Annotated in this window: 50 protein-coding genes, 3 tRNA genes and 1 pseudogene (1 of these 54 running past the window's edge); 26 read left to right on the top strand and 28 right to left on the bottom strand. The window is 69.9% G+C overall.

Translation table 11 applies throughout. The features are described from left to right. From folP to hpt, 4 genes are all read right to left on the bottom strand, one after another. A protein-coding gene (folP, locus tag M4D53_RS09280; protein WP_259953601.1) for a dihydropteroate synthase crosses the window boundary here: on the bottom strand, positions 1 to 492 show its 5' portion. It extends 318 nt beyond the left edge of the window; 492 of the gene's 810 nt are visible here — the first part of the coding sequence; it begins with the start codon at positions 490 to 492; the stop codon falls past the left edge of the window. Continuing rightward, a complete protein-coding gene (gene folE / locus M4D53_RS09275) occupies positions 489 to 1,100 on the bottom strand; it encodes a GTP cyclohydrolase I (protein ID WP_187663215.1) in 612 nt (203 codons plus the stop codon). Before folE ends, folP begins: the two co-directional genes overlap by 4 nt. 1 nt (position 1,101) lies before the next feature. Further along, complete coding sequence (gene ftsH, locus M4D53_RS09270) at positions 1,102 to 3,102, bottom strand: ATP-dependent zinc metalloprotease FtsH (RefSeq protein ID WP_187663214.1); 2,001 nt, start codon at positions 3,100 to 3,102, stop codon at positions 1,102 to 1,104. A 168-nt stretch (positions 3,103 to 3,270) separates the two neighbouring features. Continuing rightward, positions 3,271 to 3,822, bottom strand: coding sequence for a hypoxanthine phosphoribosyltransferase (gene hpt, locus M4D53_RS09265; protein WP_187663213.1), 552 nt, complete (start codon positions 3,820 to 3,822; stop codon positions 3,271 to 3,273). A gap of 121 nt (positions 3,823 to 3,943) precedes the next feature. Between hpt and M4D53_RS09260 the strand changes: the two genes are divergently transcribed. After that, a complete protein-coding gene (locus M4D53_RS09260; RefSeq protein ID WP_259953597.1) occupies positions 3,944 to 4,534 on the top strand; it encodes a DUF937 domain-containing protein in 591 nt (196 codons plus the stop codon). A 26-nt stretch (positions 4,535 to 4,560) separates the two neighbouring features. On the opposite strand, the gene tilS is transcribed toward M4D53_RS09260, so the two are convergent. Beyond that, positions 4,561 to 5,553: a tRNA lysidine(34) synthetase TilS gene (gene tilS / locus M4D53_RS09255; RefSeq protein WP_259953596.1), complete on the bottom strand. Its 993-nt coding sequence runs from the start codon at positions 5,551 to 5,553 to the stop codon at positions 4,561 to 4,563. A gap of 101 nt (positions 5,554 to 5,654) precedes the next feature. Here tilS and M4D53_RS09250 point away from each other — a divergent pair, with 101 nt between their 5' ends. Continuing rightward, entirely contained in the window at positions 5,655 to 6,146 is a 492-nt protein-coding gene (locus M4D53_RS09250) for an inorganic diphosphatase (protein ID WP_017204665.1), read from the top strand. A gap of 165 nt (positions 6,147 to 6,311) precedes the next feature. Here M4D53_RS09250 and M4D53_RS09245 read toward each other — a convergent pair whose 3' ends face one another. After that, a complete protein-coding gene (locus tag M4D53_RS09245) occupies positions 6,312 to 7,661 on the bottom strand; it encodes a M23 family metallopeptidase (protein WP_259953595.1) in 1,350 nt (449 codons plus the stop codon). A 211-nt stretch (positions 7,662 to 7,872) separates the two neighbouring features. Between M4D53_RS09245 and M4D53_RS09240 the strand changes: the two genes are divergently transcribed. The 5 genes from M4D53_RS09240 to M4D53_RS09220 all read left to right on the top strand — a co-directional run bounded on the left by M4D53_RS09240 (position 7,873) and on the right by M4D53_RS09220 (position 9,521). After that, positions 7,873 to 7,945: transfer RNA gene (locus M4D53_RS09240), tRNA-Glu, on the top strand. A 31-nt stretch (positions 7,946 to 7,976) separates the two neighbouring features. Next, positions 7,977 to 8,050: transfer RNA gene (locus tag M4D53_RS09235), tRNA-Asp, on the top strand. 68 nt (positions 8,051 to 8,118) lie between these two features. Beyond that, positions 8,119 to 8,191: transfer RNA gene (locus M4D53_RS09230), tRNA-Phe, on the top strand. Positions 8,192 to 8,361: 170 nt separating this feature from the next. Beyond that, the gene (gene relB / locus M4D53_RS09225; RefSeq protein WP_259953594.1) at positions 8,362 to 8,937 is read left to right on the top strand and encodes a type II toxin-antitoxin system RelB family anti-toxin; all 576 of its coding nucleotides are present in this window, start codon (positions 8,362 to 8,364) and stop codon (positions 8,935 to 8,937) included. Beyond that, positions 8,937 to 9,521: a hypothetical protein gene (locus M4D53_RS09220; protein WP_259953593.1), complete on the top strand. Its 585-nt coding sequence runs from the start codon at positions 8,937 to 8,939 to the stop codon at positions 9,519 to 9,521. Before relB ends, M4D53_RS09220 begins: the two co-directional genes overlap by 1 nt. Positions 9,522 to 9,583: 62 nt before the next feature. On the opposite strand, the gene M4D53_RS09215 is transcribed toward M4D53_RS09220, so the two are convergent. From M4D53_RS09215 to M4D53_RS09200, 4 genes are all read right to left on the bottom strand, one after another. Next, positions 9,584 to 10,081: an RNA polymerase sigma factor gene (locus M4D53_RS09215; RefSeq protein ID WP_259953591.1), complete on the bottom strand. Its 498-nt coding sequence runs from the start codon at positions 10,079 to 10,081 to the stop codon at positions 9,584 to 9,586. Between the two features lie 41 nt (positions 10,082 to 10,122). Then, positions 10,123 to 10,704 carry a hypothetical protein gene (locus M4D53_RS09210; protein ID WP_259953590.1) on the bottom strand — a complete coding sequence of 194 codons (582 nt, stop codon included), beginning with the start codon at positions 10,702 to 10,704 and terminating at the stop codon, positions 10,123 to 10,125. Between the two features lie 117 nt (positions 10,705 to 10,821). Next, positions 10,822 to 11,877, bottom strand: coding sequence for an alpha/beta hydrolase (locus M4D53_RS09205; RefSeq protein ID WP_259953589.1), 1,056 nt, complete (start codon positions 11,875 to 11,877; stop codon positions 10,822 to 10,824). A 35-nt stretch (positions 11,878 to 11,912) separates the two neighbouring features. Then, positions 11,913 to 12,656 carry a phosphotransferase gene (locus tag M4D53_RS09200; RefSeq protein WP_259953588.1) on the bottom strand — a complete coding sequence of 248 codons (744 nt, stop codon included), beginning with the start codon at positions 12,654 to 12,656 and terminating at the stop codon, positions 11,913 to 11,915. A gap of 107 nt (positions 12,657 to 12,763) precedes the next feature. Between M4D53_RS09200 and M4D53_RS09195 the strand changes: the two genes are divergently transcribed. Further along, the gene (locus tag M4D53_RS09195) at positions 12,764 to 13,201 is read left to right on the top strand and encodes a hypothetical protein (protein ID WP_187663207.1); all 438 of its coding nucleotides are present in this window, start codon (positions 12,764 to 12,766) and stop codon (positions 13,199 to 13,201) included. A gap of 3 nt (positions 13,202 to 13,204) precedes the next feature. On the opposite strand, the gene M4D53_RS09190 is transcribed toward M4D53_RS09195, so the two are convergent. Then, complete coding sequence (locus M4D53_RS09190; protein ID WP_259953587.1) at positions 13,205 to 14,050, bottom strand: transposase; 846 nt, start codon at positions 14,048 to 14,050, stop codon at positions 13,205 to 13,207. 43 nt (positions 14,051 to 14,093) lie between these two features. Further along, complete coding sequence (locus M4D53_RS09185; protein WP_259953586.1) at positions 14,094 to 15,419, bottom strand: FG-GAP-like repeat-containing protein; 1,326 nt, start codon at positions 15,417 to 15,419, stop codon at positions 14,094 to 14,096. Between the two features lie 166 nt (positions 15,420 to 15,585). Here M4D53_RS09185 and M4D53_RS09180 point away from each other — a divergent pair, with 166 nt between their 5' ends. From M4D53_RS09180 to M4D53_RS09170, 3 genes are all read left to right on the top strand, one after another. Then, the gene (locus M4D53_RS09180) at positions 15,586 to 15,891 is read left to right on the top strand and encodes a DUF7882 family protein (RefSeq protein ID WP_187663204.1); all 306 of its coding nucleotides are present in this window, start codon (positions 15,586 to 15,588) and stop codon (positions 15,889 to 15,891) included. Between the two features lie 36 nt (positions 15,892 to 15,927). Further along, a complete protein-coding gene (locus M4D53_RS09175) occupies positions 15,928 to 16,452 on the top strand; it encodes a hypothetical protein (protein WP_259953585.1) in 525 nt (174 codons plus the stop codon). A 201-nt stretch (positions 16,453 to 16,653) separates the two neighbouring features. After that, positions 16,654 to 18,057 (top strand): coiled-coil domain-containing protein, encoded by a 1,404-nt coding sequence (locus tag M4D53_RS09170; protein ID WP_259953584.1) that lies wholly within the window; start codon positions 16,654 to 16,656, stop codon positions 18,055 to 18,057. A gap of 64 nt (positions 18,058 to 18,121) precedes the next feature. On the opposite strand, the gene M4D53_RS09165 is transcribed toward M4D53_RS09170, so the two are convergent. From M4D53_RS09165 to M4D53_RS09155, 3 genes are all read right to left on the bottom strand, one after another. After that, positions 18,122 to 19,321 (bottom strand): fatty acid desaturase family protein, encoded by a 1,200-nt coding sequence (locus M4D53_RS09165; RefSeq protein ID WP_396817510.1) that lies wholly within the window; start codon positions 19,319 to 19,321, stop codon positions 18,122 to 18,124. A gap of 19 nt (positions 19,322 to 19,340) precedes the next feature. Beyond that, positions 19,341 to 19,619 (bottom strand): hypothetical protein, encoded by a 279-nt coding sequence (locus M4D53_RS09160; protein ID WP_259953583.1) that lies wholly within the window; start codon positions 19,617 to 19,619, stop codon positions 19,341 to 19,343. Positions 19,620 to 19,814: 195 nt separating this feature from the next. Next, entirely contained in the window at positions 19,815 to 20,771 is a 957-nt protein-coding gene (locus M4D53_RS09155) for an intradiol ring-cleavage dioxygenase (RefSeq protein ID WP_259953582.1), read from the bottom strand. Positions 20,772 to 21,138: 367 nt separating this feature from the next. Here M4D53_RS09155 and M4D53_RS09150 point away from each other — a divergent pair, with 367 nt between their 5' ends. Beyond that, positions 21,139 to 21,753, top strand: coding sequence for a TetR/AcrR family transcriptional regulator (locus tag M4D53_RS09150; protein WP_187663198.1), 615 nt, complete (start codon positions 21,139 to 21,141; stop codon positions 21,751 to 21,753). 9 nt (positions 21,754 to 21,762) lie between these two features. Here the strand turns inward: M4D53_RS09150 and M4D53_RS09145 are convergent, their stop codons facing one another. Next, positions 21,763 to 22,953 carry a low temperature requirement protein A gene (locus M4D53_RS09145; protein ID WP_259953577.1) on the bottom strand — a complete coding sequence of 397 codons (1,191 nt, stop codon included), beginning with the start codon at positions 22,951 to 22,953 and terminating at the stop codon, positions 21,763 to 21,765. Between the two features lie 313 nt (positions 22,954 to 23,266). On the opposite strand from M4D53_RS09145, the gene M4D53_RS09140 reads away from it, so the two are divergent. The 3 genes from M4D53_RS09140 to M4D53_RS09130 are packed head-to-tail and all read left to right on the top strand — an operon-like array spanning position 23,267 to position 27,124. Next, on the top strand, positions 23,267 to 24,793 hold the full coding sequence (locus M4D53_RS09140; RefSeq protein WP_187663197.1) for a sugar transferase: 1,527 nt from the start codon (positions 23,267 to 23,269) through the stop codon (positions 24,791 to 24,793). 4 nt (positions 24,794 to 24,797) lie between these two features. Continuing rightward, a complete protein-coding gene (locus M4D53_RS09135; RefSeq protein ID WP_259953572.1) occupies positions 24,798 to 25,991 on the top strand; it encodes a DUF1972 domain-containing protein in 1,194 nt (397 codons plus the stop codon). Then, positions 25,988 to 27,124: a glycosyltransferase gene (locus M4D53_RS09130; protein WP_259953564.1), complete on the top strand. Its 1,137-nt coding sequence runs from the start codon at positions 25,988 to 25,990 to the stop codon at positions 27,122 to 27,124. The genes M4D53_RS09135 and M4D53_RS09130 overlap by 4 nt, the downstream gene beginning before the upstream one ends. Positions 27,125 to 27,169: 45 nt before the next feature. On the opposite strand, the gene M4D53_RS09125 is transcribed toward M4D53_RS09130, so the two are convergent. The 9 genes from M4D53_RS09125 to M4D53_RS09075 form a co-directional block, all read right to left on the bottom strand. Then, a complete protein-coding gene (locus tag M4D53_RS09125) occupies positions 27,170 to 28,480 on the bottom strand; it encodes an MATE family efflux transporter (protein ID WP_187663194.1) in 1,311 nt (436 codons plus the stop codon). Between the two features lie 10 nt (positions 28,481 to 28,490). Further along, positions 28,491 to 31,115 carry a right-handed parallel beta-helix repeat-containing protein gene (locus M4D53_RS09120; protein WP_259953562.1) on the bottom strand — a complete coding sequence of 875 codons (2,625 nt, stop codon included), beginning with the start codon at positions 31,113 to 31,115 and terminating at the stop codon, positions 28,491 to 28,493. Positions 31,116 to 31,299: 184 nt separating this feature from the next. Continuing rightward, complete coding sequence (locus tag M4D53_RS09115; RefSeq protein ID WP_187663193.1) at positions 31,300 to 32,652, bottom strand: tyrosine-protein kinase domain-containing protein; 1,353 nt, start codon at positions 32,650 to 32,652, stop codon at positions 31,300 to 31,302. Positions 32,653 to 32,707: 55 nt separating this feature from the next. Continuing rightward, positions 32,708 to 34,015, bottom strand: coding sequence for a hypothetical protein (locus M4D53_RS09110; RefSeq protein WP_187663192.1), 1,308 nt, complete (start codon positions 34,013 to 34,015; stop codon positions 32,708 to 32,710). Positions 34,016 to 34,026: 11 nt separating this feature from the next. Continuing rightward, on the bottom strand, positions 34,027 to 38,748 hold the full coding sequence (locus M4D53_RS17515; protein ID WP_311198658.1) for a PKD domain-containing protein: 4,722 nt from the start codon (positions 38,746 to 38,748) through the stop codon (positions 34,027 to 34,029). A gap of 75 nt (positions 38,749 to 38,823) precedes the next feature. Beyond that, entirely contained in the window at positions 38,824 to 39,357 is a 534-nt protein-coding gene (locus tag M4D53_RS09090) for a DUF4352 domain-containing protein (RefSeq protein WP_187663191.1), read from the bottom strand. 197 nt (positions 39,358 to 39,554) lie between these two features. Further along, the gene (locus M4D53_RS09085; RefSeq protein ID WP_259953559.1) at positions 39,555 to 40,172 is read right to left on the bottom strand and encodes an arsenate reductase/protein-tyrosine-phosphatase family protein; all 618 of its coding nucleotides are present in this window, start codon (positions 40,170 to 40,172) and stop codon (positions 39,555 to 39,557) included. Further along, positions 40,169 to 40,888: a CDP-alcohol phosphatidyltransferase family protein gene (locus tag M4D53_RS09080; RefSeq protein WP_259953558.1), complete on the bottom strand. Its 720-nt coding sequence runs from the start codon at positions 40,886 to 40,888 to the stop codon at positions 40,169 to 40,171. Before M4D53_RS09080 ends, M4D53_RS09085 begins: the two co-directional genes overlap by 4 nt. Then, complete coding sequence (locus tag M4D53_RS09075) at positions 40,879 to 41,832, bottom strand: glycosyltransferase family 2 protein (RefSeq protein WP_232089170.1); 954 nt, start codon at positions 41,830 to 41,832, stop codon at positions 40,879 to 40,881. Before M4D53_RS09075 ends, M4D53_RS09080 begins: the two co-directional genes overlap by 10 nt. A 187-nt stretch (positions 41,833 to 42,019) precedes the next feature. On the opposite strand from M4D53_RS09075, the gene M4D53_RS09070 reads away from it, so the two are divergent. Then, positions 42,020 to 44,017, top strand: coding sequence for a glycosyltransferase (locus tag M4D53_RS09070; RefSeq protein WP_259953556.1), 1,998 nt, complete (start codon positions 42,020 to 42,022; stop codon positions 44,015 to 44,017). A gap of 43 nt (positions 44,018 to 44,060) precedes the next feature. Then, positions 44,061 to 45,401 (top strand): phenylacetate--CoA ligase family protein, encoded by a 1,341-nt coding sequence (locus M4D53_RS09065; protein WP_259953555.1) that lies wholly within the window; start codon positions 44,061 to 44,063, stop codon positions 45,399 to 45,401. A gap of 9 nt (positions 45,402 to 45,410) precedes the next feature. On the opposite strand, the gene M4D53_RS09060 is transcribed toward M4D53_RS09065, so the two are convergent. Further along, positions 45,411 to 46,430 (bottom strand): glycosyltransferase family 4 protein, encoded by a 1,020-nt coding sequence (locus M4D53_RS09060; RefSeq protein WP_259953553.1) that lies wholly within the window; start codon positions 46,428 to 46,430, stop codon positions 45,411 to 45,413. A 152-nt stretch (positions 46,431 to 46,582) separates the two neighbouring features. Between M4D53_RS09060 and rfbA the strand changes: the two genes are divergently transcribed. From rfbA to M4D53_RS09045, 3 genes are read left to right on the top strand one after another with little or no spacing between them, the layout of a single operon-like run. Beyond that, a complete protein-coding gene (gene rfbA / locus M4D53_RS09055) occupies positions 46,583 to 47,455 on the top strand; it encodes a glucose-1-phosphate thymidylyltransferase RfbA (RefSeq protein WP_187663186.1) in 873 nt (290 codons plus the stop codon). Beyond that, positions 47,452 to 48,450 carry a dTDP-glucose 4,6-dehydratase gene (rfbB, locus tag M4D53_RS09050; RefSeq protein WP_187663185.1) on the top strand — a complete coding sequence of 333 codons (999 nt, stop codon included), beginning with the start codon at positions 47,452 to 47,454 and terminating at the stop codon, positions 48,448 to 48,450. Before rfbA ends, rfbB begins: the two co-directional genes overlap by 4 nt. Next, complete coding sequence (locus M4D53_RS09045) at positions 48,450 to 49,868, top strand: sugar nucleotide-binding protein (RefSeq protein WP_259953547.1); 1,419 nt, start codon at positions 48,450 to 48,452, stop codon at positions 49,866 to 49,868. The genes rfbB and M4D53_RS09045 overlap by 1 nt, the downstream gene beginning before the upstream one ends. Here the strand turns inward: M4D53_RS09045 and M4D53_RS09040 are convergent. After that, a complete protein-coding gene (locus tag M4D53_RS09040; protein WP_232089168.1) occupies positions 49,865 to 51,043 on the bottom strand; it encodes a glycosyltransferase in 1,179 nt (392 codons plus the stop codon). The genes M4D53_RS09045 and M4D53_RS09040 overlap by 4 nt on opposite strands. A 166-nt stretch (positions 51,044 to 51,209) precedes the next feature. Between M4D53_RS09040 and M4D53_RS09035 the strand changes: the two genes are divergently transcribed. Beyond that, positions 51,210 to 51,665, top strand: a complete 456-nt coding sequence (locus M4D53_RS09035; RefSeq protein ID WP_187663183.1) for an FAD synthase family protein — start codon at positions 51,210 to 51,212, stop codon at positions 51,663 to 51,665. A gap of 12 nt (positions 51,666 to 51,677) precedes the next feature. Here M4D53_RS09035 and M4D53_RS09030 read toward each other — a convergent pair whose 3' ends face one another. Next, positions 51,678 to 52,070: an SIP domain-containing protein gene (locus M4D53_RS09030; RefSeq protein WP_187663182.1), complete on the bottom strand. Its 393-nt coding sequence runs from the start codon at positions 52,068 to 52,070 to the stop codon at positions 51,678 to 51,680. Positions 52,071 to 52,177: 107 nt separating this feature from the next. On the opposite strand from M4D53_RS09030, the gene M4D53_RS09025 reads away from it, so the two are divergent. The 5 genes and pseudogenes from M4D53_RS09025 to M4D53_RS09005 form a co-directional block, all read left to right on the top strand. Beyond that, positions 52,178 to 52,678: a type 2 periplasmic-binding domain-containing protein gene (locus M4D53_RS09025; RefSeq protein ID WP_259953546.1), complete on the top strand. Its 501-nt coding sequence runs from the start codon at positions 52,178 to 52,180 to the stop codon at positions 52,676 to 52,678. Continuing rightward, positions 52,675 to 53,652, top strand: a complete 978-nt coding sequence (locus M4D53_RS09020) for a cation efflux transmembrane domain-containing protein (protein WP_187663181.1) — start codon at positions 52,675 to 52,677, stop codon at positions 53,650 to 53,652. The genes M4D53_RS09025 and M4D53_RS09020 overlap by 4 nt, the downstream gene beginning before the upstream one ends. Further along, on the top strand, positions 53,649 to 54,554 hold the full coding sequence (locus M4D53_RS09015) for an alpha/beta fold hydrolase (protein WP_187663180.1): 906 nt from the start codon (positions 53,649 to 53,651) through the stop codon (positions 54,552 to 54,554). Before M4D53_RS09020 ends, M4D53_RS09015 begins: the two co-directional genes overlap by 4 nt. 9 nt (positions 54,555 to 54,563) lie before the next feature. Next, entirely contained in the window at positions 54,564 to 54,827 is a 264-nt protein-coding gene (locus tag M4D53_RS09010) for a glutaredoxin family protein (RefSeq protein WP_071327714.1), read from the top strand. A gap of 67 nt (positions 54,828 to 54,894) precedes the next feature. Then, positions 54,895 to 55,769, top strand: a pseudogene (locus tag M4D53_RS09005) (aldehyde dehydrogenase family protein); the annotation flags it as partial.

Here is a 55,769-nt window from a genome sequence, read left to right as displayed (position 1 = left end):
GATGCCGGCGGCCGCCGCCTCCCCGATCCGCTCGCGCAGCTCGCCGGCCACCTCCCGGGCGACACGGCGATAGTCGGCGTTCGCGTACATGTCGGCGGAGAAGCCCCGCCAGTGCCCGATCGCGAAGTCGGCTCCCGACTCCGCCACCGCGGCGCGCATGTCGGGGTCGGCGAGCCCGCCGGAGACGTCGTTGACGATGCGCGCCCCCGCACGGACGGCCGCCGCCGCGGTCGACGCGTTGAGGGTGTCGATGCTGACGACGACGCCGGCCGCCGCGAGCTGCTCGACGACGGGAAGGACGCGGCGCTGCTCCTCCTCCACCCCGACGCGCTCCGCCCCCGGCCGGGTCGACTCTCCCCCGACGTCGAGGACGGACGCCCCTTCGGCTCGCAGGCGAAGGCCGTGGGCGACCGCCCGGTCCGCGTCGAGGTAGCGCCCGCCGTCGCTGAACGAGTCGGGCGTGACGTTGACGATGCCCCAGATCCCGGTCATGCGCGCGACGTCCCGCCCCCTGGCACGGTCATGCCGATCAGGGTCACCAGTTCCGCACGTGCCACCGGATCGGTGTAGACCCCGCGCGCCGCGATGGTCAGCGTCGAGGCCTCGGTCTGCCGTCCACCCCGCATCGTCACGCAGCCGTGGCTGGCATCGAGCACGACGAGCACGCCACGGGCATCGAGGTTCTCGGCGATCGTGTCGGCGATCTGCTCGCCCAGCCGCTCCTGCACCTGCGGCCGCGCGGCGAGGATCTCGACGACGCGCACGAGCGCACCGAGACCGACGACCTGCTCGCCCGGAAGGTAGGCGATGTGCGCATGCCCCGCGAAGGGCAGCAGGTGGTGTTCGCACACCGAGCGGAAGCGGATGTCGCGCAGGAGCACCGCGCCGGAGGGCAGGGTGTCCGGCGCCGGCCCGCGGGTCACGCTGATCGTGTGCGCGAGCGGCTCGGCGGGATCCTCCCCCACCCCGGCGAAGAACTCCGCGTACAGCTCGGCCATCCGGGAGGGAGTCTGCTTGATCCCCGGGCGATCGGGGTCCTCGCCGATCGCCTCCAGGAGTTCCCTGGTGAGCCGTTCGACGCGTCCCTTGTCGACGGTCACGTCACGCCGTCGCGGGACGAGGGCTGCCCGCTCCGGCGGAGCCCTGCTGCGGGCGCGGCGGGGTCGTCGGCGCCTCGACGGAGGCGGCGAGCGAGACGTCCTTCTTCGGGACCTCGATCGGCGGCCGCTCCGAGACCGGGCGGTCCTCACTCGACAGCCACAGCGGACGCTCCGGGAGCTTCTTCACCTCGGTGAAGATCTCGGCGATGCGGTTGTGGTCGAGGGTCTCCTCCTCGAGGAGGGCCAGAGCGAGACGGTCGAGGATGTCGCGGTTCTCGCTGAGCACCGCGTACGCCTCGTTGTGCGCCTGCTCGATGAGCGCCCGCACCTCGGCGTCGACGCGCTCCGCGACCTTCTCCGAGTACTCGCGGCCGCGGCCCATGTCGCGGGCGACGAACATGTCTCCGCCCTCGGTGCCGAGCTTGACGGGGCCGACCTGCGTCGTCATGCCGTACTCGATGACCATCTTGCGAGCGATCGAGGTCGCCTTCTCGATGTCGTTCGAGGCACCGGTGGTCGGGTCGTGGAAGACGATCTCCTCGGCGACGCGGCCGCCCATGGCGTAGGTGAGCTGATCCTGCAGCTCGTTCCGGGTCACGGAGTACTTGTCGTCCAGCGGCAGCACCATCGTGTAGCCGAGCGCCTTGCCGCGGGGCAGGATCGTGATCTTCGTCACGGGATCCGTGTAGTTCATCGCCGCCGCCGCGAGTGCGTGTCCGCCCTCGTGGTACGCCGTGATGAGCTTCTCCTTGTCCTTCATCACGCGCGTGCGGCGCTGCGGACCCGCGATCACACGGTCGATGGCCTCGTCGAGGGCGCGGTTGTCGATGAGCTGCGCGTTCGAGCGGGCCGTGAGCAGCGCGGCCTCGTTCAGCACGTTCGCCAGGTCGGCGCCGGTGAAGCCGGGGGTCTTGCGGGCGACGACCTCGAGGTCGACGTTCTTCGACAGCGGCTTGCCCTTGCTGTGCACCTCGAGGATCTTCTGGCGACCCTTGAGGTCGGGGGCGTCGACGCCGATCTGGCGGTCGAAACGTCCGGGGCGCAGGAGCGCGGGGTCGAGGATGTCGGGACGGTTGGTGGCCGCGATCACGATGACGTTCGCGTTCGGGTCGAAGCCGTCCATCTCGACGAGCATCTGGTTCAGCGTCTGCTCGCGCTCGTCGTTTCCGCCGCCCATGCCGGCGCCGCGGTGGCGACCGACGGCGTCGATCTCGTCGATGAAGATGATGGCCGGAGCGTTCTCCTTGGCCTGGCTGAAGAGGTCGCGCACGCGGGAGGCACCGACGCCGACGAACATCTCGACGAAGTCGGAACCGGAGATCGAGTAGAACGGGGCGCCGGCCTCACCGGCGACGGCGCGGGCGAGGAGGGTCTTTCCGGTTCCGGGAGGGCCGTACAGCAGCACGCCCTTCGGGATGCGGGCGCCGATGGCCTGGAACTTCGCCGGGTCCTGCAGGAACTCCTTGATCTCGTGGAGTTCCTCGATCGCCTCGTCTGCTCCGGCGACGTCCGCGAAGGTGACCGTCGGGGTCTCCTTGTTGACGAGCTTGGCCTTGGACTTGCCGAACTGCATGACCTTGCCGCCGCCGCCCTGCATGGACGACAGGAGCCACCAGAACAGCAGGCCGAGCAGCACGAGGGGAAGCAGCAGCGAGAGGAAGCCGTCGAACCAGGTCGCGCGCGGCACGGCGTCGTTGAAGCCGTCCTTCGGAGCGGCCGCGTCGATCGCGGAGACCACCTCGTCGGCGCGGGCCTCGACGTAGTAGAACTGGACGTTCTCGGAGCCCTCGAACGGCTTCGACAGCGTCATGTCCACGCGCTGATCGCCATCGGTGGTGACGACCTCGGTCACGGTCTTGCCGGAGAGCAGCTCGAGCCCCTCCTGCGTCGTGATCTGCTTCGGCGCGCCGAGGTTGGAGATCAGCAGGAATCCGCCGAAGAGCAGCACGCCGATCAGAGCGACGTAGATCAGCGGATTGCGGGTGAGCTTCTTCACATCCATGGTCGGATCAGCGTATCGCCTCCGTGCTAGGGGGCCGCTGTGCGTTCACCCACGGCGCAACGCTCCCGCCTCTGGGTCGCTGAGCTTGCCGAAACGTGGGTCGCTGAGCTTGCCGAAGCGTGGGTCGCTGAGCCTGTCGAAGCGTGGGTCGCTGAGCCTGTCGAAGCGTCAGCTGTACACGTGGGGCGCCAGCACCGCGACGTCGCGGAGGTTGCGGTAGCGCTCGGCGTAGTCGAGCCCGTAGCCGACGACGAATTCCACGGGGATGTCGAAGCCGACGTACTTGCAGTCGATCTCGACCTTCGCGGCCTCCGGTTTGCGCAGCAGCGCGAGCACCTCGATCGACTCCGCACCGCGGGACCCGAAGTTCTCCAGCAGCCAGCTCAGCGTGAGGCCGGAGTCGATGATGTCCTCGACGATGAGCACGTGCTTGCCGTGCAGGTCGGTGTCGAGGTCCTTCCGGATCTGCACGACACCGCTCGACTTCGTACTGGCGCCGTAGCTCGACACCGCCATCCAGTCCATCGGCGCGTGGAACGGCAGTGCGCGTGCGAAGTCGGCCATGACCATGACCGCGCCCTTCAGCACGCCGACGAGGAGGAGGTCCTTGCCCTCGTAGTCCTTCGCGACCTGCGCCGCGAGCTCTTCGAGCTTGGCGTTGATCTCCTCCTCGGTGACGAGGATCTGTGCAAGGTCGTCCTGGATCTCCGCGGCGCGCATGGATCGATTTTAGGCGACGCGGCGGTGTGCTCCGGTCGCAGGCGCGTACCCTCCCCTGCGCGACGACACCGCACTACTCTGACGGTGACGCGGGCGCACGCCCCGACGGAAGGAGATCCCCATGGCGACTCACGACATCCTCAGCCAGGTGCCCCTCGACGACATCGCGCAGAAGCTCGGAGTGTCGCGTGACGAGGCCAAGGTCGCGGTCGAGCAGGGGGGCGCCGTGCTCCTCGGCGGACTCGCGAAGAACGCGGAGAGCTCGGAAGGATCGGCGGCCATCGAGAAGGCCCTCGGCAAGCACCGCGGCGCGTCGAGCCCGGCGACGGTCGACGACATCGACCAGGAGGACGGCGAGAAGATCGTCTCCCACATCCTCGGCGGGAAGGAGAAGGAGGTCACGAAGGAGCTGACGGAGTCGAAGGCGACCCCGGGCATCGACTTCGGGAAGCTCCTCCCCATCCTCGCGCCGATCGTGATGGGTCTCATCGCCAACGCGACCAAGGACAAGACGGCGAAGGCGGATGCGGGCACGGAGGGCTCCGGCGGGATCGGCGACGTCATCGGCGGCATCCTCGGCGGCGGCGACTCGGGCTCCGGCGGCGGGTTGGGTGACGTGCTGGGTGGCCTCCTCGGCGGCGGCAAGAGCGGCTCCGGCGGCGGCATCGACCTCGGCGGGATCCTCGGCGGCCTCTTCGGCGGCAAGAAGTAGGACGTGACGCCGCCGCGGCCAGGGATTCAGCGGGTCGCGGCGGTGAACACGATTCGGCCGCCCTGGCGCACGGCGGCGCACCCCGGCAGGTCGATCGGCCCTTGACCCGACCAGTCGGTCACGAGTCGGGCGACCTCGATCGTCTGCGCACGGCTCAGGCTCGCCCCGAACTCGCTGTCGACCACGAGACGGATGATGCGGTTGCGCAACGCGGCGGGGTTGGCGGCGAGCGCGGCGACGCTCACGGAGATCCCGGCCTCGGCATGCTCGACGATGTCCTCGATCGTCTCGTGGATCATCTCGTCGAACGCCTCCGCGTCCTCCCGGAGCTGCTCGGCGGTGCGAGCCAGCGCCTCGGCGATGCCCGGGCCGAGCTGCGTCTCCAGCACCGGCAGCACGTGGTGACGCACCCGCACCCGCGTATAGCGGTCGTCGGTGTTGTGGGGGTCTTCCCACGGCTGCAGCTCCGTCGCGGCACAGAAGGCGCGGGTGGTCTCGCGTCGCACCCCGAGCAGAGGACGCAGCCAGCGGAGGCCGTCGTCGTCCTCCCGATCCGGTGCCATGCCCTGCAGGCTCGTCGCCCCGGAGCCGCGGGCGAGCCCGAGGAGGACGGTCTCCGCCTGATCGTCGAGGGTGTGGCCGAGCAGGACCGCCCTGGCGCCGATGTCACCCGCCGCGTCCCGGAGCACGCGGTACCGCGCGTCCCGCGCGGCCGCCTCCGGACCGCCGTCGCCGTCGACCTCGACACGGACGACGAGCGCCTCGAGCCCGAGTCGTCCGGCGATGCGTCCCGTCTCGGCGGCGACCTCGGCAGACCCTTCCTGCAGACCGTGGTCGACTGTCACCGTGGTCGCACGCACCCCCCGCTTCGCAGCCTCGAACGCGGTGGCCGCCGCCAGTGCGAGCGAGTCGGCACCGCCGGACAGCGCGACGACGACGGTCGAGCCCTCGGGCAGATCGGCGAGCGCGGTGCGCACGGCGAGGCGGATCTCGGCGACGGCAGGAGCGAGGGAGGGCATCCCTCCACGCTAGGGCACGGCCTCGGCCGTCACGGTCGGATCCGCGGCCCCCGAGTAGGCTGGTCGGCGGCATCCAACCGATCTTCCTGAGGAGCACACGCATGGGCGCACACGACGCCGTCATCGAGATCCCGCGCGGCAGCCGCGTGAAGTATGAGGTCGACCACGAGACCGGGCGAGTGCACCTCGACCGCGTGCTCTACACGACCTTCGGCTACCCGGCCGACTACGGCTACTTCGACAACACGCTCGGCGAGGACGGCGACCCGCTCGACGTGCTGGTGCTCCTCGACCACGCGATCTACCCGGGCGTCGTCGTCGAGGTCCGCCCCGTCGCCGTGCTCAAGATGAGCGACGAGGCCGGTGGCGACGACAAGCTCGTCGCCGTGCTCTCGAAGGACCCGCGCTGGGCCCACATCCAGGACATCGACGACATCGCCGAGTACACGAAGAAGGAGATCGCACACTTCTTCGAGCACTACAAGGACCTCGAGCCCAACAAGTGGGTCAAGGTCGACGAGTGGGGCAACGCCGCCGAGGCGCAGCGCATCCTCGACGAGGCCATCGTCCGCTTCGGCGAGCAGGGTCACTGACCCCAGATCGCCGACCTCACCTGGGTCCCTGACCTCATGGGTGACTGACCTTCACTGGGTCGCTGACCTTCACTGGTCGCTGACCTCATATGGGTCGCTGAGCCTGTCGAAGCGAAGACCCCCGGACGCCATGCATCCGGGGGTCTTCCGCTGTCCAGCCGTCCGTCAGACGGAGATGCCCTTGCCCGCCATGAAGTCGATGGGGTTCGTGTAGCGGCCGTTGATGTAGACCTCGAAGTGCAGGTGGCACCCGAAGGAACCGCCGGTGTTGCCCGCATACGCGATGACCTGGCCGGCGCGCACCCACTGGCCGTTCCGGACGGCGAAGCCGCCGGGCTTGATATGCGCGTATCCGGTGGCGATGCCGCCGCCGTGCTGGATCCGGACGTAGTTGCCGTACCCGCCGTTGTAGAAGGCCGCGTCCACCGTGCCCGAGTGCGCTGCGTAGATCGCCGCGCCGCAGCCGTTGGCGAGGTCGACGCCGTAGTGCCAGCTCGACGAGCAGCCGTTGGCGTTGCACTGCTGCGAGCGGGGGCCGTAGCCGGAGCTGCGGTAGCCGCCGTGCGGACGCACCCAGCCCCCACTCCCCGGCGTCCCGCCGCCGCCGCTGTTGCCGCCGGCGTTCGCGGCGGCCTCGGCGGCTTCGCGGCGCTTGCGCTCCTTCTCGCGCTCCTCGACACCCTTCTGGTAGCCGGCGACGGTGGTCGCGGTGGTGTCCTTCAGCGCGGCGAGCTGCGCCTGCATGGTGGCGAGGTTCGAGGACTGCTCGTCGAGCGCGGCCTGCGCGGCGTCGGCGGCCTGCTGCGCCGCGACCATCTTCTCTTCGGCGATCTTCTGCAGGCGGTCGCGCTCGTCACGGGCGACGACGGCCTGATCGCTGAGGGATTGTGCGGAGTTCCGCGCGGCGACCGCGTCGTTGTAGACGGTCTTGTTGTACTCGAGGAGCTTGTCCATGGAGCCGAGGCGGGCGAGGAGCTCGTCAGCGTTGGCGGCGGAATCCGCGAAGAACAGCTCCAGCGAGGTGTCGTCACCGCCGTTGCGGTAGAGCTGTGCGGCGACCTGGCCGGCCTTGCGGGCGGACTCGTCGGCGACGGCGGCCTGCGCGTCCGCCTTCTCCTGCAGGGAATCGGCCTCCGCGATCGCGGCGAAGTAGGCCTGCTGCGCGTTGTAGAACTCGGTCGAGGCGACCTCGGCCGCGGCCTGCGTCTCGGAGACCTTCTGCGTGAGCGACTGGATCAGCCCCTCGATGCGCTTCACCTCTGCGGCTTTGGAGGCCTCGTTCTGCTTGGCCTTCTGCACGTCGTCCCAGCTCGGATACGACGCGGCGTGCGCGGCCGTGACACCGGACGAGATGCCGAACGCGCTGAGGGCGACGACGCTGAGCGCGCCGAGTCCGAGAGCGCCGCGGCGGCTGATCCCGTCGCGGAAGAGGGTACGGCGCTCCGCCGGGGTGGGCGCACACCCGCAGTCCGCGGATGCCGCGAGTGCCGCATCCTGCGTGGTCTTGTCGTTCACACGGCCCCTTCCGCCGGTTTCACAGATGCCACAGTAACAACAACTTTCACACCAGCACCAGACTCGTGAAGCGGCGGAAACGGCATCCCCGACTCCTCCATGGTCCCGCTCGAACACGCCCGGGGGAAGCGGGTTCCGGGCTCGATTCGCGATTTGCCCGAATGATCCCTTATGCTTGAGCGTCGGCAAGGAAGTCCCCCGGGACTGACTCGGCCCCATCGTTTAGCGGCCTAGGACGCCGCCCTTTCACGGCGGTAGCACGGGTTCGAATCCCGTTGGGGTCACTCCATCCGATACAATTGAAAACACCAGTATGGCCCTGTAGCGCAGTTGGTTAGCGTGCCGCCCTGTCACGGCGGAGGTCGCGGGTTCAAGTCCCGTCAGGGTCGCTCCGTGCGACGAGCTCTTTCTTCGGAGAGGGCTCTTCGTCTAGGACGCGGCAGCATCATCGCCGCGCGGCTCTGTAGCTCAGTTGGTAGAGCGTTCGACTGAAAATCGAAAGGTCACCGGATCGATGCCGGTCGGAGCCACACGGCTGATCATTACAATCAGCCCAGAAACCCTCGCCTAGCTTCTACATGGCGGGGGTTTTGCTTTCCCCCGGAACGAACAGGGCGTGGCTTACCGGATCTGAGGCGTCGCATCCTAATCCCAGCCGACGTAGAATATGGCTCAGAGGACATTTTTACGGGGAGGCGACGTGACCAACGCATCAGTGCTCGTGCGCGCTGCGCGGAAGAGCAGCGGGCTCACGCAGAAGGATCTCGCCGAGCGAACCAACGTCGACCAAGGCCGAGTATCTCGAGTGGAAGGTGGCCGCGAGGCTGAGTTCAGCACAGTCGAACGCTTCCTCCGTGGCGCCGGCTATCGCCTGTACTCCGCACCAACGCGACGGGACGACGCGGCGACCATCGCGGCGGCGATCCGCGGATACCTGCGAGCGGGTGACAAGTACAGCGCGCTTCGCGAGTTCATCCAACTGAGCGACAACCTCAACGCCGAGCACGGCCTCGTACGCGGGGTCCTCGGTCTCGCGGAGCCCGAGCCGACCGGCGACCGCGTCTGGGACGCCGCCCTGGCAGCGCTCGTGGATTTTCGCCTCCGCGAGGAGGGGCTCCCCACTCCGGCGTGGGTCGACGCCCCGAACAGGCGGGTCCACGTGCCCCGTACCCTGGACGTCGATCCGGCGGATCCGATCCCGGCACCCGACGACGTGCCCGCGGAGTTCTTCGAGCGTGGTGTCCTTGTCTGGCGAGACACGCTGACGAGCGTCTGATGGCTGACGCCCTGAACCGCGACGACATCATCGCCGGCCTCCGCGACCTGGTCGGCGAGCTTCATGCCGCTGGCGAAGTCGCAGGCATCCGACTTGTCGGTGGCGCTGCGCTCGTTATCAGGTACTTCGACCGCCGTGCCACCGGAGACCTCGATTCCCTTCACATCAACCCTGGAAGTGACGAAGCCGTTCTCGCCGCGGCCTCGCGCGTCGGAGACCGACGAGGGTGGAGCGACGGCTGGTTCAACTTCGCTGTGGAGCACGCGGATTCCGTGCCGACGTTCGGGCGTCGAACTGTCGAGTGGGAGACGATCTACGACCGAGATGGCGTCATCATCCAGGTCGCCTCGAAGGGCGCGCTTCTCGCCATGAAGCTCCGCGCCAACCGACCAGGACGCGACGTGGACGACATTCGTCAGTTGCTCACCCTCTGCGGCATCACCACGTTGGAGGCGGCGGAGGCTCACTACGAGGACTTCTACCCGGGCGACGGTCTCAGCGATCGCGCTATCGGCATGGTCGAGCGGATCCTCGATGGCGGCCTGCCGACAGCCGTCCCCTCCCCCGGCCCCATCCATCTCTGACCCCTGAGGAGGATCGCCCCTGCGGTCCCCATCGCCGCACGTCGTGGGGTACGGCGCATCCTCTAGAGGTCGGACTCCACGGTGAGGTCGGCCCGAAGCCTTGCTCGCGCACGCGCGTATCTGCTGCGGACCGTCGCCGACTTCTTCCCGAGGATCGTCGCGGCTTCCCTCAGGGAGAAACCGTCCCAGTGGACGAGTTGGATGATCTCCCGGTCCCCCGCTGGAAGTGCTTGGAGCGCGTCCCACACGTCGTCGCGCACGGGACGAGTATCGCCGCTGACGAGCGCTTCGCCTCTGAGCCTGTCGCTGAGTTTCATCCGGCGAGATACGGCACGTCGGTGGTTGGCGAGCACGTTGCGGGCTATCCCGAACGCCCACATCCGCGCTTCGACGGGCGCTCGTGGCATCGCGTCGACCTTGCGCCACATCGTGAGCAGCACCTCACCGGTGAGATCGGCAGCGTCGTCAGTGAAGACGACCCTTCGTGCGAAGTACGCGAAGAGCGCTCGCTTGCTCTCCTCGATCAGACGCGGCAGGTCCAGCGTCTCGTCGCTGAGCATCGAGGCCAGAGCTTCGACGGACTCGTCGGGACGGCCCGACATCAGTGCCGCACCCAGGTGCACGTCGACGTTCCTGCTGTACCGACCCCGACGCCGTCGAGCAGCTCCGCCGGGATCTCCTCGATAACCGCGGTCACGATGCCGGTGGAAACAGTCGCCTGGTCCAGGTCCTCTCGGCTGAGTGTCGGATCCACGTCGGGGTCGCCCACGGAGAGGGGGTGCTCCTCGCCGAGGTCGTATCCCCGCTGGCCGACGCCCGTCCAGTCGTGGGATGCGATCCACTGTTTGGCCTCGGTGACGTTCGTGCCGTCCCAGGAGGTGACGGCGAGCGAGTACGTGCATTCGACGGCGTTGCCCTCGTCGGTGACGTACGTGATCGGGATGACGGCGTCCGGAGTGAAGTTCGGGGCAACGTAGACGGCGGCTGCTGTCGCGAGAATCCCCACGCCCAGGAGGGCGCCGACCACGACGGCGATGCGTACACCGCGGCGACGACGCGGCGGACGCGCATGCTGCTCTGCCGCGTTCCTCACGACTCGTTCCAACGTCGCGTCAAGGAGTCCCTGCGACTCCGCCCACTTGTCGTGCGGAGTGAGCAGCCGGTTGAGCTGTGTGTCGTCCATGGTTCCTCCGATGATCCGTTCACTACCACTCATGTCCGGTCCTGGCCGAAGTGTTGCATCGACGATGCAGAATCTGGGTTCGGAGAGAGGGGAGAACGGGACGGGTGGCCCGCAGACCTACGTCGGCACGGGTGAGTCCGTCGAGCCGTCCCCCCTCGCGTTCCCCGCGGCGACCGCGTGCGGCAGCGCGTGGGTCACGAGGCTCACGAGGAACTTCCCCGGCTCCTCGAACATGCACAGGTGTGCGGAGTTCTCGAACCAGACGACGTGCGTCGCGGGCGCCGTCACGGTCTCCAGCCAGCGGGCCACCGGTCCGGTGGGGGTCGTCCAGTCGTGTCGTCCGAGGAACTGGAGCATCGGCACCTCGAACGCCGTCTGATCGCGGGCGTCGAAGCCGAGCAGGGCGGGCAGCACCTCGGGCATGGTCGCCCGCTGCCCGACGCCGATGAGGCCCAGGTCGGCGTCCGTGTAATACGGGGACAGCTCCTGCGACTCGGTGAAGTACGCGAAGTCGGAGCGATACGCCGAGAGGCCGCCGTAGTACTGCGCCCATCTCCGGCAGGTCACGATGCGTTCGACGGTCAACGGCTCGTCACCGGGGTACTCCCCGAGTGCCCGCAGCTCGGAGACCGCCTGCTCGTTCCGATCCGCGACGGCACTCCGCATCGCGTGGCGGAAGCTCTCCTCCTCGTTCTCGGGACCGGAGATGACCTGGCCGACGCCGACGTACGCCCAGAGCAGGTCGGGACGCCGCCGGGCGAGGGTGAGACCGAGGACCGTCCCCCAGCTGTGCCCGAGGACTCCGACCTTCTGCACGCCGAGCTCCCTCTGAACCCACGCGATCAGCTCCGCGAGATCGTCGACGTACCGGTCGACGCTGAGGTCCATGCCTTCGGATACTGCGCTCGCGGACTTGCCGCTCGCGCGCTGGTCGTAGTTGACGACCGTGAAGTACTCCTCCACGCCTCGTTGCCAGACCCACGACGAAGGCAGCGACGGGAGGGCCGGACCGCCGTGACAGACGATGAGCACGGGGTTCCGTATGCTGCGGCCGCGGATCGAGACGAACTGGGAGACACCGCCGAGGTCGACGTACGCCGTCCTGTCGATCGACTCCGGGTTCGGGATCCGGCAGAGATCCGCGATCACTGCGCGGCCGAGGTCGTCACTCATATCGATCACCATAGGAGAATCACACCGGCGGAACGTCACCCGAGCGCGCGCTGCCACACATCCCGATGCGCGGTGACGTAGTCGAGCACCGCCTTCCAGTGCGCCCCGTGACCCGTGCGGTACATCGTCCCCCACGGCTCGCGTCCCGCCTCCGCGGACGAGCGCAGCAGATCGAGCATCGCCTGCGTGCGCTGGCGCATCATGTCCGGAAGCTCCGCGCGCAGCTCCTCGTCGGCACCGTATCCGTCGACGAAGGCCGCCAGGTCGTCGGCGGAGCGCTGCGGGTCGCGGGCCGGATCCGGAAGCGCGAACGTCTGCGCGGAGAAGGCGAGGTCCCAGGACCGAGTGCTCGGGGCGGCGCCGTCCCAGTCGATGAAGACCCAGCGGTCGCCGAGCATCAGGTTCCACGGCGCCAGGTCGTTGTGGCAGATGAGCTCCTGCGCCGGCGCTGACAGGGGAGGTTCCCAGACCGCATCGGTGGCGGGGACATGGCGCGCCGACACGTCATGGATCCGCCGGACCATCCCGCCCACGCGGCCGAGCTCGGCGGCGGAGAGCGGTGCGGAGTCCATCGCGAGCGTGCCGGGGACGAACTCGATGATCTGCCGCCCCTGCGCGTCTCTACCGCGCGGCTCGGGCGCATCCACTCCGCGGTCCCGCATCGCCTGCACATAGGCGATCACGTGCGGAGTCGCGGCCGTCCACGCCTTCCGGACGGTGTCCCCGACCCGCACGACGGGTCCGCTCGCGTTGCCGCCCTCGAGGACTTCCTCCCGCATCCTCCGAGGCTATCGGAGGCACCTCCGGGAGAGATCACTCCCGATGATGACGAGGGATACCTCCCCCGACGGACGCCGTTCGCCGCGCCCGTGAGCAGAGTGGAATCATGACACGACGCACCCTCCTCCCCGCTGCCGCCCTGCTCCTCGGTGGCACCCTGCTGCTCGGCGGATGCGCCGCCGTGGAGGGTCTCGTGCACAAGCAGTCGACCAGGACGTTCGATGACGTCGACGCCTTCCGCGCGGACGCGCCGGTCGATGCGGACTGGGTTCCGGAAGACGCGACCACGCTCACGCTCCGGACGTCGACGATCGAGGACGCCGACGACGCCGTCCTCCTGTTGGCGAGCACGGCCAAACTGCCGGAAGACTGCGTGGAGACGGAGCGCACCTCTGCCCCGACCTGGACTCTGGACGATGCCCCCTCCGCGTACGAGGCGAAGACCGTCTTCGTCTGCGGCGACTGGAGCGTCATCCCGTCCGACGACGGCTGGTTCGGATGGACGCCGAACTCCGACGAGGAGAAGACCGCCGCCCGAAGCTGACGCTCAGAGGCCGTCGAGGGCCTCGCGCGCCGCCTGCACGGCCTTGGCAGCGGTGTCCTTCTTCTCCACGGCCACGGTGCGCCTCTTCTCCGCGGCGGGACGGTCGCGGTCGACGCGGTCGGCCTCCTGACGCAGCTGCTCCAGCTGCGCTTCCAGCTCGGCGATTCCGTCGGCCAGCTCCTCGGCGCGGTCGTGCAGCGCCTGCACCGCCTCGTCCTCCTTCGCGAGGGCGCGCTCCGCCACCGCGAGGTCCTTCTCCGCAGCAGCCACCCGACGTTCCGCGTCCCGACGTTTCCGGCGCTCCTGCAGTTCGTCCGGGGGACGCGGGGGTTGCGGCTGCAGCGCGGGGAGCGTCCCGGCCACCGCGTCGCGGATGTCGTCCGCCGTGCCCGAAGGTTCCAACGTCCGCACGAGACGTCCGGACGCCACGGCGGCCGCCGCGTCCGGGTCGAAGAACGCCGCGGAGATCGTCTGCTCGACCGCATCCCGCGTCGCCGCCGTCACTCGTTCTCCGCGGGAGCCCGCGAGGTCCGCGGCGGTCTCGGCGAGCCGCCGGGTCAGCGCGCGCCGCTCCCGGCCGAGCTTCGCCAACGCCGCAGCGTCCAGATCCGCCTGCGCCTCGCGCAGCTCCGCCGCCAGCGCCAGGGCCTCCCCGAGCTGCGCGGCACGCTCCTGCGCGAAGACGTTGACGACCCAAGCAGCCACTGCCGGCTTGCGCAGCGCCTTCACCTCCGCGGCGAGCGCGCGATCGTCGAGGTCTTTCGCCCGCGCATTCCGGGCGGCCGTGAACTCCTCGGGCGGCCCGGCGTAGAGCGCCGCCGCGATGTCATCGAGGGTCGGAGCGGCCATGCGCCCACGATACGCGTCGGCGGGGGACGGTCACACGACGGGGCTATTCGATCGCGAGGTAGTCCGCCGCATCCGAGGCCATGAGGATCCTGGTACCGAACCCTCCGGCGCCGTTTCCCGGATAGAGATAGAGCTGTCCTGCGGCCGTGCGCGCGACGAGGTCCGCACGGCCGTCCCCGTTGTAGTCCGCGCCGCCGGTGACCTCGGTGATCTCCTGCCACCCAGTCCCGGCCTGACGCCAGGTACGCAGGCCCGACGCGCCGGTGTAGAGCCTCAGCACGCCATCACCGGCGACCCCGATGAGGTCACCCCGTCCGTCGCCGTCGAAGTCTCCGGCGACGAGGTAGTGGAAACCCTCCCAGCCGTTGCCCACGGTGACGTTCGGAGTGCGGAAGCCGCCCGCCCCGTTGCCGGGGAAGATCACGAGGGTCCCGGTCGGGGACACCCCGATGACGTCCTGCCGTCCATCCCCGGTGAAATCCGCACCGGATGTGACGTGACGCATTCCGTACCACCCGGCTCCCGGGGTGGTCGCTGCGCGGAAGCCGCCGGCACCGTTCCCGGCGTAGAACTCCAGGGCGCCGTCGGAGCGCGCCACGAGGATGTCCGCATGGCCGTCTCCGTTGAAGTCCGAGTGGGTGATGTGCCGTCGGGAGTTCCCCCACCCGCCTCCGAACAGCGTGGTCGGGCCGGCGAGGCCGCTGCGCCCGTTCCCCGCCCGCAGCCGGAGGTCCCCGTTGCCCGCGACGACGAGAAGATCGGCCTTTCCGTTACCGGTGAAGTCAGCGGTGTCGATCCCCGCCGAATCGCTGGCTCCGAGACCGGGGAGGAACAGCGGGATCGTCCCACCTCGCGTGACGTTCGACAGGCAGGTGAAACCCTGGTTGATCTGGGAGTAGACCTTGCCGTTCAACCACACCTCGAAGTGCAGGTGGTAGGCGGCGGAGTTGCCGGTGTTCCCGACGACGCCGATCTGCTGCCCGCGCAGGACCTTCGTCCCCGGTGCGTACCAGCCGGATGCCGCCATGTGGGCGTACCGGGTGACGTAGCCGCCCGGGTGCTGCACATCGACGTAGTTGCCGTATCCGCCGTTCGACGTGCGGCTCTTGATCACACCGTCGTACGCCGCCAGGATCGGTGTCCCGCCGTTCCGGGAGATGTCGATGCCGTCGTGCGCGCGATAGTTGCCGAGGCAGCCGTCTCCGACCTTCGATTGAATGTTGCCCGAGGCCGGATAGACCATGTAGCCGTCGGAAGCGGCGACCGCGGAGCCGGTCGTGGTGAGGGCCGGCACCAGGGATCCCAGCACGATCGCGAGCACGGCGACGATCCCGATGCGACCAAGACGCAAGCGGGACATGCGCTTCATCTCGAAGTTCTCTCTTGCTCGGCGGCCCCAGGGGACGTGGTGTCCTCCGCGGTCACCGTACCAAGGGCGGGCGTCCCGCGACGCGAACGCCACCCCCTTCACTCCCGTTCCGCTGCTCTCGCGCCCCGGACGGGGTGAGACCCCGGAGGGGTGTACCGTCAGCATCATGGGAAGACTCCGGTACGACGGGCACTCGGATCCGATCCTCATCGACGATGAGACGCTCGCGCATCTGAAGATCGTCATCGCCACGAAGCTGCGCCGACAGGAGAGCTTCATGATGACGTGGCGGCCTCTCGAGGGTGGCATCGACCGGCGGGCGAGCGTGTGGATCCACCCCGCCATCCCCCTGCAGTTCGGCTTCGACGACGCGGAGCCACCGGCGGTGGACCCGCACCGCATCCAGCAGATCGTGCAGGCCCTCAACGCCTCCGGCGATCTTCACCTGGACCACCTCACCGACCCGCGCTGACGCGCTCCGACGTCCGGTACGGAAGGGGCGCTGCCCGTGGACACCGCAGTGATCCCGGCTCTCTTCGTGATCATCCTCGGCCTCATCGTCGGAGCGGCGTTCCTGCGGGGGTGGGTACGGCGCAGCGCGTCGTCCGCGGGACAGCGTGCGGGCGATCGGTACACCGCCGCCCGCACGGAGGAGATCCTCGCCGATCTCGGCGCCACGCTGGTCGTCCGTGACTCCCCCACAGCCGCGGCCGAGATCGTGCGCACGGTCATCGCGGACCGCGGCACAAGCTTCTCTCTGCTCCCCGACGACGCACTGGGTATCCGCTTCGTGGAACCGGACGACACGGTCGCACGACTGGTTCCGGGTCCCGAGGGAACACTGTTGCGCGTCGAGACCTTCCGCGAGTACCTCGGCTTCCCGCAGACCGCGCCGCTGTGGCGGGAGCTGCGGGCCCTGGTGGCCGCGGAGGCCGCTACCCGTCAGATCAAGGTGGCCGACGGACCCGTCTCCGTGTTCGAGCGGGGCCCTGTGCTCGACGACCGCAACGCGCGCTGGTTCCGCCAGGCCTGATCAGCGTTCACCGGCCCCCGCAGATGGGGGTCACGATTCTCAGGCGACGCAATTAGGCTAGACGCGCGCCGCGCCCCGCAGGGACTCGGATGACGACCCGGTCGTGGCGCATGCCGGAGGCCTCCTCCTCCGTGCTTGCGATCCCGTCCACGGAAACGAAGTCCGCTTCGTGTCGCGGACACGCCAGAAAGGCTTGAACCCATGAGCGAATCCTCGGGCACTCCCCGCGACGACGAGCGGTCGCCGGACTTCTTCGATCAGCTGATCGAGACGAATCCCCGCGACACGTCGTCCTCAACCTCGGCCGCATTCACCATCGGATTCCGCGGCTACGACAAGGGCGAGGTCGACGCCGCGCTCGCATCGATGCGGGCCCAGCTCCAGCAGGCGGCCGACGAGGTGGCCGAGGCGAAGGCCCGCGAGGCCGAGTCCGTCGACGCGGTCAAGGCGGAGGAGCGAGAGGCACGGGAGGCCCTCGAGGCCGAGCTCGCCGCGGCGAACGCCAAGGCCTCGGACGCGGAGCAGCAGGTGGCGACGCTCACCTCCGAGCTCGTCGACATGCCGCAGGCCGACGGTGAGGAAGCGCCGTCTCGCCAGCAGTTCGAGGCGATCCTGCGGGTGGCCGAGGAGCAGGCGAACGTCCTCATCCAGAACGCCGCCGTGCAGGCCGACCGCCTGATGACCTCTGCCCGCGAAGAAGTCGCCGCGCAGCGCGCCGAGGCCGAGGCGGATGCCGAGCGCATCATCTCCCAGGCTCAGCGCGACGCCGACCAGGTGCGACTGAAGATGGAGACCGAGTACACGGCCCATGAGGCGCGCATCGAGCGCGAGGCCGCACACGCCGCGGAGAAGGTCAGCCAGGCGTCGCAGGAGGCCACGGCGATCCGCACCGAGGCCGAGAAGGGGGCCGCCGCGCTGCGTTCCCTCGTCACGCGCGAGACCACCCAGCTGCGGGCCGACGCCGAGCGCGAGGTACGCGAGATGAACGCCCGCGTGCTGGAGTTCGAGGAGACCCTCACCCGCCGGCAGGACGACGCGCAGCAGGAGTTCCTGGTCCTCCACAACCAGGCCGTCGCCCACGCCGAGCGCATCACGACCGACGCCAACGAGCAGGTGACGGCCTCGCTGGAGCACGCCCAGCGCATCTCCGCGAAGGCCGACGGCTACGAGAAGCTCATGCGCTCGCAGGCGCAGGCGATCGAGGCCGACGCACAGGTCCGTGCGCGGGACATCCTCGAGCGTGCCCGCGTGAAGTCGCAGAAGATCGTCGATGCGGTGACCGGGCACACCTCCACCGTCCTCCGCGACGCCGAGGACCGAGCCCGTCAACTGCGGTGGCAGCAGCAGCAGCTCACCAGCTTCATGGCCGAGGTGCGCGAGCTCATCCGGCCCGACGGCATCTTCAGCGACGACAGCCTCCCCACGGAGATCGCGGTGACAGAGGCCACGATCGACGAGGACGACGACGAGAACGAGGACGACGTCGTCGAGGCGTCCGTCGAGAGCTTCCGCGGAGACGAGGTCCTCGACGACGAGCTCGACGACGACCGTCCGCTGGAGAAGATCACGATCGACGTCGTCGAGACGGACGACTCGAAGCGCTGATCCGCGCGGATACGACGAAGGGGCGAGCAGCTGTCTGCTCGCCCCTTCGTCGTCTCCGTGTGCGTCAGGCGCGACGGAGCTGTGCCGCCGCGGGGCAGTCGAACGGGTCGCGCGCCGCCAGGCCCACCCGGTTCAGGTAGGCGATGACGATCGCGTACGAGCGCCCGAGACTCGTCTCCGTGTACGGGATGCCGTTGGCGGCGCAGTAGTCGCGCACGATGCCGCGCGCCTTCGACAGGTGCAGCCGCGACATGTTCGGGAAGAGGTGGTGCTCCACCTGGTGATTGAGGCCTCCCATGAGCCCGGTGACCCACCACCCGCCGCGGATGTTGCGCGACGTGCGCACCTGCTTCGAGAAAAAGTCGAGCTTGGCGTCGGGCGCGATGACCGGCATGCCCTTGTGGTTGGGGGCGAAGGATGCGCCCATGTAGACGCCGAAGACGCCGAGCTGCACACCCAGGAACGCGAAGGCCATGCCGACGGGCAGCAGGAGGAACAGCGGCACGAGGAGGACGGCGAACCGCAGCACGATGAGTCCGAGCTCGATCCAGCGACCCTTCACGTTCTTGCGCGTCATCAGGTGCTTCAGACCCAGGAAGTGCAGGTTGAGCCCCTCCAGCGTCAGAAGGGGGAAGAAGAGCCAGCCCTGCTTCCGCGTGATGAGCCGGACGATGCCACGCGACTGTGCCGCATCCTCCTCCAGGAAGGAGATGGTGTCGACCTGGATGTCAGGGTCCTTGCCGACCTGGTTCGGGTTGCCGTGGTGGCGGGTGTGCTTGGAATCCCACCAGTGGTAGCTCATGCCGATGATGCCGGCGAGCACGCGGGCCAGGCGGAAGTTCGCCGGTCCTGTGGAGAGGATCTGGCGGTGCGCGGCCTCATGGGCGAGGAACGCGACCTGCGTGAAGACGATGCCCAGGGCGGCGGCGATGAGCAGCTGGAACCAGCTGTCACCGAGGAGCAGGAATCCGGCGACGCAACCGGCGAAGGCGACGACCAGCGCGGCGCCGACGAGCGAGTAGAACACGGGCGTCCGCTGCAGGAGCCCGGTCTCCTTCACGACCTGCTGCACGTCCCGGTAGGCCCGGGCGAGCGGCGGGAAGTCCGCGTTGCCGGCATAGGTCTGACGGACGGGCCCCAGAGTGGCGGTGACGGACGGGGAGGGTGAAAGGGAGATGATGCTCTCCTGCCGATCGGGAGCCCTTGAGCTGAGGTAGCCAAGGGCGGATGCCGATCGCTGTGGCCACACTAACCGCGCCCGCATACGCGAGCCGGCATACGAGTCAGGCTCGCGCCCGCCGCATGCGCCGACGGCGGGGGCGCGGGCGAGTCGGCGACGCCGCGGCGCGCTTCGGCTCGTTCGCCTCGGCGAGCGCACGGAAGGCGTCGTCGAGGGAGGGGAAGGATCCGAGATCGGTGCCACGCTCGTCCCGCAGTCGGTGCGCGAATCCGTCGAACTCGACGAATCCGGCGAATTCGCCGTTCCGGGTGGCGACGTGCACGTCGACGTCGGCCTGCTTCCAGGTGAGAGGGGTGGACGGAGGGATGGTGGTGGTGCTCATGCTCATGCTCATTGCTGTGGGGCGGGCGCGCTGTCGCGCTCCGCACGTGAAGAGACCGAGGGCGGATTCCGCGCGCGTCGATGTGCGTGGTCCGTGGATGGCCCTGATCAGTGGCGACGAGGCGGCCGAGAGGGGGCGAAACGCACACGTTGCACGATCAGTTTAGCAGATCCACGGAACCACGCTCCGACGACCTCAACTTCCCGGTGGGCGTCCGCTCCCGCTCCCGCCCGGTGCGGAACCGGCGCTCGGGGCGGTCGTGGTGTCGACGCCGATCACGAGCGTCGCCGTGTAGCCGCCGGCGACGCTCCCCGTCGTCGTCGCGAGTTGCGATGCCCCGCCGTCGTCGCCGAAGACGTTGTCGGAGGTCAGCGTGATCCGTGCCAGGTTGTCCGCCGATCCGGCGTATGCCGTCTCCGCGTAGACCGCTCCGCAGGCGTCTTCGGGCAGCGCGAGCTGGGATGTCGCGATCGCGTTCGATGCTTCGGTGATCGACGCCGCGTCCGGGTAGACCTCGAAGTGGATGTGGGGCCACCGCCCCGAATAGCACCCGGGGAACACGGACGTGAAGGAGACCCTGCCGTCGCCGTCAGCGACCTGCACCCCTCGGAGATAGGAGACGTCCTCGAGCCCCGACGAGTAGAGCGAGTACTCCCCCTGGGCGTTGCAGTGCCAGGCGTACACGGCGACGCCCGCGAACGGCCCCCCTCCGTTCGCGAGGTCGAGGATCTGCAACTCGAACGAGAGCGGGACCCCGTCCGCGGTGGCACCGCCGTCGATGGACGAGCGGATGTCCTGGCGGATGATCCCCGCCTCGTCGAGGACGTCGGGACCGTTCGAGCCGTCGCCCGGGTAGGGACCGGCGGTCTCATCCGGGATCTCCGTGATCGCGGAGTCCGATGCGGTGGCGCCGGCGCTGGGCGTGGGCGTGGCGGTCGTCGACGACGAGCCGGTGGCTGCCGGGGCGCAGGCGGCGAGGACGACGGCGCCGAGGCCGAGGCCGCCGCCGATCAGGAGCCCGCGGCGGCTCATCAGCGTCCGGAGATCGAAGGCGACGCCCTGGTCGACCACCTCTTCGTCCGCGCGATCCAGCGGTCGTCCTTCGTACATGGGCCCCTGCGGCGTCGACGTCGGTTCGGGGATTCGGCTCATGATGTGCTCCTCTCGAGCGTGGGCGGCGTTGCCCCCGATGCTCGACGAGTGAACAATCAGGGAGCTATGCGCGACCGATGAGGAGCCTAGAAGCGGGAGCAGAGCGGAGGATGCGGGGACATCGCTCCGCTCTGCAGCGCTGGCGCTCGAAGAACTCGGCGGACAACGCAGGGCCGGGGCGATGGGGGAATCGCTCGCGCGGCCACGAAGACGGCCGGCATGCAGGGGACATGCGCGGCCGTGGCGCATCCAGTGCAACACGCAGCTTGGCACCTGTCAAGTTTTTCCTGGACGTCTGTCCAGATCCGCGAGAATGCCATAGCATTGCCCGCACCGATCCCGAAGGGGACGAGACCGGGGGCACAGCATGACGACGGCGACCAAGCGGGCGGAACGCGCAGGGGTGGACAAGTTCGCGATCCGCCGGCGAGCGCTGGCCGAAGCGGCGCTGGAGGCGATCGCCGAGCGCGGGTTCGCCAGGACGGGACTCCGCGAGATCGCCCAGCATTCGGAGCTCTCGCACGGAGCCCTGCACTACTACTTCACCGACAAGAACGACCTCATCGCGGAGGCCGTGCGGATCTCCAAGGGCGGGCTCGGTGACCGCTACCTCGCCGTCATGGAGGAGGCGGAGACCGCGGAGGACCTGGCGGCCGGCGCCGCGGAGGAACTCGCCAGGAGCGTGCACGACGACGCCCGCCTGCACCGGCTCTGGTACGACCTCCGCAATCAATCGCTGTTCGAGTCCGGCTTCGGCGACACGATCGCGGAGGTCGAGGCCGACCTGCAGGAGGCCATCTGGCGTGTGGTCGAGCGCTACTCCGAGCTGCGCGGTCGGCCCTGCCGCTTCACGCCGCTCTTCGCGTATGCGCTGACGGACGGCATGATGCAGCACGCCCTCATCCGTCACCTCCGCGGTGACACCGAGGCGATCGCGCGCCTGCGCGTCGAATGCCTGGACCTGTTCGCCGCCAGCGTCTGACCGCGGCGCTCAGGCGTCCGTCGCCGCGGCGCCGCGGGGAATCGGCGGCCGCATCACCAGCACCGCCACGATCCCCACCATGACCGCTGCCGTCAGCGCCACCGGCACGGGCACGAACGGGTCGAGCAGGACGAGCAGCGCCCCCACGGGGATGACCGTGTTGACGACGCGGTCGGCATTGTCGCGGATGGCGACCCACCAGATCCCGATGAGGAACACCGCGATCGGGATGGACACCGTGAAGGTGGCCGCCACGGGAGCGAGATGGCTCTCCCCCGTCATCACGTCCAGCTCCACCTCGATGCCGGCGGAGAAGGCCGCGGCCGCCGCGAAGACGAAGTAGTGCGTGTAGCCGTAGCGCAGCGAACGGCCGAGAGTGGTGATGGCCCGGTGGTGGGGCGGCCAGAAGTAGATCCACCACAACGCCGCCGTCACGACGAAGGCGAGGGCCGAGATGGCCAGGAGCGGACCCAGGGCCTCCACCTCGTCCAGCGCGTCGATGATCGCGTTGGCGGAGGCGAGGAGGCTCTCGCCGAGCACGATGAGAGTGAACAGACCGTAGCGCTCCGTGATGTGGTGCGGATGCCAGGGTGTCTGGTGCCGGCGCTCGGCGAACACCGGGACCGTGATCTCGATGAGCGCGAAGACGACGAAGGCTGCGAGTTGCACGGGGCCGGATGGGATCAGCAGGAACAGAAGCCACAGCACCTGCACGACGGCGACACCGAGGGCGTACCGCAGAGCGACGCGCCGGAGCGGGCCCTCGTTCCGCGAGGCGCGCAGCCACTGCGCCACCATCGCGATCCGCATGACGACGTAGCCCACCACGGGGAGCGTGAAGTCGCCCTCCTCGAAGGCCCCGGGGATCCCGGCGGCGAGGATGAGGACGCCCGCCATCTGGACGAACGTGGCGATCCGGTACGGCCAGTCGTCCGTGTCGAACGAGGTCGCGAACCAGGTGAAGTTCATCCACGCCCACCAGATCGCGAAGAAGAGCATCGCGTAGGAGGTGATCCCGTGGAGGAAGTCGCCGTGGCTCAGCGCGTGATGCAGCTGCGCCGAGGCGATGCTCACCGCCACCACGAAGACGAGGTCGAAGAAGAGCTCCAGCGGACTCGCGGCCCGATGCGGCTGACCGGGGTCGCGCGGCCGCATGGGCTGCAGACGGAAGCGAGGACTCGATGTCGGGTGCGCGGTCACCGCGACAGACTAGCTCCGGGTGCACCCTCGCATGCGGTATTCCGGAACGGGTTTTCGCTCACCCTCGGGAAGCGCTTCCGTCGGGCGGCCGAATCCGCTACAGTGATGACCGTCTGCAGTGCCTGCTGCACGCCTCGTCGGTTTGGGACGACGAGGACACCTTCTCGATGTGGGATCGCGAAGCTTCAGCAGGACCCGAGGGGTCGGGACGCAGACGTGTCCGTGAACGTGGGGTTCATGGTCTGGGGAAAACTGGGGAAACGATGGCGCACTGGGGTTATCTGCGTACATTCACGGCTCAAGGGGCCTCGGCATGACTTCCGTCGAGGATGCTCTGAGCATCGCTCGTACGGGTTTCACGCCGATCACGGCTCCGCGGGCGACCGCGTCGGTGACGCATGCGGCGAGCACGCCGCGTGTCTCGGCGACGCTCGAACGACGCCTGCAGTGGGAGCGTCGCTATCGGATGCGACTGCGGATCACGGATGCGGCTGTCATCCTGATCGCCGTCGCACTGACGGCGACGGTCCAGCTGCTCACCGGCGTCACGGTGATCGAGGCCGTGCGCAACGCCGCATTGCTGGGTCTCGCCTGGTACCTGATGCTGTCGGCGCTCAACAGCCGAGCCGCCGCCATCTTCGGGTCTGGGGCCACGGAGTACCGTCGCGTCGCGCACGCGGCGGGTCTCGCCTTCGGCATCACCGCCATTGCGGGCGTGCTCCTGGAGTGGGAAGGGCTGCAGCCGCTGTTCTTCATCGCGCTCCCGGTCGGCATGCTCGGTCTCCTCTTCGCCCGCTGGGCCTGGCGTCGCTGGCTGCAGCGGCAGCGCCTGTCCGGACGGTTCGCGTCGAGGACACTGGTGGTCGGCGCCACCGAGGACGTCGAGTATGTGATCGACTCCCTGCAGAAGGGCGGGGAGAACGGCTACCACGTCGTGGGGACGACGTTGCTGGATCGCAATGCCGGCGCGCTCAGGATCGGGGAGAGCATCTACCCGGTCGTGGGCGATCTGGACACCGTCGCCCCCGCGGCGGCACAGCTCGGGGCGGACACCATCATCGTGGCGAGCCGCCCCGAGGGGTCCCCCGACTTCGTCAAGCAGCTCAGCTGGCAGCTCGAAGGCACGGCCGCCGAGCTCGTCCTCTCGAGCCGCCTGACGGACGTCGCGGGTCCTCGCATCTCGCTCCGCCAGGTCGACGGCCTGCCGCTGATCCAGGTGAAGATTCCGACCTACGAGGGCGGCGTCCACCTGCTGAAGCGCGCCCTCGACGTACTGGTGGCCGCCATCGCGCTGATTCCGATCGCGCTGCTCACACCTGTGCTCAGCGCTCTCATCAAGCTCGACTCTCCGGGGCCCGTGTTCTTCTTCCAGGAGCGTGTCGGCCGGGACGGCCGTACGTTCAAGATGGTCAAGTTCCGTTCCATGCGCACCGACGCCGAGAAGCAGCTCGCGGCGCTGAAGGACCACAACGAGGGCGCCGGCCTCCTCTTCAAGATGAAGGACGACCCCCGCGTGACCCGCGTCGGGAAGGTGCTGCGCAAGCTGTCGCTGGATGAGCTCCCGCAGTTCTGGAACGTGCTGGTCGGCGACATGAGCGTCGTCGGTCCGCGGCCGCCGCTGCCCAGCGAGGTCACCGCTTACGACGGCACCGTGTTCCGCCGCCTGTACATCAAGCCCGGGATCACGGGTCTGTGGCAGGTCTCCGGACGCAGCGACCTGTCGTGGGACGAGAGCGTGCGGCTCGACCTGCGCTACGTGGAGAACTGGTCCGTCATGAACGATCTGCAGATCATGTGGCGCACCGCGAAGGTCATGGCGCAGCCGAGCGGGGCATACTGAGCGGATGAGCACTACGACACCCCTCACGATCGCGATGGTGGGGACCCGCGGCGTGCCTGCGGCCTACGGCGGATTCGAGACGGCCATCGAAGAGGTGGGGCGACGGCTCGCCGACCGTGGCCACGACGTCGTCGTGTACACCCGCGGCTCAGAGCACCGCGAGAAGGAGTACCTCGGCATGCGCGTGGTGCACCTCCCCGCGGTCCCGGTGAAGCAGATCGAGACCCTCAGCCACACCGGGCTGTCGGCCCTGCATCTGCTCTTCCACCGCCGCCCCGACGCGGCCTTCGTCTTCAACGCCGCGAACTCGCCGTTCCTCCCGCTGCTCCGGCTGCGCCGGGCGCCCGTCGCCCTGCACATGGACGGTCTGGAGTGGCGCCGGTCGAAGTGGGGTCCCCGCGGCAAGGCGTACTATCGCTGGGCCGAGCAGTTCGGCGTCCGCACCGCGGACGCGCTCATCGCCGACGCCCCCGGCATCTCCGACTACTACCGCCACCAGTTCGACGTGCCCACGGAGCTCATCCGATACGGCGCGCCGATCCTCGATCAGCCGCCGACGCACCGCCTGGCCGAGATGGACCTCACTCCGAACGGCTACCACCTCGTCGTCGCTCGGTTCGAGCCGGAGAACCACGTGCTCGAGATCGTCCGCGGATACCGCGCCAGCGCCGCGCGACTGCCGCTCGTGGTCGTCGGCTCCGCGCCGTACGCCGCCGGATACATCCAGGAGATCCGGAACGCCGCCGAGGGCGACGAGCGGATCCGCCTCGTGGGCGGCGTCTACGACCAGGAGCTCCTCGACGGGCTCTACGCCCACGCCGCCACCTACCTGCATGGCCACTCCGTCGGTGGCACCAACCCGTCGCTCCTGCGCGCCATGGGTGCGGGCACCGCGGTGATCGGCTACGAGGTGCCCTTCAACCGGGAGGTCCTCGGCGGCAACGGCTGGTTCTTCGCCGACGCGGATGACGTCGCGACCCACGTCGCGGCCGCCGAAGCCGACCCCACGACCCGCGACGCGCATGCAGCCGCGGTGCAGGAGATCGCCCGCACGCGCTTCCGCTGGGACGACGTCGCGGACGAGTACGAAGACCTCGCCCGCCGTCTGTCCGAAGGCTCCAGCGTCCACGCGTCCGCCCGGCGTGCGCGCCGACGGAGCGCCGACTGGGCCCCCGCCCCCGCGGACGCGACACGATGACCACCGGCGTGAAGCGCAAGACCGTCCTTCTCGTGCATCCCGGTGCCGAGATGTTCGGGTCGGACCGCATGCTCCTCGAGAGCGCGATCGGTCTCGTGGAGGCCGGAGCCCGTGTGGTGGTCGCCCTTCCGAGCTCGGGTCTGCTCGTCCCGCCGCTGCGCGCCGCCGGAGCAGAGGTCGTCATCCTGCCGATGCTCGTCCTGCGCAAGGTGCTGCTCACCCCGCGCGGTCTGCCCCGCCTGTTCCGCGACATGTTCCGGGGCCTCGGCGCCGCATGGCGTCTGATCGGACGCGTGCGCCCCGACGCCGTCTACGTGTCGACCATCATCATTCCGCAATGGCCCCTCGTGGCCCGACTCCGCGGCACTCGCGCGGTCAGTCACGTGCACGAGGCGGAGGCCTCCGGGAGCACGCTGGTGAACCGCCTGCTCTACATGCCGCACCTCGCCTCGGTCCGCACCCTCGTGAACAGCCGCTTCAGCCTCGACACCATCCGGCGCGCGCTGCCCGCTCTCGCCGACCGCACCCGGATCGTCGCCAACGGCGTCGCGTCGCCCCCGCACCCCGCGCCGCCGCGGCCCCGGATCGACGGCGCCCTCCGCGTGCTGTACGTCGGGCGGCTCTCGCCTCGGAAGGGTCCCGACCTCGTCATCGACGCCGCGGCGGCAGTGCAGGCGGAGGGGCGGCCCGTCGAGGTCACGCTCCTCGGGGCGGTCTTCGAGGGATACGAATGGTACGAGCGCGAACTGCGCGCCCGTGCCGCAGAGACCGGGGTCTCCGTCACCTTCGCGGGATTCCACGCCGACATCTGGCCGTTCCTCGCGGAAGCCGACGTGCTGGTCGTGCCCTCCCGGGTGGACGAGCCGTTCGGGAACACCGCCGTCGAGGGCGTTCTGGGGCTCCGCCCCGTCATCGCGAGCGACAGCAGCGGTCTGCGCGAGGCCGCGGGCGGCTACGCCACGGCGCAGCTGGTCGCACCGGACGATGCTCCGGCGATCGCCGCCGCACTCGACGACGTGTGCGCACGGTGGGACGACCTCGTGGGCAGTGTGGCCGAGAGCCGCGACGAAGCCCTGCGCCGGCACGCACCTGCGGTCTACCGCGCCGGCGTCACCGCCGGCGTCCTCGACTGACGACCCGCGGGTATCCGCACGGCGCCGGGCGCACGCGACCTGGGCTCACGCCGAGACGGCGGCCTCGGCCGTGAGCCGCGCCCGATGACGCACGATGTAGATCGAGAACGGGATCAGCTGACAGACCAGGAGCGCGAAGGCGACACCGAGGAGCGGACCGGCGATACCGAGGATCGGTGTGAGGACGAACGCCAGGGTGACCCCGACCGCGGCCATGCTGAGGGTGGGGATCACCTGGAATCGGATCCCGGGCTTGTCCATGATGAACATCCCGAGCGGGTAGACAGCCGCCGTGAGCATGATCATGAGGCCGAACGCGAAGATCGTGGTCGGCCGGACCTCCAGCTCTCCCTGCGTGATGAACCCGAACAGCCACGGCCCGACGAGCCACACCACCACCGTCGCGAGGGCGACGGCCACGGCGAACAGTCCGGAGAGCAGGAATGGTCCGCGGCGGAGATCGCCCTGGTGTCGCATGCGAGCGAAATGCGGCCAGAGCGCGAGCCCACCGGCCATCACCAGACCGTTGAGCGCGAAGAAGACCTGCCCGGCCACACCGTACTCGGCGACGTCGGTCGGACCGCCGAGCTGGGCGATCACGTACCGCTGCGACCCCACCGCGATCGGATACGTCACCATCTGAGCCAGCATCGGCCATCCCACGTCCATCACCCGTACGCCAGGGAACCGTCGCGGGCGCAGAACCATGCGCGCAGCCTCGGGGATCAACGGAGACGTGGTCCGAGCGGTGATGAGGACGCCGAGGATCGAGACGATCAGCGAGGCCGCGAACGACGCGATCGCCGCGTAGGAATGCAGATTCTCGCCACCGAACGTCAGCAGCAGCCACACCCCGGCCAGCGTGAGCGGCGAGATGAGGCCCTGCAGCAGGATCACGATGTGGTTCTTGCGCTGCCCGAGCATGATCCGCGCCCAGATGCCCAGCGGGATACCGAGACAGAAGATCGTCACGCAGAAGAAGGCGGCCAGCGACGCCCCCGGCTCTCCTCCGGCATCGCCGAACACGATCTCCCAGGCACCGGTGGCCAGGAGCACGGTGTTGATCGCCATGGCGGAGGCCGCGAACATCAGCAGCACCCGGCCGACCGACGTGAGCTGATAGCGGAGCTTCTCGTCCGTCCTCACGTCGTCGCTCGTGGCCACGGCGTTCACGAGCACGGCGCCGCTGCCGAGATCGGTGAAGGTCAGCAGCGACGGGATCGTCGTGAGCAGCGTGTAGAGGGCGAAGCTGCCGACGCCCGCGTCTCCGATGATCATCCGCGTCGTGAGAACGCCGCAGACCAGCGCGATGACCATCGTCAGCGCGCGGGCGCCGACAGCGAGAAGAGAACCCATACCTAGATCGTCACCGCGGCAGGGCTCCCAGCGTCGCGCTGTTGCCGGGGAGTCGCGATACCGAGGCGATATCCGCCGGCACGGGGACCGCCACTGCGGCCTGCCGCTGCGCCTGCGCGGGGGCCAGCACGTACGTGGCGGACACCACGGAGGCTCCCTGCACGAACTGCGAGCGGCGGTCCTGACCCGTCGCCGCGGTGAACGCCGCGAGGGTGTCTGCCACCGCCGGATCCCGCGAGACGGATCCCTTCGACCAGGCCGAGAACCATCGGGGCGTGCCGGGGGCGGTGCGGTGGTAGAGGTTGCCGTTCACGCTCGACATCATCTGCGCACCGGTGAAGGTGGTCGAGTAGTCCTGTACGCAGACCAGGCAGTTGCCCGCGCTCTCCGCCATGACGTTGTTGGACATCACGGTGTTGCGCACGATCCACGGCGCCAGCGGTGCGAAGCGCGTGCGCGGATCGTGGCCCGCCGCGTTCGGGTCGGAGGCTCGGCGACCGTCCTGACCGATGCTGACGTTCCGGTTGGCGTTGCCGACGAAGGTGTTGTTCCAGATCTTCACGTTGCCGGAGTTCAGGACGAACAGCCCGAAGTCGCCGTTGCGGGCGATGATGTTGTCGGCGACGACCGCCCGCTCCGAGAGCTCGACCATGACACCGTGACCGGTGTTGCCGATCACGTCGTTACCCGTGAAGACGATGTCGATGACCGATTCGTCGAACCACGGACCACGACCGGCGTTACCCGTGAACGCGCTGTCGGTGACGGTCACTCCGCGCGTCCGGGTGACCTTGAACGCGCCGGACACCGGGGAGTGGTTGAAGCGCTCGGCGTTGTTCCCGACCGAGAGCATCTGCTTCACCTTCAAGCCGTCGGCCTGGGAGGCGCCGCCACCGAGGAGACCGTTGCCGATCAACGAGACGCGCGTCAACGTCGTCCTCGGCGCCCAGGAGTAGAAGCCGGTCGTCGAGTTGTCGCGGATCGTCACGTCGGCGAGCGTGATGTCGCTCGCTGCGGCGATGACGGTCCCCATCTGGGGCACGCTGGTGGCGTACCGGCGGATGCCGATGCCGCGCACCTCGGATCCGGCGGACCGGATCGAGAGCGCCTGGGTGAGCACGCTCGCCTCCACGGGCTTGCCCGTCGGGTCGGTGCCGATCACGAGCCGCTTCGCCCGATCGTCGACGAAGAAGGTCCCGGCGACGACCTGCGCGGCGGAGGCGACCTCCCGCAGCTGCACGCCCGCGACCCACACCTGGTCCGGATGCGCGGCCATCGGGTGCGCGGGATCGACGAAGCGCCACTCCGGCTGGGTGTTGTCGGGCGCTCCCTTCGTGTATGTGGGGCTCGAGTCGAGCGCGGTCCCCCAGCCGTCGACCGTCCAGGTCTTGCCTGCGGGCTTCCAGCCGGTGACGGTCTTCGCGCCGTCCATCCAGACCGCCTCGTTCGGAGCGGGCTGGATCGTGACGCGCTTCTGCGGCGGCACGACGATCTCCTCGTGGTAGGTGCCACCGCGGAGCACGATGGTGCCGCCGTTCGGTACCAGCCGCAGCGCGGCCGCGATCGTGCGCACCGGCGAGTTCTTCGTACCGGCAGCGCCGTCCGATCCGCCCGGCGCCGCGTAGATCGCGGTGGCGGGTGCCGGGTACGACAGCGACCCCGGGGCGGCGGCGCCCGGCTTCCCGCGGACACCGGCCGGGGTGGCAGGTGGAGCGGGTGTCACCGGGGTGGTCGGCGTCACCGGGGGAACCGGAACCGGGTTCGGCGCGGGAGCCGGGTTCGGCGCGGGGGCGGGCGTCGGCGTCGGCGTCGGAGTGGGAGTCGCCACCGGCGCGGGCGCGGCCGCGAGCACGTCGTCGATCGCGAGCGGGACGGCGGCCTTCGCTCCGGAGGACGTGTACAGCGCGAAGCCGTAACCACCCGCGGCCGTGATCCGCGTGGCCGAGGAATCGGCGTGCGTCACCTGCCACGCGGACGGCTCGTCCCCATCTGCCGCCCAGGCCTTGGCCGCGAGCGTCACCGGACTGGTCCCGGTCACGTCGAGGGCGACGCGCAGCGACATGCCCGTCGTCACCGGGAAGGGGAGTCGTCGCTCGCTCAGGTTCTGCACAGTGGTGAGGTCGGTCATCCGGACCACGGACACGTAGGCGGAGCCGTCGGGGTGCACGCGGAGACGCACACCGTAGGAGTCCTTGCCGACGATGCGGACGGCCTGGGCCAGGTAGAGCGGACCGCCGACGGGGAGGGCAGGGACCGTCACCGTGTAGCGGCTCGACACATCCGCCGCCGTCACCCCGGCCACGGTCGCCCGCGCCGTGATCCCGGGCTTCCGGCTGGCGAGCATCGCCTGCCCGTTCCCGACGCTCGACGCACCCTCGACCACACGCCAGGCCCCGACGGGAGAGGCGCCCCAGCCGGAGGCGACGGCGCGGTTCATCGGGTCGGAGAGGAGGGGACCCGCAGACGCTGCCGCCGGTCGGGCCGAAGGCGAGGCGGCGGCGACCGCCGCGGAGGCCGGTGCGGCGATCAGCGCTCCGGAGAGCGCGACGGCGACGCCCAGGGCACCCGCGAGCAGGCGATGGCGACGCCGTGGCGCCGCTGGCGATGAGAGACGAACAGGGAACGGAAAGGACACGATGTCACCGTTTCTGGGGTGGAATACACGATCACCCACGCTTCGCCGCAGTTTCAACCCCGGCGACAAAGTGCGAGCCCCCCTCGCAACCCATGAAGAATAACCGCCCGTCTGGACGATGGCAAACGATTCGAGCCCTTCCGCCGATATGCTGCACGCCTCCCCCGGGAGGACGGCGGGTCGCTCACTCGCTGTAGTACTCGCTGCGATGCCGGTCCGGACGCGCACGGTTGAGGACCGTGCCGAGGATGCGGGCGCCGCCCGATTCCAGCGATTTGATGCTCTTCGCCAGTGCCGCCCGCCGCGTCTTGGTGGCGTCGACGACGAGGATGACACCGTCCGTCTGGGTGGCCAGGAGGTTGGCGTCCGCGACGCTCAGCGTCGGGGGCGAGTCGATCACGACGTAGTCGTAGTCCGCCGCGGCGAAGTCGAGAAGCTGTGCCATGCGCGCCGACGTGAGCAGCTCGGCGGGGTTCGGCGGGATCGTCCCGGCAGGGAGGATGTCCAGCGTGGTGTCCGCGACGCGGTGCTTGGCCACCTCGAACTCCACCTCGTCGAGCAGGACGCTCGTGAGTCCGACCGAACCGTCGATGCCGGCGTGCTCGTGGGCACGCGGGCGGCGCATGTCGGCGTCGATGAGCAGGACGGAATTACGGAGCGCGGCGAGGGTCATCGCGAGATTCACCGACACGGTCGACTTGCCCTCGGCGGGCATACCGGAGGTCACCAGCAGCACCTTCACCCGGGACGACACGTTCGCGTACGCGAGCGCCGACCGGATGCGGCGGAACTCCTCCGAGGTGTGGCCGAGCGGCTCCTGGGCGACGGCGATTCCCCGCGCCTCCAGCAGCGGCGACTTGGAGACGACGCCGAGCACGGGATCCCCGCCGGCCTGCGTCAGCGCCTCCTCGTTGCGGACACGGGTGTCCAGCACACCGATGAGCACGGCGGCCGCAAGGCCGAGCACGCCTCCGAGGAAACCGCCGAGGGCCGCGTCCCTGGGCTTGCTCGGAGTGAACTGGAACTCGGGGACGACGGCGTCGTCGATGACCTCGGCGGTGATGGTGGACTCGCCCTGCGGATCCTTCGGAGCGACGTCCTTGACGACCGTGATGAGCTGCTCGGCGACGGCGTTCGCGAGCTCGGCCGCAGCTTCCGGGTCGTCCGTGATGCCGGTGATCCGCAGGGTGACGGTGCTCTGCGGGATGGTCACCTCGATGTCCCTCGCGAGCGCGCGGGGCGTCGTGTCGAGCTCGAGCTCCTCGATCACCGGATCGAGCACGCGCGAGCTCGTCGCCAGCTGGGCGAACGACAGCATCTGGCTCTGGGTGTACACCGAGCCCTGGTTGAGGTCCGAGGCGCTCGTGCCCTGGTTCAGCGCGAAGTACAGCGAGGTCGTCGCCTGGAACAACGGCGTCTGCAGCGACGCGTATCCGTACGACCCCGCGGCGCCCACGACGCCGCACAGCACGATCAACCACCAGAACTTGCGCAGCGAGCCCGCGATGACACGCAGGCTGACCCGGCTCTCGGCCATGACTCCCCATTCCCCCTGAGGTCTCGATTCTAGAGGAGCCATCTGCACGGCCCGTTCACGTCTGCCGCACCTGTGGAGCGGGTCCGGTCGTCGCCGGCGGTGACGCCGTCCCGAGATCCCGCAGGAAGGCCTCTTCCGCGGTGGTGGATCGCGTTCCGGCGTCGCGCGCCCAGGTCACCGCGAGCCCGACGCAGAACCACAGGAACATGCTGTACTGCGTGATGAGGGCGACGACGACCAGACTCGGGAGCTGTCCGACGACGGCGAGGGCGGCGGGACTCCGCGTCGAGCGCCGCACGGCCATCAGCGCCGCGCAGACGACGGCCGCCATGATGAGCAGGGTCGGCACGTACCCGTACCGGAGGAGCGTGAGCACGAGGGCGTTGTCCACCGACCGGGCGAAGTATCCGAGGTAGTAGTCGCCGGAGACGAGGGAATGCCAGTCGCCGGGGTTCCCGAACAGCTGCACCTGTTCCAGGAGGACCAGCAGGTCCGTGCGGTAGTCGGCGCTGCCTCCGGCCTCGTCCCCCGCGGCACCGAAGACGGAATCGATGACGGGGATGACGATCGCGGTGCCGATCACCCCGGCGACGGCCACCGTCACCCGGAAGCGCGTCGAGACCCCGACGATGAGGAAGGTGGACAGGACGAGTGTCAACACCAGTGTGAGCAGGCCCGCCCGACTGAACGTGAAGACCGTGGCGGTGGCGATGAGCACGATGCCGGTGATCTTCGGGAACAGTCGCCATCGCGTCGCCACGACGAACGCGGAGGACATCGCCAGCGCGGCGCCGAGCGCGATCGAGTGCCCCCACGCCCCCTCCGCACGCAGCACCCCGCCGCGCTCCTGCAGCGGGCTCCATGTGTCGTACACCACGCCGGATCCGGGAATGAGGACGAAGGGGTTGAAGGAGGTGAGGAACTCGACGACCGCGAGAGCGGCGGCCACGATGGCCACGACCGCGATCGTCGAGGTGATCCACTCGGTCGTCACGCGAGCGAGCACCACGCGCCCCCAGATGTAGGGGATCACCCACTCGAGAAGCGATGCCACGAGGGAGGCGAGGTCGACCGTGCCGAACCCGTACAACCCGACGACGACGAGGACGAACGCGGCGACCCAGGCATCGGCCGCCCGCAACGGCACCACCGACCAGTTCACGATGATCAGCAGGACGGTGAGCAGGGTGATCGCCGCCCAGTAGAAGCTGATGTTCACCCCTACCCAGAGAGGCACGAAGAACAGCACGACCGCCCACACGACGAAGGCGGTACGCGGGAGCAGCCGGAGTGCGAACACGACGATGGCCACTGCCGCGATTCCACCGAAGGCGAGGAGCGCGATCGGGACAGCAGTGGCCATGCGTCAGGATCTTACTGCGGTGCGGTGACGCGGAACGAATCGAACGACACGCCGAGCGGCGCGGTCGCGCTGCCGGAGCGGTTGCCGCTCAGTCCCACCGCACCCGCACCCAGGGGTGCCGCGTCGGTCGTGGTGATCTGCCAGGCTGCCGGCTTCGTCGTCTCCGTCGGCCAGAACTTGGCGGAGAGGGTCGCCGACGTCGTCCCCGTCACGGACACCTCGAGGTTGTACGAGGTGTTCGCGGCCCACACCAGTCCGGGCACGGCCTGCGTGCGCAGGACGGTCCCTTCGCGGTGCACGACGAGCCAGACCGTGCCGTCAGGACGCAGCCAGGCGCGGACGAAGTACTTCCCGGCCGCCGACTGCCGCGCGATCACGCCGACGTAGGCGCCACCCGCGGCCGGGGCCTGATCGACCCGGAACTGCGTCTCGAGCACCGCATCGGCGACGGACGTGGTGTTGAGCGTCGCATGCCGGGTGTCGCCGGCGATGAGGTTCAGCTTCGCCTGGCCGTCAGCGACGGTCGCCGCCGCCTGCGAGCCGCCGGCGATCGTCCACGCCCCGCCGACCGTGGCGGTGCCCCAGCCGGGCCCCGCGGTGCGGTCGAAGCCGTCGTCCGCCACCGGAGCCGGCTGCGGCTCGGGTTCGGGTTCGGGCTGCGGGTCGACGGGAGGCGCCGTCACGGTCACCGGCTTGCTGGTGGTGTGCGTGGCGCCCTTGTCGTCCTTCACCGTGAGGGTGACGGTGTAGGTCCCCGCCGCGGTGTAGGTGCGGCTGGTGGTCGCACCGGTGCCGGTCGTCCCGTCGCCGAAGTCCCACGCGTACGAGGCGATCGTGCCGTCGGAGTCGGTCGAGGCGCTGCCGTCCACGGCGACCGTGAGGTTCGTCGCGGTCGCGGTGAACGCGGCGGTGGGAGCGACGTTCGCGGGCTCCGGTTCGGGCTGCGGCTCGGGCTCCGGCGCCGGCGTGCCGAGGTTCTTCAGCGTGAAGTCGTCGAAGCTGGCGAGGTTGGTGCCGGTGCCACTGCCCGACCGGTAGGAGAACACCGTCGGGGCACCGGCGACCTGCAGAGCCGGCGTCGCGTCCGTCGTGGTGAGCTGCCAGTTGGCGGGCTCCGCCGACCCCGCCGCCCACAGCTTGGCGCGGATGGTCGTGGTGGACGACCCGGTCGTCTCCATCAGGAGCGAGAACGAGCTGCCCGCGCTCCAGGAGAGACCGGAGACGGCGGTGCTGGCGATCGCCGTGCCGTTGCGGTGGATCACGAGCCAGGTGGTGCCGTCAGGACGGTGCCAGGCGAGAGCCCGGTAGCCCGAGGACCCGGAACGCCGTGCGCCCAGACCTTCGTACGCCGCCCCGGAGGAGGGCCCGGAGGCGAGCGTGTAGGTGATCCGCGCGGACGTGTCGAGAAGGGACGTGCCCTGCAGCAGCATCTCCCTGGTGTCACCGGGTGCCAGGTTGACCTTGCCCACGCCGTCGCCGACGGAGAGCGCCGCGGCGGAGCCGCTCATCGGCGCCCAGGTGCCGCCCTTGTCGGCGGCGCCCCAGCCGCTGGACACGACACGACCGAACGCGTCGGACGCGGCGAAGACCTGCGCGGTCACGGTCACGGTCTTCGTGACGGCCTTGGACGCGCCGAGGCTGTCGGTCACGGTGAGGGTGATGTCATGCGCGCCGGCCGCGGCGTACGTGTGGCCTGCCGTGGCCCCGGAACCGGCGGGAGACCCGTCGCCCCAGTTCCACGAGTAGGACAGCGTCGCGCCGTCGGACGCACTCGATCCGGCTGCCGAGACGTTGACGCTCAGCCCCGACGCGGTCGCGGTGAAGGCGGCGACCGGGTCGGCATGCGTCGCCTCGACCTGTCGTGTGGTCGACGCGCTCCCGCCGCGGTCGTCGGTCACCGTCAGGGTCACCGTGCGGGTGCCCGGCGTGGCGTAGACGTGCGTCGCGACCTGACCGGTCGAAGTGGTGCCGTCCCCCCAGTTCCATGCGTAGGAGGCGAGGGAGCCGTCGGAGTCCGTCGAGGCGGACGCATCGGCCGAGACCGACAGCCCGTTCGCCGTCGTCTCGAAGGCCGCCGTCGGCAGGACGTTCGGTGCCTTCACCACGACCTGCTTCTCCGCCGTGGTGGCGAGTCCGTTGCTGTCCGTGACGGTCAGCGCCACCGTGTAGGTGCCGGACGCCTCGTACGTGTGGCTCGTCGTCTTGCCGGTGGCCGTCGCCGAGTCATCGCCGAAGTCCCACCGATAGCCGGCGATCGTCGCCGAGCCCGCGGGCGCCGAAGCCTCCGCGTCGAACGCGACGGCGAGGTCGGTCGGCGTGGCGGTGAAGGCAGCGGTCGGGGCCTGGAAGCCCTTGCCGATTCCGTAGTGCGTCTTCACCTGGGTCGCCGTGAGGGCGAACGGGTAGACCGCGACCTCATCCAGCGCCCCCTTGAAGTACTTGGAGCTCGGCTCGGACGGCCATCCGGCGAGGTTGTCTCCGCCGATACGCCAATATCCCGTGTAGCTCTCCGCCGTGGTGGCCCCCGCGAGCGACGACACGAGCTTGCCGTCGACGTAGAGCTTCATCCCCTCCGCGCTCTGCGACGCGACGGCGTGGTGCCACTCGTTGTCGTTGAGCGCGGCGTCGTTCTGGACGGTCTGCGTGCTGCCGTTGTACGTGCCGAAGACGAGACGCCCGTTGTTCGTCATATAGAGATGACGGTCGTAGCTGGTCGACTCACCCGACGCCGCGGCGCCGTAGCCCATCAGCTTGCCGCCGCTGGTGGTGTTGGTCTTGAACCAGAGCTCGGTCGAGAACTCGGACGGCGCGGCGATCTTGCTCCCGGAGGCCACGCGTCCCGCGCTCGTCCCGGTGAAGGTCGAGGCGCCCGTCGCCGTGTTCTCCACCCCGGAGGTCGAGGCGGTGACGCCCGTGCCGAACACGGGGGTGTTGGACCCGGCCCAGTCCTGCGCGGCGGTGCCGAGCGGGTAGTAGAGCTGCGGGCCGTCCGCCGTGACGGCGTTGACGTAGTTCGACACGGCACCGGCCGCGATGGTCACGCTCATCGCCTGGCTGGAGACGGAGTTGCCCGCGCTGTCCTTCGCGACGACGGTGTACTCCTGCGTCGATCCGGGAGCTGCGGTCTTGTCCTCGAGGTTCACCGAGGGGCGGTCCCACCAGGTACCGCGGGCGGTGGCGGTGGCCACCGGGGCGGTGGTGCCGGTCCGACGCAGTTCGTAGGTCAGCGTGAGGTCGTCACGGTCCCAGTTCGCGGGGATCGAGATCCGTGCGCGTCCAGGGATGAACGACTGCGCCGTGCCGGTCCAGTTCGCCCCCGACAGCCGAGGGCCGTCCTTCGCGCCGCCGGGCGGGTTGGTGGAGAACCGCACGAGTCCCTCGAAGCGGCCGTTGTTCACGGAGCGGAACTCGCCGCCGATCGAGATCATGTTCCCCGCACCGGTGATCGAGAGTCCGGCCTGACCCATGCCCGTGGTCACGCCCACGGCCCAGTCCGGCGTCCAGGCGTAGGCCGAGGGCGCCGGTGTCCCGGCCCAGTTCTTGTACGTGCCTCCGGCGGCGGGCTGGTTGCCCAGCAGACCGCGGGCGTCGGCGGTGTACGCCTCCGAGTAACGGTGCGTGCGCGGGTTCTGCTCGGGGTGCATGCCCATGGTGCTGCAGGCGTGGGTGTGGCTGGTGGTGTAGACCGTCTTGCCGGTCGAGTAGACGCCGTAGTGGTCGCCCAGGCAGTCCGCGATCCAGCGGACCTGACCGCTTCCGGCCTCGGCCGCGAAGGTGCCCTCCAGGTTGCCGGTGGCCGCATCCGCGTAGACCCAGCCGGTGCCGTACACGGCGTTGGCGTCGGCCGCGAGGCCGAAGATCCCCGCCTTGCCCGAGTTCGCGCCCGTGTTCGAGCCGTTCTTCACCGTCTGCGGCAGCGCCCATCCGCTGTCCACCGCGCCGGTCGTCTTGTCGAGCGCGACGGTGCCGCGCATCGTCAGGTCGCCGTTGACCTGGGAGAAGCGGCCGGCCGCGATGACGTTCTGACCCGCCGGGTCCATCACCATGGCGTCGACCTGGAGGTCGGTCTGCGGCGCCCAGCTGAGCAGCGCGCCGTTCGTCGCCGAGAAGGCTGCGAGGTTCTTGCGCGGGGTCGCGTTGCCCTGCGTGAAGAGACCGCCGACGTAGACGCTCGAGCCCGAGGTGGCGAGGGCGTACACGCCGCTGCCGCCGATCGAGGGCGAGAACCCGGGCACCAGCTGCCCGGTCACGGCGTCCAGCGCGGCGAAGTTCCAGCGCGTCTGGCCGTTGACGGAGTTGAAGGAGCCGCCGATGTAGATGCGGCTGCCGTCCGGCGAGGCGGCGACGGCCTTGATCACGCCGTTCACCTGCGGTGCGAACGAGAGCAGCTGACCGGTGTTGATGTCGTATGCGAGGACGTTGGACCGGGCGGTGAGGCTGGTCCCCGGTACGGCGAGCGGCGCCCTGGCGTTGTCGAACTTGCCCACCGCGTAGACGGTCGACCCGATCGTGGTCTGCGACCACACGTAGCCGTTGTCGATCTGCACGGTCGGAATCGGGTCCGACGTCACGACGTCGTCGTTCCGCTGCAGCAGCGGCGGCGGCGTCGACGGCGAATCCGCCGCCGCGGCCCCGGTCGCCCCCAGCGTGGTCATGCCCGTGATCAGCAGCGCCGCCGTCACGACCGACGCGAGTGCGCTCAGCGCCCGCCTCGAAGTGGATGTCTTACCCATGTTGCTCCCCAGCCCCAGATTTCTTCTTCGAAAATGTCACGTACGAGACGCGGTGAAAGTCGTCGCGCCCACGGCTCAGGAGAGCTCGCCCGCGAAGGTCGCCACCGGCTCGCCGGCGGCGTAGTTCACGCTGATCTTCACGGCGCGACCCTTCGTGGGGTCGAGCATGAAGACGTAGGTTCCCGTGGCCTCGTCGCCGGCGGCCAGCTCTCCATGGAGAGGTTCGTTCGGACCCGCGGTGGTGGCCACCCCGACGTCGCCGTCGTCCGTGACGAGGCTGACGACGGCGGAGTCGATGCTCTGCGCCCGCTTCGAGTCGTTGGCGACCTTCACGGTCACCACGACGGCGGAGCCGGCATACTCGCCCGGCGTCTCGGGGGTGACCTCGGTGGTCGAGATGTCGTCGACGGTCACGACCATGTCGGTGGACAGCGCGATCTCCGCGTCCAGCGCACCGCTCTCCTCGGTCAGCGCGGGGGCCTCGGTGGGCCCCTGGGCGTCGGGATCGGCCGGCGGCGTCCAGTCGGTCGTGCTGGTGCCCTCGGGCTCCGGCGACGCCGCGGTGTCCGGTGCCGCCGTGCATCCGGCGAACACGAGCGCGAGCGCCACGACGGGCGCGATGAAAAGCGCACGGCGTGCGCGTGATGAGCCGTCCCCAGAACGGCATGCTGAAACAGTGAACACTGCAGCTCCCCAGAACCCAGATCCCCAGCCGGAGCCCCCTCGGCTCCGGTTTCCCCCCAGCCATGCAGAACACGGCGTCGGCTAATGGTAGTGCGGACCGTGGAAAACCACAACCCTCCCGATCAGGAGGAGTGTCGGCGCTGTCTCCCGAGCTGCCCGCCGATCGCGTCGACGGCCTGCTCGACCTCGGAGAGGGTGCCGGCATGACCCCGGCTCCCGTGCCGATCCGCGATGGAGGCAGGGTCCTCGACGGAGCGACGACCGAGGAGACGCCGGAGCCCGCCGCCGCGACCCGGCGAGCCGCTGAGGGGCACCGCACGCGTCCGTGCCCGGTCGAGGTGAGCGACGTAGTCGGCGATGACATCGGAGCCGCCGGGCGCGAACCCGACGCCGAGGTGCGCGGCCTCACGCAGCGTGAACATCCGCTCGCGGTGCTCCGGCGCCGCCCGCACCAGCTCCCCCCGGAGATCGCGCGAGGCGGTCAGCACGAGGTCGGCTGCGGCCAGCATCTCCCGGGTGACCTCGCGGGCTCGATGCGCCTGCGCCCGTGCCCGCCAGTCCTCGTCGGCATGCCGCGACGCGACGTCGGCGCAGATCGGGTCTCCGTCGTTGGCGCGCACGCCGGCGCTGCGCACCGAGAGCGAGGAGCCCTCCCCGAGCCGGCGCCGCAGCTCCAGCTCGGCCAGCGGCGACCGGCAGACGTTGGCCGCGCACACGATGAGGATCGAGCCGCCGGTCATGCCGGGTCACCGAGCCTTCCGATCTCGCGGAACCACTTCACCGCGGCGAGCGCGAGGAACAGGACCGCGGCGGCGCAGAGCGCGCTGTACGCGACGAGGAACCCCGGCGTCCAGCCCCAGAGGACGAAGACGAGGCAGACCAGCCCGAAGTCGGTCGGCAGCAGCACGAGCGAGCGTCGCAGGGTCCCTCCGCCGCGTTCATGGGTGGACGCGACGGCGTGCTTGCCCTTGAGGAGGTCGTTCAGGAGCATGCCCGAGAACGTGGTCGAGGCGACGATGCTGAACACGATCGGGATCAGCAGCAGCGCCGGCGACTCCGGAAGGACCCGGTACAGGCCGATCAGCACCGCGAGGTGCAGCGACGCGATCTTGAGCGTGTCGATGAAGTGGTCCAGCCACTCGCCCTGCGGGCTCCCGCCGCCGCGGAGCCGCGCGACCTGACCGTCCGCGGAGTCCCACGCATAGCCGAGGACGAGGAGGAGCGCGATGAGCAGCCCGAGCGGCACCGTGACCGGGGCGAAGGCGATGAGGCCGATGGCGGCGAACGAATGGACGGCGCTGATGATCGACACCTGGTTCGGCGTGAGGCCGAGCCGGAACGCCAGCGCGGCGAGCACGCGTCCGAGCCTGCGGTTCACGTAGACCGAGTAGGCGGGGGCGCCGCGGGCATGGCCCTTCTGCGCCCTGGCGAGCTGACGGTAGGCGTCTACGACCATGACGTTCCCTTCGATTCCGTGCCGGACAGGCGCGCGATCCGTCTGGCCTCGCGCACCCCGCGGACGTAGGCGCGCAGCGGAGCGGCGGAATGCAGCAGCTGTCGGCGGCCGCCGCGGAGGATCACCTCGCGGGCGGTACGGGGTATCGACCGGCGCCAGCGGTGCACGGCCTCGTCGTCGAGGTGCCGGACCGCGTACAGCATCCGGTTGCGGATGTTGTAGAAGTAGTAGCCCTCCGACTTCGCCCTCGCGAGCTGGGGTTCGGCGCGCTGCGTGCCGCCCTCGTCGTGCACGGCCGTCGCCTCCTCGACGAGCACGAGCGTCCCGCCGGCCGAGACCACACGGCGCGAGAAGTCGACGTCCTCCCAGTAGAGGAAGTACTCGTCGTCGAAGCCGCCCGAGAGCGCCCACACCTCGCGGGTGATCCACAGGCAGGCACCGCTCAGCCACGGCTCGTAGGGGCGCGCGTCGTCCGCCCGGCGTTTGCGACGCGCCCGCATCGTGCCGTCGTCGAGCAGGAGGTCGATGCCGGCGAACCAGGTGCGTCCCTCGGAGTCGGTGATCACCGGCGAGGCGAGGGTCGTGCGCGAGGCCGAGGTGACCGAGGCCAGGCGCCCCAGAGACACACGGTCGATGTGCGCGTCCGGGTTGATCACGAGGACGTCGGTCGCGCCGTCGGCGAGCGCCCGCGTGACCCCGATGTTGACGCCGCCGCCGAATCCGCTGTTCGTCTCGGGGGTGATGAGGGTCCATCCGTGCGCCTTTGCGACCGCGACGGCGGCCTCGCGCTCCGCGGCACCGGCCCAGTTGTCGACGACGACCACCAGGGCCTCCTCATCGACGGCACGAGCCTCGCGCTCCACGAGCACCAGATTGCGCTCGAGCAGCCGCGCCGAGGCGTAGTTCACGACGACGACGGCCAGCCGTCCGTGCACGATTGACACGCGATCCTCCCCCCGGATCCGCCCACACGGTCCGCTCGGGTCGCCGGTCGAATTCCCCAGAGTCGCGACCGGCGTCGACTCCCAGGACACCGACTATACGCCAGAGGCGGCTCGGCGCACCCGTCGTTCACGGTACGATGAGCCGGCGCGGGGAGACAGGCGCACGACTGCCATGGGGATGAGGCGGATGACGAGGGGACCGGGGACGGGCGACGCGATCGCCGTGACGATCGGCGTACCCACCTACCGACGGCCGGAGCTGCTGGCGGCGCTGCTGCGCGCACTCCCTGACCGGATCGCGGAGTGTGCGGACCTCGGCGTGGACGTGGAGGTGCTGGTCGTCGACAACGACGCCGCGGGCTCCGCGCGCGAGGTGGCCGCGAACGCCGCCCTGCCCGTCCGGTACGTCGTCGAGCCGACGCCGGGCATCGTGGCCGCGCGGAACCGGCTGCTGGACGAGTGCGCCGACCGCGACCTGCTCGCCTTCATCGACGACGACGAGGTCCCCCGTGCCGGCTGGCTCTCGGCGCTGATCACCACCTGGCGCGCGTTCGACGCGGATGCCGTCATGGGCCGCGTCATCTCCGTGTTCGACGACGACGTCGATCCCTGGCTGCTCGCATCCGGCACGTTCCGTCGTCCGCCCCGCCCGACCGGGACCGTGCTCTCGGTCGCCGCGGCGGGGAACCTGCTGCTCGACCTCCGAGCGGTGCGCCGCTTCGGCGTGCGCTTCGACCCGTCCCTCGGGCTCGGCGGCGGCGAGGACACGCTCTTCACCCGCGAACTCGTCGGCCGAGGCGGCCGCATCGTCTGGTGCAACGAGTCCGAGACCGAGGACCTCGTCGTCGCCGCGCGCCTCAGCCGCGCGTGGGCGGCGCAGCGGGCGTTCAGCTCGGCCAATGCCGGTACCCGCATCGACCTGCAGCTCACCCGAGGGAGGCTGCGCCGCGGTCTGCTCCGGGTGCGCTCCCTGATCGGTGGGATCGCCCGGATCGTCGTCGGTGCAGCACGTCGAGCCTTCGGCGCCGCGACCTCGAACATCGCCCATCACGCCCGCGGCACCCGCCTGATCCACCGCGGCCGCGGCACCATCGCCGCCGCTCTCGGCCGCCGCTACGACGAATACCGTCGCCCCTCGGAGGACAACACGATGACCGAATCCGCGTCGAGCATCCGCGTGATGCAGTCCCTCGGCGCCCCGCGCCCCACGACGAATCCGTACAACAAGATGCTCGACGAGGCCCTGGGGACGACGGAGGGCCTGGAGCATCTCCGGTTCTCGTGGAAGACCGCCCTCTTCGGCCGCTACGACGCCTTCCACTGGCACTGGCCCGAGGCCAAGCTCCACGGATCGACCTGGTGGAAGTCCACCGGCAAGTTCCTCCTCACGGCGGCCCTCGTCGCCAGGCACCGCCTGTCTCGACGTATCGCCGTGGTGCGGACGGTCCACAACATCGAGCTTCCCGATGACAACGCGCCACGCTTGTGGCTGCTGCGGTCCATCGATCGGCACACCGACTATCGGATCGTCATCAACGAGACGACGCCGCTCCCTCCGGGCACGCCGCACAGCCTCATCCTGCACGGTCACTACCGCGACTGGTACGCCGCGTTCCCCTCCGCCGAGCGTGTGCCCGGTCGGCTGGGATCGTTCGGCGGGGTGCGTCGTTACAAAGGGCTCGAAGGGTTCATCGACGCCTATGCGGAGGCGGTGACGATCGAGCCGACGTTGAGCCTGAAGATCGGCGGTCGCCCCTCCACCCCCGAGCTCGGCGACGACCTCCGTGAACGGACGTCCGGTCTCCCCGCCGTCGAACTGCACCTCGACTTCCTGAGCGATGCCGAGCTCGTCCAGCTCGCCACCTCCTCCGAGCTGATCGTTCTGGCCTACCGCTTCATGCACAACTCGGGCAGCGTCCTCGCCGCCCTGTCCATGGCACGGCCCGTGCTGGTGCCGCGGAACGAGGCGAATGAGGCGCTGGCGCGCGAAGTGGGCGCCGAGTGGGTGCTCCTGTACGACGGCGACCTCGACGCCGCAGCGGTGGTCGAGGCCTGGCGGGCGGCATCGACGCTGACCGGGGCACCCGACCTCTCCCGCCGCGAATGGGCGGACGCCGGCCGTGCCCACCGGGACGCCTTCCGCGAGGGCGTCGCACACAAGCGTCGGCGCCGCCACCGCTTCTGACCCACCCTCCCACCCGCCCGCTCAATGACGAGAGGCTCCATCCATGTCCGCATCACTGAAGGGCGCGTTCTTCCGCGCCAAGGCCGCGACCGTACGGGCGAGAGCGGGAGCCTTCCACCGTGAACTCCTCTCGAACGAGCGCTTGGCCCCGGCCGAGTTCGCCGGTATGCAGAACAGGCTCGCTCGGGACATCGCGGCGTTCGCCATGGACTCCTCCGCGTTCTACGGCGCCCGCTACCGGGAGCTCGGCGTCCGCCCGGATTCCCTGACCGATCCGGAAGCCTGGGCGTCGTTGCCGATCCTCGACCGGGCGACCGTCAAGCAGCACGCGGCGGAGATGCGCACGCCCGAGGCGACGGAAGCCAGTGCGCGACCTGCTCTGACGGGCGGCAGCACGGGAGAGCCCCTCGCCACCCTCCACGACGCCAGGGTGCCGGCGCTGGCCCTGAGCTGGAGGATGTACTCCTGGTGGGGGATCGAGCCGTACGACGACCTCGCCCGGGTCGGTCGCTGGAACTTCGGGCGGCTGGCGACCATCAAGAACGACCTCTCCTGGTGGCCCACCACTCAGGTCTACCTCGACGCCGGTCTGATCTCGGAGCAGACGATGGAAGCGTTCCATCGACGACTCACCGCGACGCGACCGCGCCTGATCGAGGGGTACGTCGGAGCGATGCTGGAGTTCGCCGATTTCCTGGAGCGCCGGAAGCTGAGCGTCCCCATCCCGAAGGCGATCGCGACGACGGCGGCGCCGCTCACGGCCTCCGTCCGCGCACGGCTCGAGTCGGTCTTCGGCGCTCCCGTCCACGACGAGTATCGCGGTTCCGAATTCGGATGGATCGCCGGGGAATGCGCTCATCGCGACGGTCTCCACGTCTTCGCCGACGTCCGCCGGGTGGAGGTGGTGGACGAGGACGGGGCCCCCGCAGCCCCCGGCCAGCTGGGTGACCTCGTCATCACGGATCTGCGCAACAGGGTCTTCCCGCTGATCCGGTATCGCACCGGCGACAAGGGCATCCTGCGATCGGAACCCTGCCGCTGCGGCAGTGCCCTCCCGCTCATGGAGCAGCCTCAGGGGCGGACGACGGACATGATCCGTCTCCCCAGCGGTACCGTGCTCGCGCACCGCCTCATGGGGATGTTCGCCGCACACCCGGAAGCCGTGCGTCTCTTCCAGATCCACCAGCTCGCCGATCACTCGATCACCATCCGCGTCGTGGAGGGTGACGGCGCGGAGGCGCGGAGTCAGATCGAGAGCGCGGTCGCCGCACTGCAGGAGCGGATCGCGAACGAGGTGCCGGTGCGCACCGACTTCGTCGACTCCCTGCCCTACACGGGCGGCAAGACGAAGTACATCATCAGCGACGTGCCCCCTTCGGTCTGAGCGTCGACGTCAGCCGTCCGCTCGGAGACCGCGGACGAGGGCGTCGACCATCGTCGCGGTCGTGAAGCGGCGCTCGACCTCGATCCGGCCCTGCCGACCCAGCTCGGCGGCGCGGTCGGGATCGTCCAGCATTCCGAGCAGCGCTTCCGCCAGCACCTCCGGCTCCTCCGGCGGGACGAGGACACCGGTGCGGGCGCTGACGTAATCGCGCATGCCAGGGGTGTCCGAGACCACCACGGGGCGGGCCGTGGCCAGAGCCTCCAGCGCCACCGTCATCCCTGACGCGTGCAGGTTGGGGCGGGTCGCGGTCACCACGACGCTCGCCGTCGCGTACAGATCGCGGAGCTCCGTGTGCGGCAGCCGACGCACGAGCCGGACGCCCTCCGGAGGCGGCAGCGCGGAGGGCGACTGCACGACGACATCGACTCCCGGGCGCGCAGCGAGGACCAGGGCGAGCGCGGCGTACAGCGTCGCGGGATCCCGGTCGCGATCGTTGCCGGCGCTGACGATCCGGGGTCGGGCGGCGGGTGGCTGCGCGCCGAAGAACTCGTGGTCGATCCCGAACGGCACGACGAAGATGCGGGGCGCGTCGGCCCCGAGGAGCCGTTGCAGGGGCACGACCTGTGCCTCGCTCAGCACCCAGAGCGCCGTGGCCGCCCGCAGCATCGCCACCAGTCGACCGGGTGCAGCGCCGGCCGCCGCCATGTCGGTGAGCCAGATGACGCCGGCGGCGTACCGCGTCCGCGGCCGCAGGATCTGCAGACGATAGGCAGTGTTCTCGTCCCACGCGATGGCGAACCCGGCACGGGGCCGCGGGCCGACGCCGGCGCGTGCGCGGAGCCGTGCGATCCGGCCGGGGTCGGGGAGCTCATCCACCTCCACGACGGCGTGGTCGCGAAGAGCGTCCAGCCCGTAGGGCCAGACGCTCGGAACCTCTCCCCTGGCGTGTGCGCGCGCCCAGGCGGATGCCGACTGCTCGGCACGGTGCGCCCAGGTGACGGACAGCGCCGGGCTGTCCTCGGATCCCACGAGGCCCACTATGGACCTCGGCCCGGGCGGTGTAAAGGGCGAGTTCTCCGCTAGAGTCGAGCGTACGACTGTGGGGGTCGTCGGACGGCAGGGGATGGCCGTCCTCTCAGTGACGCCGCCACGAGCATCGATGTTTCACGAGGGGGACATATATGAAGGGCATCATTCTGGCGGGCGGCTCGGGCACGCGGCTGCACCCCATCACGCTGGGGGTCTCGAAGCAGCTGATCCCGGTCTACGACAAGCCGATGGTGTACTACCCGCTGTCGACCCTGATGCTCGCCGGGATCCGGGAGATCCTCATCATCACGACGCCGCACGACGCCGCGCACTTCGAGCGGCTGCTGGGAGACGGCTCCCAGTTCGGCGTCTCCCTGTCCTTCGCGCAGCAGGAGTCGCCGGACGGCCTCGCCCAGGCGTTCACCATCGGCGCGGACTTCATCGGCGACGACAGCGTCGCGCTGGTCCTCGGCGACAATCTGCTCTACGGGCCGGGCCTCGGCACGCAGCTCAAGCGCTTCGCGGACATCGACGGTGGCGCGGTCTTCGCGTACTGGGTGGCGGAGCCGGAAGCCTACGGAGTCGTGGCGTTCGACGCCGACGGCCAGGCCGTCTCCCTGGAGGAGAAGCCCGCCGCCCCGCAGAGCAACTACGCGGTGCCCGGCCTGTACTTCTACGACAACGACGTCATCGAGATCGCTCGCAACCTGGCGCCCAGCGCTCGCGGGGAGTACGAGATCACGGACGTGAACCGGGCCTACCTCGAACGGGGCAAGCTCCAGGTCGAGGTCCTCCCCCGCGGGACAGCGTGGCTGGACACCGGGACCTTCGACCAGATGACCGACGCCGCCGACTACGTGCGCACGATGGAGCGCCGCACGGGGATGAAGATCGGCGTGCCGGAGGAGGTCGCCTGGCGTCAGGGCTTCCTCGACGACGAGGCGCTTCGGACGCGCGCGGAAGCCCTCGTGAAGTCGGGCTACGGAACCTACCTGCTCGGACTGCTCGAAAGGGGCGCTCGATGACCCGCCTGCTCGTGACCGGCGGCGCCGGCTTCATCGGATCGAACTTCGTGCACCACGTGGTCGCGCACACGGACGCGCACGTGACCGTGCTGGACAAGCTCACCTACGCCGGCAACCGCGCCTCGCTCGCTGGTCTCCCCGCCGACCGGGTCGAACTCGTCGAGGGGGACATCGCCGACGCCGCGCTCGTCGACAGCCTGTTCGCCCGGACCGACGCGGTCGTCCACTATGCCGCCGAGTCCCACAACGACAACTCGCTGCACGACCCGCGGCCGTTCCTCGACACCAACATCATCGGCACGTACACGCTGCTGGAGGCCGCCCGTCGGCATGATCGCCGGTTCCACCACATCTCCACCGACGAGGTGTACGGAGACCTCGAGCTCGACGACCCGGCACGGTTCACGGAGCAGACGCCGTACAACCCCTCGTCGCCGTACTCGTCCACGAAGGCCGGCAGCGACCTGCTCGTGCGCGCCTGGGTGCGCTCGTTCGGCGTGCAGGCGACGATCTCCAACTGCTCGAACAACTACGGCCCGTACCAGCACGTGGAGAAGTTCATTCCGCGCCAGATCACGAACGTGCTGCGCGGGATCCGACCCAAGCTGTACGGCGCCGGACAGAACGTGCGCGACTGGATCCATGCCGACGACCACTCCTCGGCCGTCCTCACGATCCTGGAGAAGGGCGAGATCGGCCAGACGTACCTGATCGGCGCCGACGGCGAGAAGGACAACAAGTCCGTCGTCGAGCTGATCCTCACGCAGATGGGCCAGCCCGCCGACGCCTACGACCACGTCACGGACCGCGCCGGTCACGATCTGCGCTATGCCATCGACTCCACGAAGCTGCGCACCGAGCTCGGCTGGGCGCCGCGGTTCTCCGACTTCGAGTCGGGCCTCGCCTCCACCATCGAGTGGTACCGCGCGAACGAGGACTGGTGGGCGCCGGCCAAGGACGCCACGGAGTCGTTCTACGCCGCCCGGGGGCAGTGATGACCGCGTTCGGCAAGGCGCTCACGATCACCGAGACGCCGATCCCCGGCCTGCTCCTCGTCGACCTCCCGGTGCACGGTGATGCCCGCGGCTGGTTCAAGGAGAACTGGCAGCGCGAGAAGATGGTCGCCGCCGGCCTTCCGGACTTCGGTCCCGTGCAGAACAACATCTCGTTCAACGACGCGATCGGCACCACCCGCGGCATCCATGCCGAACCGTGGGACAAGTGGGTCTCCGTCGCCACCGGCCGGATCTTCGGCGCCTGGGTCGATCTGCGGGCGGGCGAGACCTTCGGGCGCGTCTTCACGGCGGAGATCGACCCGTCGCGCGCCATCCTCGTGCCTCGCGGCGTCGGCAATTCGTACCAGACGCTCGAAGCGGACACCGCCTACACCTACCTGGTGAACGACCACTGGTCGCCGGACGCGGCGTACTCCTTCCTCAATCTCGCCGACGAGACGGCGGCCATCGCGTGGCCGATCCCGCTCGACCAGGTCGAGATCTCCCCGAAGGACCGGGCGCATCCTCGACTGGCCGACGTGACCCCGATCGGCCCGCGGAAGACCCTCGTCGTCGGGGCGTCCGGTCAGCTCGGCCTGGCGTTGCGGGCGGCTCTCGGGGACGCGGAGCACGTCGAGTACACGACCAGGGAGACGCTCGACCTCCGCGACCCCGAGCTGGCCGTCGCACGGCGCTGGCGCGACTACGGGACGATCATCAACGCGGCCGCCTACACGGCCGTCGACCACGCCGAGACCGCGGAGGGGCGGGCCGAGGCCTGGGCGGCGAACGTCACGGGCGTGTCCGCGCTCGCCCGCATCGCGACCGAGAACGGCCTCACGCTCGTGCACGTGTCCAGCGACTACGTGTTCGACGGCACGAAGGACGGCCCCTACACCGAGACGGACGAGGTCCGGCCGCTCGGTGTCTACGGGCAGACGAAAGCGGCGGGGGACGCGATCGTCGCGACCGTGCCCCGTCACTACATCCTGCGGACCTCCTGGGTGATCGGCGACGGCCGCAACTTCGTGCGGACGATGGCCTCGCTGGCGGAGCGGGGCATCGCGCCGCGGGTCGTCGGCGACCAGATCGGGCGGCTCACCTTCACGGCGGACCTCGCCGCGGCCATCCGGCACCTGCTCGACGTCTCGGCGCCGTTCGGGCTCTACAACGTGACCGGGGGCGGCGAACCGCGCTCCTGGGCCGACATCGCGCGCGCGGTCTACCGGCTGACCGGGCACGACCCGGCCGCGGTCACCCCGGTGACGACGGAGGAGTACTTCGCCGACCAGGCCGGACCGATCGCGCCGCGTCCGCGCAACAGCGTCCTGGACCTCGCCCGGATCACGGCCACCGGCTGGACGCCGAGGGATGCGGATGCGTCCCTCGCGGACTACCTGTCCGCCGACGACGCCTAGAGTTCGCCCGGCTTCATCGCCTCCGCGTCGATGGCGCGGATGATGCGCAGGGTCGCGGTGTCCGGCTCCGGCTCACCCGCCGCCTCCCGCTCCTCCCGTCGCCGACGGGGCGCGTACACGACGAGCGAGTGGAAGAGGAAGCGGGCGAAGAACGCCACGACGAGCGAGAGCGCCGTGGCGAGCACGCTGGAGATGTGCCACGTCTCGACCATGAGCGCCATCACCGGGATGCGCAGGGCCGCCTCGACGTTGTTGAACGTGAACGAGGCCGCGAAGCGTGCCGCGGCGCTGCGGGCGTCGGTGCGCATGTCCGCGAAGACGAACCGCTCCTGCAGCAGGAAGTTGCCCACGATCGTGACCTCGGCGCCGATGATCGCCGCCCACACGTAGGGCACGCCCGCGGCGGTCAGCGCCCACATGATCGCGAGGTTCGCGATGGCGCCGAGGACGCCGATCGCGGCGAACAGGGACATCTTTCCGAAGCGCAGCCGTGCCAGGTGGGCGATGAACGTGGCCCCCTGCCGGAGGCTCGCCTTCGAGGTGCCGTGGCGGCGTTCGCCGAACTCCATCGGGACCTCCGCGATCCGCAGATCGGTGCGGGCGAGGATCTCCAGGAGGATCTTGAAGCCCTGCGGCCGCAGGGCAGCGAGATCGAGTCGCCGCCGGTCGACGAGGAAGAACCCGGTCATCGGATCGGTGCTCCGGGCGAGCCGCCGCGGGAACATCGCGCGGGTCAGCCAGGTGGCGGCGCGGGAGACGCCGAAGCGCACGGCCGTCCCGAGGCCGCTGGTGTCTCCGCCGCCGATGTAGCGGGAGGCGGCGACGACGTCCGCGTCGCCGTCCGCGTACCGGTCCAGCAGGGTCGGCAGGAGCTCCGGCGGATGCTGGAGGTCGCCGTCCATCACGATGCAGACGTCGCCGTTCGCGGCCCCCAGGCCGACGACGACCGCCCCGCCGAGGCCCCCGACGTTGTCCGCGCGATGGAGCACCCGGACCGCGATCGGGGCGTCGGCCGCGAGGCGCTCCACCTCGGCCGCGGTGTCATCGGTGCTGTCGTCGATGAAGAGGATCTCGGCGTCCCGTCCCGCCAATGCCGCCGCCGTCCGCTCCACGAGTTCGGCGACGTTGTCGCGCTCGTTGTACGTCGGCACGATGACCGTGACCCCTGCCCCCAACGTGGTCCCCTTCGTTCCGCAGCCCCATCGGCTCCGGCATCCATCGTTCCATGGGTTCCTATGGGCCGCAGGACATGTTCCTGCTAAAGTGTCGTCTGCGGCTGTGGGAGTCGCGACGAACGGGTGGGGATCCGTTCGACTGGGGAATGATCGATCTGGGGAGATCATGGGGACGCGTATCGGCTATGCCGTCGGAGCTTTCGACCTGTTTCACGTCGGGCACCTCAATCTGCTGCGGCACGCCAAACAGCACTGCGACATCCTGATCGCCGGGGTGGTGAGCGACGAGATGCTGCGTCAGGTCAAGGGGATCGAGCCGGTCATCCCGACCGCCGAGCGTGCCGAGATCGTGCGGCACATCTCCTTCGTCGACGACGTCTACGTCGAGACGACGCCGTCGAAGATGGACTCCTGGCGCGACGTGCGCTTCACGCACTTCTTCAAGGGCGACGACTGGCGCGGCACCGAGAAGGGCCTGCGGCTGGAGAGCGAGTTCGCGGAGGTGGGCGTCGAGGTCGTCTACTTCCCGTACACCGCGCACACGTCGAGCTCGGCGCTCCGCCGCGCGCTCGACGCGATCACCGCGAACGCCACGGCGTCGGTGGTCGGCGCGACCCGCTGAAGCCGGCGTCGGTCAGTTCGCGACGCCGAGGAGGCTGCGCGCCATCCGCGCCACGTGCGGCGGGGTGTGCGGGCCGAGCCACACCGTCCAGTGCTCCGGGGGCTCACTGCACGTCCACTCCAGGCACCACGCGTAGACGGCGTTCGCGAGACGCTCGCCGCGGGCATGGGCGCGCGGCCCCTCGGCGCGCAGGAGCCAGCGGACCGAGACCCCCTGGGGGACGTCGATGTGCCGGAACTGGATACGGGCCGCCGCCTCGATGAGGATGACGCCGTGCGCATCCCACGGGAGCCGGGACGCGACGCGGGCGATGGCTCCGACATCGGCGGCGTCCCCGGCGATGAGGACGGCTCCCTCCATCGCTTCCCAGTCCGGATCCTCGAGGTGCTCGCACGCGATGCTCATGCCTCCACTATAGGTAAGGCTACCCTTACCATCAAGAGCCGTTAGTCCTCCGCGACGGCGCTCGTCAACACCTTTACCCGGACGGCGCCACGCGTCATCCTGAGTCCGTGAGCAGTGAGAGGATTCGACGCACGCCCGCCGGACGCCGCATGGTCGGCGCCCTGGTCGGCCTGATCGTGGCCGCAGCCCTGAGCGGGTGCGGAGCGACGGTCCCCGCAGACCCGGACGGCACCCTGGACCGAGTCACGGGCGGAGAGCTGCGGGTCGGCACCTCGCCCGACCCCGGCCTGGTCGAGACAGACGGCGGCCGGCCCCACGGGCCGGTCGTCGCCCTCGTCGACGGCTTCGCCGCGAGCCTGGACGCCCACGTCACCTGGACGGTCGCGACCGAGGAGAGCCTGGTGGGCATGCTGGAGACCGGCGACCTCGATCTCGTCGCCGGCGGCCTGACCCCGGACACCCCGTGGATCGACAAGGCGGGCGTGACCCGCGGCTATCCCGGGATCGAGGGCGCGGGCGGTCGGGAGCTCGTGATGCTCGTCCCCCTGGGCGAGAACGCATTCCTCTCGGCCCTCGAGACGTACCTCGACGGTGAGGTCGACCGATGACCGAGACGAAGCGGTTCGGGCGTACCGAGCTCCCCGACGAACAGCAGCAGGCGACCCGGAAAGCCGTGCGCTGGGAGATCCTCACGATCGTCTACACCTCGATCACGATCACCGTGATCGCGCTCGTCGTGGGCGAGTCCCAGGCGATGCGCACCGCGTGGATCGAGGACATGCTGTCCCTGATCCCGCAGTTCGCGTTCCTTCTCGCCCTGGTGTTCGTGCGGCGCCGCCCCACCCGGAAGCACCCCTACGGCCTGCACCGCGTGATGGGCGTCGGGCACCTCGTCGCCGGTGTCGCGCTCCTCGCGGTCGGCCTCAACCTCGCCGTCGAGGCCGTCGCCGGACTCCTCCGGGGGGAGCACCCGACCATCGGCACGGTGCAGCTGTTCGGGCAGACGATCTGGCTCGGTTGGCTCATGGTCGCCGTCATGGCCGTCGTGATCGTCGGACCGGTGTTCTTCTACGGTCCGGCCAAGGCCAAGCTCGCTCCCGTCCTGCACAACAAGCTGCTCTACGCCGACGCCGACATGGCGAAGGCGGACTGGCAGACGACGGTCGCCTCGATCGTCGGCGTGCTCGGTGTGGGCGCGGGAATCTGGTGGCTCGACGGCGCCGCGGCGCTCTTCATCTCGCTCGGCATCATCTGGGACGGCTTCCGCAACACGAAGACGGCGATCGTCGATCTCATGGATCAGCGGGCCCGCACGTTCGACAGCGCGGAGCCGCATCCGCTGGCCCGCGATGTCGTCTCCTACCTGCGCAGCCGCCCCTGGGTGGATCAGGCTGCCGTGCGCATGCGGGATCAGGGCCAGGTGTTCCACATCGAGGCGTTCGTGGTGCCGCATCACCGGGCCGTCCGCACGGCCGACCTGACCGCCGCGTCCGAGGGCATCGCCGACCTGGACTGGAAGGTGCAGGACGTCGTGATCATCCCGGTCGAGGAGCTGCCGGCCGAAGCGGACCCCGGGCGATGAGCGCCGCCGACGAGGCGCTGTTCCCCGGCTTCACGACCACTCGGATCCCGACCTCCGAGGCGGACATCCTCGTCCGTCACGGTGGCTCGGGACCGCCCGTGGTGCTCCTGCACGGTCACCCCCGTACCTCGGCGACGTGGCATCGGGTGGCTCCCCTGCTCGTCGAGCGCGGCTTCACCGTGATCTGCCCCGACCTGCGCGGCTATGGACGCTCCCGCGGCCCGGCGCCCACCTCCGATCACTCGGCCCATTCCAAGCGTGCCGTCGCCCGAGACATCCGCGCCGTCGCCGAGAGACTCGGTCACGAGCGCTTCCGCCTTGTCGGGCACGACCGAGGCAGCTACGTCGCGCTCCGGCTCGCCCTCGATCACCCGGAGACCGTGGAACAGGTCGCGCTGCTGGACTGCCTGCCGATCTCGGAGCACCTTCGCCGCTGCGACGCGACCTTCGCCGTGCATTGGTGGCACTGGTTCTTCTTCGCCCAGCCGGACATCCCGGAGCGCGTCATCGGCGCGGACCCGGAGGCCTGGTACGCCCCCAAGGCCGACCCGGCGACGATGGGCGCGGCGAACCATGCCGAGTTCCTGCACGCGGTGCGGCAGCCGTCGGTCATCCGGGCGATGCTCGAGGACTACCGCGCCGGTCTCACGATCGACCGCGCACACGAGGAGGCGGATCGCGCCGCCGGGCGCCGACTCGCGATGCCCGCGCTCGTGCTCTGGTCGGAACGCGACGATCTCGAAGAGCTCTACGGCGACCCTCTCCGCATCTGGCGGGACTGGGCCGACGATGTCCGCGGCCACGGCATCGACAGCGGGCACCACATGGCGGAGGAGGCGCCAGAACCTCTCGCCGCCGCACTGGCGGGCTTCTTCGGAGCCGCCCCTCCCCCACGGACGTAGGCTGGAGGCATGACCAACCCCGCCTCCGACACCATCACGATGTTCGGCGCCGACTGGTGCCGCGACTGCATCCGCACGAAGAAGCAGCTCGACGAGCTCGGCGTCGCGTACACCTACGTCGACCTGGTCGCCGACCCCGACGCCGCCGACATCGCGAAGGACATCTCCGGCCGCACGAACATCCCCGTCGTCGTCTACCCCGACGCCTCGCACCACGTCGAGCCGTCGAACGCCGACGTGGAGTCGAAGCTGCGCGAGCTCTCGCTCATCTGATCGTCTCGCCACTCGGCGGATCTCCGCGCGGACGCCTAAGCTGAAAGCCCGTTCGAAGGAGACGCCGATGACTTCTGCGCCCACGACAGCGCCTGCCGTTCCCGCTCTCGGGGAAGGCGAGGCGGAGCGGCTCGACGCCGCCGTCGCCGACCTGCAGACCGGGACGTCGGTGTGGACCGCGCTCACCGTGGCGCAGCGCGCGACGCTGCTCCGGCAGGTCCGCACGAGCGTCGCCGCGACGGCCGACGACTGGGCGACGACCGCCGCCGCCTCCAAGGGCCTGGACGCGCGGCATCCGCTCCGCGGCGAGGAGTGGCTGAGCGGTCCGTACAGCGTCCTCGGGGCGCTCGACGCCTCGATCGCCACGCTGACCCGGATCGCGAACGGGGCCAATCCACTGGACGGCATCCGGGTCGACCGGGCGCCCGGTGGCCGGGCACGCGTGCATGCCTTCCCTCTCACCGGCATCGACCGGTTCCTGCTGTCCGGATTCACCGGCGAGGTCTGGCTCGAGCCGGGGACCACGCCGAACGCCGCCAGGGCGGGTGCGGGTCTGGCCCAGCGCACGCCGACGGTGTCCGGCGGCGTGGGCCTCGTGCTCGGCGCCGGGAACGTGACCTCCATCCCCGTGCTGGACGTGCTGTACGAACTGCTCGCCCACAACCGCACCGCCCTGCTGAAGGTGAACCCCACGCAGGACGCCCTGGTCCCCGTCTACAAGCGCGCGCTCGCCCCGCTCATCGAGCCCGGACTGCTGCGGATCGTGCGCGGGGGCCCGGCGGCCGGCGCGTATCTCACCCAGCACCCGGGCCTCGCGCACGTGCACATCACCGGCTCGGCGGCAACGTTCGACACCATCGTCTGGGGGCCGTCCTCCGGTGAGGGCGCGGGGGGGGGCCCGCGCCCCCCCCCCCCCCCCCCCCCGCCGGGGGAAAAAACCCC

Origin of the sequence: Microbacterium meiriae, assembly GCF_025143875.1 — a bacterium.
GTDB classification, from domain to species: domain Bacteria; phylum Actinomycetota; class Actinomycetes; order Actinomycetales; family Microbacteriaceae; genus Microbacterium; species Microbacterium meiriae.
The sequence above is the reverse complement of the archived record's forward strand: the minus strand, read 5'-3'. Positions and strand labels throughout refer to the sequence as shown.

Excerpts from the sequence above, each read along its gene's own strand:
- M4D53_RS09165 (WP_396817510.1), bottom strand. The coding sequence starts at position 19,321 with ATGCGGGCGCGGTTAGTGTGGCCACAGCGATCGGCATCCGCCCTTGGC.
- M4D53_RS09070 (WP_259953556.1), top strand. The coding sequence starts at position 42,020 with ATGACGAGGGGACCGGGGACGGGCGACGCGATCGCCGTGACGATCGGC.
- M4D53_RS09035 (WP_187663183.1), top strand. The coding sequence starts at position 51,210 with ATGGGGACGCGTATCGGCTATGCCGTCGGAGCTTTCGACCTGTTTCAC.
- M4D53_RS09125 (WP_187663194.1), bottom strand. The coding sequence starts at position 28,480 with ATGGGTTCTCTTCTCGCTGTCGGCGCCCGCGCGCTGACGATGGTCATC.
- M4D53_RS09130 (WP_259953564.1), top strand. The coding sequence starts at position 25,988 with ATGACCACCGGCGTGAAGCGCAAGACCGTCCTTCTCGTGCATCCCGGT.
- M4D53_RS09140 (WP_187663197.1), top strand. The coding sequence starts at position 23,267 with ATGACTTCCGTCGAGGATGCTCTGAGCATCGCTCGTACGGGTTTCACG.
- M4D53_RS09080 (WP_259953558.1), bottom strand. The coding sequence starts at position 40,888 with ATGGTCGTAGACGCCTACCGTCAGCTCGCCAGGGCGCAGAAGGGCCAT.
- M4D53_RS09190 (WP_259953587.1), bottom strand. The coding sequence starts at position 14,050 with ATGGCCGCTCCGACCCTCGATGACATCGCGGCGGCGCTCTACGCCGGG.
- M4D53_RS09170 (WP_259953584.1), top strand. The coding sequence starts at position 16,654 with ATGAGCGAATCCTCGGGCACTCCCCGCGACGACGAGCGGTCGCCGGAC.
- M4D53_RS09205 (WP_259953589.1), bottom strand. The coding sequence starts at position 11,877 with ATGAGTGACGACCTCGGCCGCGCAGTGATCGCGGATCTCTGCCGGATC.
- rfbB (WP_187663185.1), top strand. The coding sequence starts at position 47,452 with ATGACCCGCCTGCTCGTGACCGGCGGCGCCGGCTTCATCGGATCGAAC.
- M4D53_RS09030 (WP_187663182.1), bottom strand. The coding sequence starts at position 52,070 with ATGAGCATCGCGTGCGAGCACCTCGAGGATCCGGACTGGGAAGCGATG.
- M4D53_RS09185 (WP_259953586.1), bottom strand. The coding sequence starts at position 15,419 with ATGAAGCGCATGTCCCGCTTGCGTCTTGGTCGCATCGGGATCGTCGCC.
- M4D53_RS09250 (WP_017204665.1), top strand. The coding sequence starts at position 5,655 with ATGGGCGCACACGACGCCGTCATCGAGATCCCGCGCGGCAGCCGCGTG.
- rfbA (WP_187663186.1), top strand. The coding sequence starts at position 46,583 with ATGAAGGGCATCATTCTGGCGGGCGGCTCGGGCACGCGGCTGCACCCC.
- M4D53_RS09220 (WP_259953593.1), top strand. The coding sequence starts at position 8,937 with ATGGCTGACGCCCTGAACCGCGACGACATCATCGCCGGCCTCCGCGAC.
- M4D53_RS09180 (WP_187663204.1), top strand. The coding sequence starts at position 15,586 with ATGGGAAGACTCCGGTACGACGGGCACTCGGATCCGATCCTCATCGAC.
- M4D53_RS09135 (WP_259953572.1), top strand. The coding sequence starts at position 24,798 with ATGAGCACTACGACACCCCTCACGATCGCGATGGTGGGGACCCGCGGC.
- M4D53_RS09155 (WP_259953582.1), bottom strand. The coding sequence starts at position 20,771 with ATGAGCCGAATCCCCGAACCGACGTCGACGCCGCAGGGGCCCATGTAC.
- M4D53_RS09260 (WP_259953597.1), top strand. The coding sequence starts at position 3,944 with ATGGCGACTCACGACATCCTCAGCCAGGTGCCCCTCGACGACATCGCG.
- M4D53_RS09210 (WP_259953590.1), bottom strand. The coding sequence starts at position 10,704 with ATGGACGACACACAGCTCAACCGGCTGCTCACTCCGCACGACAAGTGG.
- M4D53_RS09215 (WP_259953591.1), bottom strand. The coding sequence starts at position 10,081 with ATGCTCAGCGACGAGACGCTGGACCTGCCGCGTCTGATCGAGGAGAGC.
- M4D53_RS09010 (WP_071327714.1), top strand. The coding sequence starts at position 54,564 with ATGACCAACCCCGCCTCCGACACCATCACGATGTTCGGCGCCGACTGG.
- M4D53_RS09065 (WP_259953555.1), top strand. The coding sequence starts at position 44,061 with ATGTCCGCATCACTGAAGGGCGCGTTCTTCCGCGCCAAGGCCGCGACC.
- M4D53_RS09045 (WP_259953547.1), top strand. The coding sequence starts at position 48,450 with ATGACCGCGTTCGGCAAGGCGCTCACGATCACCGAGACGCCGATCCCC.
- M4D53_RS09195 (WP_187663207.1), top strand. The coding sequence starts at position 12,764 with ATGACACGACGCACCCTCCTCCCCGCTGCCGCCCTGCTCCTCGGTGGC.
- hpt (WP_187663213.1), bottom strand. The coding sequence starts at position 3,822 with ATGCGCGCCGCGGAGATCCAGGACGACCTTGCACAGATCCTCGTCACC.
- M4D53_RS09160 (WP_259953583.1), bottom strand. The coding sequence starts at position 19,619 with ATGAGCACCACCACCATCCCTCCGTCCACCCCTCTCACCTGGAAGCAG.
- M4D53_RS09110 (WP_187663192.1), bottom strand. The coding sequence starts at position 34,015 with ATGGCCACTGCTGTCCCGATCGCGCTCCTCGCCTTCGGTGGAATCGCG.
- M4D53_RS09200 (WP_259953588.1), bottom strand. The coding sequence starts at position 12,656 with ATGCGGGAGGAAGTCCTCGAGGGCGGCAACGCGAGCGGACCCGTCGTG.
- M4D53_RS09015 (WP_187663180.1), top strand. The coding sequence starts at position 53,649 with ATGAGCGCCGCCGACGAGGCGCTGTTCCCCGGCTTCACGACCACTCGG.
- M4D53_RS09115 (WP_187663193.1), bottom strand. The coding sequence starts at position 32,652 with ATGGCCGAGAGCCGGGTCAGCCTGCGTGTCATCGCGGGCTCGCTGCGC.
- M4D53_RS09085 (WP_259953559.1), bottom strand. The coding sequence starts at position 40,172 with ATGACCGGCGGCTCGATCCTCATCGTGTGCGCGGCCAACGTCTGCCGG.
- ftsH (WP_187663214.1), bottom strand. The coding sequence starts at position 3,102 with ATGGATGTGAAGAAGCTCACCCGCAATCCGCTGATCTACGTCGCTCTG.
- M4D53_RS09150 (WP_187663198.1), top strand. The coding sequence starts at position 21,139 with ATGACGACGGCGACCAAGCGGGCGGAACGCGCAGGGGTGGACAAGTTC.
- M4D53_RS09020 (WP_187663181.1), top strand. The coding sequence starts at position 52,675 with ATGACCGAGACGAAGCGGTTCGGGCGTACCGAGCTCCCCGACGAACAG.
- M4D53_RS17515 (WP_311198658.1), bottom strand. The coding sequence starts at position 38,748 with ATGGGTAAGACATCCACTTCGAGGCGGGCGCTGAGCGCACTCGCGTCG.
- tilS (WP_259953596.1), bottom strand. The coding sequence starts at position 5,553 with ATGCCCTCCCTCGCTCCTGCCGTCGCCGAGATCCGCCTCGCCGTGCGC.